This is a genomic window from uncultured Chitinophaga sp. (assembly GCF_902168175.1).
GTDB lineage: Bacteria > Bacteroidota > Bacteroidia > Chitinophagales > Chitinophagaceae > Chitinophaga.
Genome location: NZ_CABHOU010000021.1, coordinates 1 through 57671, shown reverse-complemented (window position 1 = coordinate 57671; position 57671 = coordinate 1). Strand labels below are relative to the sequence as shown.

Below are 57671 nucleotides of genomic sequence, written 5' to 3'. Positions count from 1 at the left end.
TTAGGTAGCTTAATGCCCGGCGAACATAAGAAGGCAGTGGTCGAAATGCTTACGGAGTATAACATTCCCCTGATTGAAGATGATTTGTACGGCAACCTTTTTTTCGGTGCCACCCGTCCCAAACCCTGCAAGGCATATGACGAAGCGGGCATGGTGATGTGGTGCGGATCGGTGTCTAAAACACTGGCCCCGGGCTATAGGGTAGGGTGGATAGCACCTGGCAAATTCAAAGAGAAAGTGATCCGCCAGAAGTTATTGCAAACTATTTCTAATCCCGCTTTATATCAGGAAGTAGTTGCGGATTTTATGGAGAATGGCCGCTTCGATCATCACATGCGCGGACTGCGGCACACGTTACGCATACAATGTTTACAGTACCAGCAGGCCATTGAGAACTACTTTCCTGAAAACACGAAAATATCCCAACCGCAGGGTGGTTTTATGTTGTGGCTGGAACTGGACAAACGGATTGATACCACAGCTTTGTACGATATCGCGCTAAAACAGAAGATCAGTTTTGCCCCCGGACGAATGTTTACCGCCCATAACCAGTTTAACAACTGTATGCGCCTGAACTTTGCGCTGAAGTGGAACGATAAGGTGAACTTAAGCCTGAAACGTTTAGGCAACCTGGTGAAGAATCAGCTATAATCTGTACCCAAAATAAATTCGATATCTGTATCTGTGTCTGTTGGTATTTAGTGCCGACCTTTACAAAAAACAACGGTATGAATATTACACTTTACCAGGTAGACGCCTTTGCGGACGAGGTATTTAAAGGCAACCCCGCTGCCGTTTGCCCCTTAACAACATGGCTTCCTGATGACACGCTTCAAAAGATAGCAGCGGAAAACAATCTTCCCGAAACTGCTTTTTACGTGCCCAGCGGCAACGGATTTGATATTCGCTGGTTTACGCCCGCTGTAGAAGTGGACCTTTGTGGTCATGCCACACTGGCAACGGCTTTTGTGTTGTTTTACCACGAAGGTTTTAAAGGAGATACGCTTCACTTTCATTCACACCGCAGCGGCGCCCTTACAGTAAAGGAAGAAGGTGGTTTGCTCGTGCTTAATTTCCCCAAAGATCAATTTGCCGAAGTGCCCTTAACCGATGATTTGATAGCGTCCAGTGATAAGCGCCCCGTTGCTGCTTTTAAAGGTAAAACGGATTACATGCTGGTATTTGAAAAGGAAGAGAACGTAAAAAATATGAAACCCAATCTGCCGGTAATAGCAGGTTTAAATGCCAGGGGGCTTATTGTTACGGCGAAAGGAAATGAGTGCGATTTCGTATCCCGCTTTTTCGCGCCGGCTTCGGGTATTAACGAAGATCCGGTTACCGGTTCTGCACATACTACGCTGATACCTTACTGGGCGCAGCAATCAGGGAAAAGTGAGTTGGTGGCTATGCAGTTGTCGGGAAGAACGGGAGTGCTGCATTGCAGGCTGCTTGGCGAAAGGGTGTCTATGGCGGGTAAAGGTGTGTTGTATTTAAAGGGAGAAATATTTATTTAGCCCCAGTTGCGGTCTTCGTCTTCCAGCGCGGGCATGTCGAGTAAAAACAGGGTACCCTGCCCTGGTACGCTTTGTACAGTAATAGCGCCGTTGTTCTGTTCCGCAAACTCCTGGCTTAACATTAATCCCAGGCCGGTACCACGCTCGCCCATAGTGCCGAAACCGGGTTCGGCCCGGTTGGTGAATAATGTGTCCATCTGTTCGGCGCTCATGCCCGTGCCTTCGTCCTGCACCTCAATCAGCAAACGCTGTTGTCTGGAGGTCGATCGTAAGTAAACATGGCCACCCGGATGGCTGAACTTAGCGGCATTACTGATCAGGTTGCGGAGTATAACGGCTGCCTGGTCCCTATCGGCAAACATCACATGCTGATGCTGCACGTCGGCCGTCACTTCTACGTTTTTTTGTTTGAAACCAGATTCCAGTAAAGCCAGTACCTCTTCCAGCAATGGTGATAGTTCGAACAGCACCGGTTGCGTACGGATGCCCTTCATCTGGCCAATGCTCCAGCGGAGCAGGTTATCCAGTGTGCCGCTGAGCTGCCCCACCTTTTTACGCAGTATTTCCGCCGCCTCTTTCATCTCCGCTTCGCTATATTCTCCTACCTGGAACATATCCAGCAGGCCTTCCAGCGTGGCGAGGGGGCTGCGGATGTCGTGCGCCACGATGGAAAACATCTTTTCCTTATCCCGGTTCATGGTGGCCAGGGCTCTGCGCTGGTTTTCGGTTACCTGCAGGTAGTCGGTATGTAATTGTTTAAAATAGGTAAGGGCAATGATGATAAAAAACAACGAGGCAGAAACGTTGGCCCATGCACGTTCGGTTGGTACGTTGGACGCAAATCCCGCTTCCTGCGGCATAAAGTGGATGGCCAGGAAGCTGCAGATGGTAATTGTGGAGAACAGTAGTTTTATCCAAAGCCGGTCGTACACCAGCAGGGTGATAATGAGGATATTAAGCAGGAAAAACTCTGCCCCGTTCTGGAAATAGATACCGGAAAAGGTGTATAGTGTAATACTGTACAGGATCAGAAAAAGTCTGGCACTCAGGTATTTATGGGCGCTATGCAGGTATAATACCGCTATGTTGCCTGTAATACTCAGTGTATTCACCGTGGCCAGCACATAACGCTCCTGCCAAAAGTTGAGTATCGTGTAAAACAGCATAAAGGGGATAGTGGGCAGGGCGATCAGGTTAAGTAGCCGGGTACGCCTGGCTTCTATAAACGACATACCGGGGCGCACCCCAATGCCAAGCATGGAATGCCACCAGGTTAATAGCTTTTCGGAAATCTGCATTACTAGGCCACTCGACATAGGGCGTCAAATATAATCATCTCAAATCTGCATTGCAATATATCGCTGCCGCAGAGGGATTTCGAATTAATTTTCAACATATATAAATTCCTCGTAACCTCTCCATTCTTTTTCCGCATTGCGTAAGTCTTTTTCCCGATCCGATTAACGGAAATTCTCTGTGTGGGGCTACCTTTGCGGCCGGAATTTAACATTTCATTAATATTTCTATATGCGTATTCAACTTAAAAGTATTGCCACACTGATAGCTGTTTTCTTCGCTATCGTTTGCGCCCTGCCGGTTTTGGCTGGCGTAGAACCGCTTTCCGCAATTAAGGGGAAGGTGGTTACCAACGACGGATCTCCCGCTGCTTACGTTACTGTGCAGTTAAAAGAGAAGAACAGGGGTGGTATGACAAACGAAAAAGGTGAATTTGTATTCAGAAAACTGAATGCAGGCCGCTACACTGTACAGGTTTACCTGATCGGTTACAAAACAGTTCAGAAAGAAGTAGAACTGAAAGACGATGAGATCTTAAGCATAGACATTCAGCTGGAAGCTACCAATGCAGAACTGCAGGAAGTAGTAATCAATGGCGAAAGAAATAAATATAAAGTAGATAAAGTATCCGGTTCCCTGCGCTTACAAACGCCTATCCTGGAAGTTCCCCAGAACATCCAGGTAGTATCATCTACCGTGCTGGCCGACCAGCAGGTGTTTGATGTGGTAGACGGTATTACCCGTAATGTGAGCGGTGCTACCCGCACTGGTCACTGGGACAACCAATACGCGAACATCCGTATGCGCGGTTCTAAAATCCCTGCTTTCCGTAACGGTATGAACATCGAACAGAGTTGGGGCCCAACCGCAGAAGATGCTTCTATGATCGAGCGTATCGAGTTCGTAAAAGGCCCTGCCGGTTTCATGCTGGCTGCCGGCGAACCTGGTGGTTTCTATAACGTGGTTACCAAAAAACCAACCGGTATGACCCGCAGTTCTGTAAACCTGAGCATGGGTAGCTTCAACACTTACCGCGCAGCACTGGATTTCGACGGTAAACTGAGCAAAGACGGTAAACTGCTTTACAGGCTTAACCTGGCTGGTCAGCAAAAAGACTTTTTCACTAAGTATAACTACAACAACCGTTATGTAATCGCGCCGGTGGTGAAATACCTGATCGACGATAAAACATCTGTTACGCTGGAATATACTTACCAGGCTTCTAAATACCTGGGTAACGGTAACTATACTTTCTCCCGCAAAAAACTGCTGGACGAGGGTATCAAAAACGACTTCTTCTACCAGGACCCATCCCTGGAGCCCAGCACCCTGAAAGATCACAGTGCATACCTGTATTTCGATCATGAGTTTAATGACAAGTGGAAAGCGCATGCACAGGTAGCCTATTTCAATTTTGCAATGGAAGGCAGCAGCATGTGGCTGTCAAGCATTGAATTGAACGGCGATATGAGGCGGTATGTTAGCCAGGGCGACGAAGCTGGTGAGAACAGGTTCGGTCAGTTCTCTATCAGTGGCGAAGAATATACTGGTAGTGTACGTCACCGTATCCTCGCTGGTTTAGATATGGGCAACAAGAAATTCTGGGGCGACTTCCGTACCCTGAAGAACGATATAAGACTGGCTGGCGGTGAGATATTTAACGTTTACAATCCTAAATACGGTATTCCGTTCGACTCTATGCCAAAACTGGACCGTAGCAGGAGCGTAAGGCAACGTGCGGCCAACTCGGCTTATATCAGTTCTGTGAGCTACGCTTCGGCCTACGTTCAGGACGAACTTGGCTTCTTTAACAACACGCTCCGCCTTTCGCTGGCTGGTCGCTTTACACACGCTGTCGTTACTGGCCGCGACCGCACTACCGATAAAACCGACGACGTTTTCTCACCACGTGTTGGCTTAAGCTACTCTATCGATAAAAATACCAGCGCTTATGCCTTGTACGATCAGTCATTTGTGCCTGTAACGGGTATTGACTCTTCTGGCAATGCGTTTGATCCTGTAAAAGGTAATGATATCGAATTTGGTCTTAAAAGAGATTGGTTCAAAGGCCGCCTGAGCACTTCTGCTACCGTTTACCAGATAAAAAGGGTGAACGATAAAGTGAACACTGGTTTGGTTGATAGCCGTGGTCAGGCCGTAATGATACAACTGGGTGAAACAACTTCCAAAGGTATCGAGATCGATATCAATGGCGAGATCGCTCCTGGTTTGAATGTTGTATTGAACTACGCGCTTACCGATTCTAAGATATCCAAAGAATCACCTACCATCGTAGACGAAACTAAGAAGACAGTAGGTAATATCACACCTAACACAGCAAAACATGTAACCAACGCATGGCTGAACTACCGTATGATCAATGGCCCGCTGAAAGGTTTTGGTGCATCAGGTGGTATTCAGTGGCAGGCCGAACGTGCAGTAGGCGCCACCAAAACATCTAACATTCCTAACTACTTCAGGGTAGATGGCGGTTTAAACTACCAGTTGGGTAAGTACAATGTTGGTTTCGTTGTGAACAACCTGCTAGACGATCGCAAGCTGCTTACGCAGGCAACCCTGGCCGCTAACGCTGCCGGTTATTACACTTACATCGTAGAAGCACGCCGTAACTTCCGTTTGAGCATCGGTTACCGTTTCTAAAAGATATAATACTACGCATAAAAAAAGGCTGCAGTCACGCAGCCTTTTTTTATGCGTATACGTAACGCTTATAGTTATATTTTGTCCCTGGTCCATATCAACCTACATTTATATCACCAAAACAATCGCGGAAACGCTTTTCTTATCAAGCTGCCTGGCACCATCGTGAATGCTTCCGGTTTTATCGTTAAAATGCGCCAGTTAGCAGAAATTAACCCGATAATGGGGTTTAAAGGTAATATCTGCATATAAATGGTTAATTTATTTTGGCTCAGTCAGCCTAAATAAAAATAGTTTTGAGTAAGGTTAATGAGTGTAGAAATGACAAGTGTATATATGAGAAAGAGAAAACGGTATTTTTTGTGAACAATTAATAAAAAACGATAGGGGGAAATGAGAGGTGTTTTATGAGATAATCTATGCTAATTTCGGATAACAGGGTTCATGCTATTATTTTAAATAACGTCCACTTATGAAACATGACTTTGTTTTCGGTCAGAGAAATAGCTTTCGTATTACTTACCATCATCAAAATCAATCAGTCTAAAACAAAAGGGCGCCGCGCCCGGGAAAACCAATAATCGATTTTAATACGCAACAGCGTCTGCCGGTATAAATAACCGGCGGTATGTAACAAGTCCTTAACAATTCAACATAATACCAATTGACTGATGCTGGCGCTCTGTGCCGGCCTGGCAAACTATTCCTTACTAAAAACACAATTGCAATGCAACTGTCACCAAAGTCAACAACATTAACAAAATACGCTCCGTGTTTTTTAGTGTTTTTAATGATGTTTTGTTCGATCGCTGCCATGGCCCAGAAAAGGGCTGTGCAGGGAAAGATCACAGACGCCACAGGCAGCCCCGTGCCTGGCGTTACGATTAGAGAGAAGAATGGTACAGCCGCTACAGTTTCGGCTTCGGATGGCACTTTTAAACTGGATGTGGGAGAGAATGGCGTGCTGCTTCTGTCTAGCATTGGGTTCGACGCACAGGAAGTTACTGTGGCGGGTAGAACGGACTTTAATATAACCTTATTGTCAGGCGCTGTTTCATTAACCGATGTGGTGGTAACGGCCCTGGGTGTGAAGCGCGAAAAGCGTACGCTGACTTACAGCACGCAACAGCTCTCTGGCGTAGAAATCGCTAAAACCAAGGAGCCTAACCTGGTAAACACACTGGCGGGTAAAATCCCTGGTGTGCAAATCACCAGCTCTTCGGGAACTGCGGGTGCTTCGGCCTCTATCGTTATCAGGGGTAATACCTCTGTAAACGGTAGCAACCAGGCACTGTTCGTGGTAGACGGTGTTCCCGTTAACAACGACGAAACCGGTCAGATTGCCGCTGGTTCTGGTAGTAACCGTATCGTGGATATCGATCCGGCTAACATCGAGAGCATCAGCGTACTGAAAGGCGCTGCGGCTACTACTTTATATGGTTCTGCCGGTGCAAGAGGTGTAGTGCTGATCACCACTAAAAATGGTGCGGACAGGGCGCCTTCTGTAACCCTGGGCTCTGAACTTTCGTTCGAAAAGCCATGGTTGCCAGAAAGACAAACCAAGTATGCGCAAGGTACGGGTGGTGTTTACTATGATGGTGATACACAGAAATCCAGCCTTTCCTGGGGGCCACTAATGGATACCCTTACAGTGGGCGGTAAAAAAGCCACTAAGTACGATCCTTATGATTTCTTCCGCACGGGTATCACCTCTAACAGTAATATTTCTGTAGATGGGGGTAATGCAAATTCGAGTTACTTCGCCAGCTATTCTTACTTCGACCAGAAAAGCGTAATGCCTGAGAACTTCTTCAAAAGGCACTCTGTTTTCGTGAAGTATAATACTAAGATGGGTAAGTATTTCAACTCTACTTTCCAGCTTAACTACGCCAACTCTGAACAAAACAGGCTGCCGGAAGGCGCCAGCAACGGCCCGTTGTTCGTATTGTACGGCCAGCCCGTTTCCTGGAATCCTTTCCCTATCCTCAATCCTGATGGTACGCAGCGTGGCTACCGCTTCTCCCGTAACATGCCTGAGTGGACCATCAACAATATCGAAAACAACGATAAGGTGAACAGGTTCATCCCGGTATATACATTGAACGCTACACCCACAAAATGGTTAACCATCACGGAAAGACTGGGTGCGGATTTATACATGGAGGAAGTGAAATATACAGAACGTCCAAGTCCGCAGATCGGTCTTACCGGACAGGTTCACCACATCAACACCAACTTCCGCCAGTTTAACAACGACCTGATCATAAGCACTAACAACAGCTTCGGTAAGTTTAATGTGAACGCACTGGTAGGTAATAACATCTTCTCTTCGTACAGCAATGCGATGAATACTACTGGTACTGGTCTTACGATCGATGACTTCAACAACATCTCCGGTGCCAGCACATTCAGCTCCAGCCAGTATAACTACCTTACCCGTAAAGTAGGTTTCTACGCGCAGGCTAACATCGAATACAACCGTTTCATCAGTTTGGCGCTTACCGGCCGTTACGATGGCAGCTCGGTACTGGCTTCTGATAAACAGTTTTATCCATACGGTTCTGTGGCTACCAGCTTTGTGTTTTCTGAATTGCTGGGTGAAGGCGCCAGGAGTGTGCTGAACTTCGGTAAACTCCGTCTGTCTTACGCTACCGTGGGTAACGATGGGGTAGGACCTTACGCCCTTAACACCCCCTACGTAAGGGCAGGCCGAAACACCAATGCCGGTTACTTCGAGTTCCCTTTCCAGGGCCAGTCGGGCTTCCTGTTAAGCACAACATTGGGTAATCCTAACCTCACCAACGAAAGGCTGAACGAATACGAAGCTGGTTTGGAACTGAACTTCCTGAAAGACCGTATCACTTTCGAAGGTTCTTACTTCCAGCGTAAATCGGTGAATGGTATTATTCCTGGTGCGCTGATTTCCAGCGCTACTGGTTACACTGGTACCACCATCAACAGTGCTGAAATTGAGAACAAGGGTATTGAAATATTACTGAGTGCCATACCGGTGAAGAATAAAAACTTTAACTGGAGAACAACGCTCAGCTTCAGCCGCCTGCGCAATGAAGTACTGGCGCTTGCCCCGGGCATCAACCAGCTGGGCCGCCTGATCGTAGGTCAGCCTTACAATATATTTTATGGTAACCGCTACAAACGTAACGCAGATGGCCAGGTGCTGATTTCCGCTGCAGGTTTGCCTGTGGTAGATCCAACCCAGGGCATTGTGGGCGACGCAAACCCCGATTTCATGGCGGGCCTCAATAACGTGTTTACTTACAAACAGTTTACGTTCAGCTTCTTCCTGGATATGAAACAGGGCGGCGATGTACAGAATGATGTAAACGCATACGGCTACACTTACGGTACGGTAAAAGCTACCGAAAAACGTGGTCCTATGGTAATTGAAGGTATCAGCGAGGTGGATAATAAACCTAATACGGTAACGGTTGACGGGCAAACTTACTGGCAGAGCAGGCAGTACGAAAGCACCATCCAGGATGGCTCTTTCATCAAACTGCGCCAGTTAACGCTTGCATACGATATGAAACCATCTGTGTTGTCAAGAACACCATTTAAATCTGCTTCTCTGTCTGTAACCGGCAGGAACCTGTGGATACATGCTCCCAATTTTGATGGCGCCGATCCGGAAGTTAGTTCTTATGGAACAGGCAACGGTGCGCAGTCGATTTACGCGTTCACCACGCCTACTTCCCGTTCATTTAACGTAGCGCTCAGGATTGGTTTTTAATCGTACCACAAAACTTATTGAACATGAAAAAAGTAATTGCTCTTTTATCGATATCTGCACTGCTGTTAGGTGGGTGTAAAAAGTTTCTCGATGTAAATAAGGACCCTAACAATCCTACCGATGTGCAGCCCTCGCTGCTGTTATCGCCCATCGAGATGAATATTTCGGATAACATAGCTGGTGGTTTCAGCGCACTGCTCATCCATAACTATCTGCAAAACATAGCGCCTAACCAGGCTAACCCTGGAATAGCGAACTACCAGTTGTTTAATGCGGATGTGAATGGCGACTGGACGATGTACTATGTTACCTGCCTCAACAACCTGAAAATCCTGAACCAGAAAGCGGAAGCTACTGAAAGCTGGAACTATGCGGCGGTTGCAAAGATACTGTCGGCTTATGTATTAGGTAACGCTACCGACCTTTGGGGCGATATTCCCTACTCAAAGGCTTTTGATAAGAACAACTTTCTTGTAGCATACGATTCACAGGAAGAGATTTATAAAACCATCCAGTCGCTGCTGAATAATGCGTTGGTGGATATCTCGAAGAATGCAGGTGTTAAACCAGGTTCTGATGATTATTTCTATAAGGGAGATATGGTTGCCTGGAGAAAACTGGCCTACTCTTTAAAAGCCCGTTATTTCATGCACCTTACCAAAGCACCCGGTTACACTGCTGCTGTACAGTCGGATAGCGCACTGGCTGCGTTACAGAATGGTATGACGGCCAATACGGACGACTGGAAGTTTACTTACGAGGGCAATGCTTCTACAGAAAACATCTGGTATTATACCTTCCTGCCTGTTACTACTTACGTGCTGAACGAAACAATCGTGGAAACACTGAAGGGCAGATTAGATCCCCGTTTGTCTAAAATGGTAAAACCTGCAGTGAACAGTGGTACTTATGTGGGCAGGAGAGTAGGTACGCCACCCAGCGGCAGCCTGCTCAATTACTCGTACTTGGGCGACTTCTACGGCGCAGCCGCATCGTCTAATTACATATTCAACAACTCGGAGGCGATATTCCTGAAGGCAGAAGCGGTGTTCCGTAAATCTGGCTTCGCTGCAGCACAGCCCATCTATGTTTCTGGTATTAATTCGCATCTGCACAAACTGGGTATCGATACTACTTCGGTGGCTGCTTTGGCTTATGTAGCCAGCCGCCCGCTTACAGCAGTTAACGGCATTCAGCGTATCATCGAAGAAAAGGCGGTGGCCAACTTCCTGAACCTGGAAACTTTTAACGACTGGAGACGTACCGGCTTCCCCGCCCTTACAAAAGTTGATGGCGCACTGTCGGACATTCCCCGCAGGCTGCTGTATCCCGAGTCGGAAACTCAGAGTAACGAACAGGCCCAGCAGGCTGGCGTTACCCTCACCAGCCGTGTATGGTGGGACGTTCAATAAACTGATTTTTGATTAATAAAATGGAGAAAAGAGAAAGGCCGCTTCGTGCGGCCTTTTTTTGTATCCTGCGGGTGAGTATGGTAATCATTTTATCACATCCTGCCCATATCACTTTAATTATCGCGGTATTTTTCTTCAGGCAAAGCCTTTGCGGCAGCCACTTATATTGCTTTTTGATCAGGGAACGCAAACCATGGGTTAAAGACACCTGGATCTACACCCGCATATAATCCCCCTGCCACTGTTTAATTGCTTTCTTAATCTCGTCGGCCGACAACTTCTCCGCAATAGCCCGCGATACCAGTCCCGGTAACTCCAGGTCTGATGCGAAACGTAACGCCAGCACCTGCGATAACGACAGTTGTGGTTCCAGCACTTCGAAGCGGGTTTGGGTAAGCGTATAATAACGGAAACGTACTTCCTGCCTCACGATCCTGTCTTGCAGCGTAAGCGCATAATGCTGCCGCAGCATGAACGATAACCAGCCGCATATGATAAACAGTGACGCCACAAACAACCATTCCAGCCCGCCTTCACGGAAATAACGGAACACAGCGAATGTTGTGCCGGCTAATACTACGGGGTAAAACACAAAGTGATGCGGTGGGTAAAAACGTACATGGTTGCTGTATTGTTGCTGTTGCATATTCGAATAGTTAAGATTTATTTACTGTAATGCAGGTAATAAGATATGAAATTGCGCGCCTCGTCCCAGTTCGCCCTCAGCCCACAAATAACCGCCATGGGAGAGTACTATTTTACGGCAAAGCGCCAGGCCAATACCCGTGCCTTCATATTGCTCACGGGTGTTAAGCCGCTGGAAAATCACGAATATCTTTTCTTTCAGGAATGAATCAAAGCCAATACCCTGGTCGGTAATCGTGATATGGTACCAAATTTTATCCGGTGTTTTGTTATACGTTTTCAGCAGTTCTTTATCTGCGGGTACACAGGTAATCGTAACCCGCGGCGCTTCGCCTGCTTTCGTGAATTTGAGTGCATTGCCCAGCAGGTTGTAGAACAACTGGTTCATCTGCAATGGAATGGCCTCTATTATGGGCAGGGGCTCCTTCGTAATCACCGCTTCCTTCTGTTGTATCAGCAATTCAAAATCCTGTTCCACACTGCTCACTATCTTATCCAGGCTCACGCTGGTAAACAGTTTTTCCTTAATGTTCACACGCGAAAAGTCGAGCAGGTCTTTAATCAGCAGGCTCATTCGCGCAGCCGATGCGCCTATTTTATCGAGATATTTTTGTACGTACTGATTGTCGTGCAAGTCCTCGCAATCGTTTAACATGCTTGAGAACATACGGATCTTCCGCAAAGGTTCCTGCAAATCGTGTGAGGCTACGTACGCGTATTGTTCCAGTTCTTCATTGGTTTGTTTCAGCTGGATGTTGGCCAGTTGCAGTTCACGGGTACGTTGCTGTACTATGTTCTCCAGTTCCTGTTCCTGCATTTTCTGCCGGGTAATATCGTGTACAATGCCTGTAAGCAGCATAGGTTCGCCGGCTTCACTGTATATTACCCTGCCCGACATACGGAGGGTGCGCAGCTGGTTTTGTTTCATGCCTACCACACGGTATTCGTCTTCGTACAAACCGCCCCATTCGTTGCCAATGGCTCTTTGCATGCGGGATAAGGCTCTTTCCCGATCTTCTTCATGGATAGCGTTAAAGCCTTCCTGGCTATTGATCGTTTCGCCCTCGAAACCGTACCATTCCCGTGCCCGTTGCGAATAGTTTACTTCCCCGGTTTGCAGGTCGATGCTCCAGGTGGCCATTTCTGCGGATTCTATCGCCTGCCGCAGCCGCTCTTCCGCTTCCCTTACTTTTTCCCGGGCCAGCACTATTTCCGTAACATCTGCAGCAGTATTGATAATGCCATATACTTCGCCACTGGCGTTAAGCAAAGGTTTGTAAATGAAGTTGAAATAAAAGGTCTGCATGCGCTTGTCCACAAACAGGTCTACCCGTTGTTCATTCGCGATGTACGGCACGCCGGTGGTATATACTTTATCGAGCAGGTCAAAGAAAGGTTGTCCTTCCAGTTCGGGCATTGCTTCCCGGAAGGTTTTACCCAATACGTCCGCTGCTGTCTTGTCCCAGGTTTTTAGTATCGATTCGTTTACGGTTTGAATACGCATTTCCCTGCCGATATAAACGCCAATTGGGGTAGGGGCGGCGGTGATGAAGCTGCGGAAACGTTCTTCACTGGCCTCCAGTTCTTTTTTAGCTTTTACCTGTTCGGTTACTTCGAGTGCTACAAGCTGTACACCTGTTATTTCGCCTCCTTCGCGGAAGGGAGCATAAATGAAATTGAAGTAGCGCGATTCCAATACACCGTTTCTTACCAGCCGGGCCATTGTTTCGTAGCCGTAATGTGGTATACCGGTTTCGTATACCTGCGTTATCAACTCCGGAAATCCCTGGTTGGCTATTTCAGGCAGGGCTTCCAGCATGGGTTTGCCTACTGCACTACGGTCTTTGCCCCATACTTCGAGCAATTCATCATTGGCTGTTTCTACCAGCATATCGTAGCCCTTTAACACGCCCATTGCTACAGGGGCCTGTTCTATCATGCTGCGGAAGCGCTGTTCGCTTTCGGTAATGGCTTTGTTAAACGCCTTTTCCTGACGCAGGTCGCGCGATATGGTGGCGCGGCCTATAGGCTCGCCGCTGATCTCGTCGTACACCATCATGGAGTTGGCGTATACGGGAATAGGTTCCCCGCTTTTAAAATGTTTATATAGTATTTCGCCGGACCAGCGTCCTTGCTGGTAAAGCTGCATGTTCACATCCTGTTTTAGTTTCTCCTGTTCTCCCTCCACGAGGTAAACGCTGTTGTGGCGAAGCAATTCTTCTTCGCTTTCTATGCCCAGCATACGCCTTCCGGCTTCGTTCACATAGTACACGTTGTCGTTGATGTCGGACAAACTCACAAAGTCGGAACTCTTTTCCAGCAGGGCGATCAGCTTCTGCTGCTCTTTCTGTGCCTTCAGTTCTGGCCGCATATCGCGCATTACGGCACCTATGGCCAATGGCATGCCGGTTATCGGGTGGTCTATGCGGGTGGTATTATTGTATACAGGGAAACGTTCACCGGTTTTAAGATTACGTACGATCATGGTGCCTGACCAGCGACCGTGTTCCATAATGGCAGGTAGTACCTCGTCCTCTACCTTCCTGAAGTCTTCGGCGGAATGTAGTTCGCTTAATGGCGTATTGTACACCTGTTCCTGTGTATCAAACCCAAGCATTTCCATACCGGCTTTGTTCAGGTAGGTGTTTTTCCCGTTGAGTCCCAGTATCGACATCAGGTCTACACTATTATCCACCAGCTTGCGCAGCTTCTGCTGTTCCTGTTTCCACTCCAGCTGTGAGGTAATATCTTCCGTAATGATGATAATGTTAGCGGGCCGGCCTTCCTGGTCGTGCAGTAGCGATACGTTGTTGCGTACCCAAACGATCTGCCCGTTTTTATGCGTATATCGTTTTTCGATCTCAAAATCGTTCCTGCTGCCGCCGGAAAATTCTTTCAACATGGCTTCCTTACGGGCCCAGTCGTCGGGGTGACTAATATCCACCATTTTCATCCCATATAATTCCGTGGCCGAGTACCCCACGATTTTCGTATAGGCCTCATTTACCAGGGTATAGCTACCCTGCAGGTCCGTTAACGCAATGCCCAGTGAGGCATGTTGGAAGATGGACTGGAAGCGGCTTTGCAATGCCTGTATATCTGCCTCGCGTTGTTTTTCGTCTGTGATGTCGCGCACCGTACCCGAAAAGGTAAGGGGCGTACCATGCTGATCGTAATAATACCCGCCAAGGGCTCTTACCCAGCGTATGGTACCGTTGTTCCATATGAAACGCGCCTCGTAATCCAGTTTGCCGGTAACGGAGGCCTGTTCGTACGCCCGTTCCCGCAGGTGTGCATCTTCAGGGTGTATATGTTTAACGAACAGGTCGCGGGTTACGGAGGGCATTACCTCGCCGGTTAGTATAACCGAGAGCAGGTCGGAATACTTTATTTCATTCGGACTATGCAGGTTAATAAAAAACGTACCCACCTGCGATGACGCAGCCGCCATTTGCGACAAGTGCTCGGCAGAAGTTGCCTTTTGTTCGGCCTTTTGCTGCAATTCCAGCAGCCGGTTACGTTCGGCATCGGCCAACATGTATTCGATGGCCAGTATAGTCGTACTGCTAAGCAGTCTTACTATTTCCTGGTCGCGCTGGGAGGGTGTTGTTTTTGTTTTATAGTAGATGGCAAAAGTGCCGAGTAACGCACCTTTTCGTGATAGTAGCGGCGTACTCCAGCTGGCCCGGAGGCCGAAGTAGTCCGCCACATCGCGGTACAGTGCGCAGCGGGGATCAGTAGCAGTATCTTCTATCACAACGGGCGTTTTAAAGAAAGCCGCCGTACCGCAACTGCCATGTCCGTCTGCTACAGGCAGGCCGGTAATAAGTGTGCTGAATGATGTTGGTAAACTGGGTGCGGCGCCGTGCAGAAGGCTTTTACCTTCAGGCCCTGCCAACAGGATGGACGCATAAGGTTGTTGATCACTGTTTTTCTCCACCAATAAGGCAATCGCCGAAAGAATAATATCCAGGTCGTCGCCCCTGGTAATCATCTCAATGATCTCCGACTGACCTCTGATAATGGCATTAAACCATTCATGCTCATTCTGGTAATAGGTATCAGGGTCGGATTTCCCGGGAATTGTCATAAATGTATTTTGTTGTTACGCAGCTTCTGGCCTGACTATTTAAAGATAGGAAATTTGTTATGTATAATTGATAAATTCCTATTCCTGAGGCTGGTAATCAATGCACAAAAAGCAGGCCGCCATATTATTTTGGGACGATAAAGGCGGGGCGCGGCATATGGGGCAGGCGTCCCTTTATGATGTGTAGATTTTTTTTCTCGAACTGCTTTCCGCAGCCCGTTCTATAACGCCCTGTTCCCGAAATAGCAACTCCCGCCAGTAACAACGCAGAGAGCAGTAACATTTTCTTCATGAGCCAAGGTTTTGGCAAAAATACATCCTGTCATCTCCCATATCCGCTCAATTGCGACTGGTGGGTCTATGTATACATGTACGGGGCACGCATGTGAGTAAACATGTGATACGGCAAAAGGAGAAAGGTGGATCAGCAGTAGTCATTCTGTTCGGCCGCCGGCACTCCTTCACCGCTGAAATACTATGGGGCTTCTACTTAACCTGTCGCAAACGCACCCACGCGCCTTAAATACGTCTTTACCGGCCGCTCACCGTTCGCTCATGCTCCGCTCAGGGGCCGCTCGTCTTATATCTTCCTCCCTTCTATCTAACATCCTTCCTGGTAGTTTCCCGGAAAATACTCCGTTCGGGAACAGTTTTTCCTCCGTTCGGGAACAGTTTCAGGCAGGGGGATGACCGACCTTTACCTAAACAAAAACATACAACATGGCAGTTTATATACATAATTCAATCACTTACGGGCTAACGGGTAAGTTCGGAACTACCGGGTATTTCAGGCAGCATAATGGTAAAACCGTGCTGTGTAAGGTTGAAAATCCTTACACGGGGTCCGCCACCGCTAAACAAACGGCCTGTAACGAAAGGTTCAGGAAAGCCCAGCTATTTGCCCAGGCTGTTATCCGCGATCCCGGCCGGAAAGCGTTGTACGCTGCCAGGGCCCGGGAAGGACGCAGTGCTTACAACGAGGCTATATCAGACGCTATGAATGCGCCGGTAATCAGGCAGGTAACAGTGGAGGGCACGGCCATCAGCATATTGGCGCTGGACAACTTCGAAGTAACGCGGGTGAATGTGCAGGTGTATGACGAATTTGGTGTGCCTGTAGAAGAGGGCCTGGCGGTGAAGCCATCAGGGAATATACGCTGGCAGTACGATGTAAAATCATCCCTTACCGTACGGGTAGTGATCACAGCCTTTGACGCTGCTGAAAATATGGCGGAACACGAAACGTTCGTGGAGGGTAAACCTGTACTTTTGCCCGATAGTATTACCGTTGTTGAAGAGAGTGACACAACGGCGGCTGAACAGCATTCCCACTGCTGGTCCCCAAAATCATCTCACCAATTCCTGCTGGCGCGAAGGCACAAACGGGATGCTCACCATAAATTCATTGTTCGCTGCATTTTCAACAATTTCCACCTTATCCATGGCCATAAGGGCATAGCGTTTTTTGAGGTGTTGCAGGCCCTTGCCGCTCGGCGCTGTGGTGGCCTTACGCTGCAGGTTGTTGGTAATCATGATCCGCCGCTTCAGGAAATTGAAACGAATGTGAATGTGCAGCGGGCGGCTGCGGGTAATGATGTTGTGTTTAATGGCGTTTTCAAGCAACAACTGTAAACTCAGCGGGGGAATCAGGTAGTTGTCGAGCCCCGGCGCTTCGTCTATTTCGAGGTGCAGGCCATTCTCGTACCGGGTTTGCAGCAGGTAGAAATAAGTACGGGCAAAACGGATCTCTTCGTCGAGGCTGATCAATTCGCGCTCGCTGGCTTCGAGGAAATAGCGGTAAGTGCTGCTCAGTTTTTCGGTGAATATCTTCGCTCTCGGCGGATCTACGGTGATCAGGCTAATAAGCGTACTGAAAGTATTAAACAGGAAGTGCGGTTGTATTTGCAGTTTGAGGGCGTCGAACTGCATCTGGAAATGCAGTTTTTTCAGGTCTTCGGCCTCCTTGCGGGCTTTGTTCCATTCGCGGAAGAAGTAAATGCCTTCGTAGGCTGCTATTTCCAGGAGTACAAACAGCAGGCTGATGCCGGAGGAGATGGAGTAATTGGTGATGGTGCCTACCGGTACGCCCCAGAGGTTACTTTTATCTTCTATCCATATGCGCAGCACACCAATGAGTATGGCGTAAGGCACCAGTATGAACATAGCGGCGAAGGTGCGCCTTTTTACCATTTTAAGGCTGCTGTACCGGCTGCGCAGGGCCAGTATCACGTAACGGGTAATTTCCCAGATGGCCAGACTGTAAAACACTGTGATGCCCAGGGTTTTGAGCAACATGTTATCGTCGTGCCAGGAGAAAAACATTTCCAGCATGAAGAACAGGAAAAACGTACTGGCTACGATAAAATAACCGGCTACCCTTATGCGGCGGTCTGTTACAGGCATGATGGGGGATTTAGATTCGGACCCCGAATTTACTGTGCCAGTGCCTTTGATGGTACATCTTACGGTTAGAATGGCAGATTTGATCACTGAAGTGATGAGACTGAACAATTTGTAGTTACTTGCTGTTAGCATATGAGGAAATCCCCTTTTGTTCAACCAAACCATACCTTATGAGCGTATTAACTGTATGTACGTTATTCGCCGGGATTGTAACAGCGGTGATAAGCCGTTTGGGAACGAGGCTGGCATGGTTCACCGAAGAGCAGGCGGTGTTCTTTAATTTTACCAGTGCTTTACTGGTGGTCACGGCTGTGGCATTTTTCCTGCTGGCCGTTTGGTACAGGAAAATGCAAAAAAATACCCCGTAGCAGGGCCACGGGGTAAATCTTGTAAAGAAGGCTGTACTAATGCTTCAGCTTGTCTTTAAACGCCTTTTTGAACTTTTCCAGTTTAGGCCTTATTACGTAACTGCAGTAAGGCTGCGAGCCATTTTGGTTGTAATAGTCCTGGTGGTAATTCTCCGCTTTGTAAAACGGCCCTTCCTTCGCTATTTCCGTAACGATAGGATCGCTGTAAGCGCCGGAATCCTGTAATTTCTTCTTGTAAAAATCCGCGTCCTTGTGCTGCTGCTCGTTATGGTAAAAGATAACAGAGCGGTACTGAGTGCCCACATCGTTTCCCTGGCGGTTAAGCGTGGTGGGGTCGTGGCTTGTCCAGAATGCTTCGAGCAGGGTAGGGTAGTCTATTTTACGCGGATCGTAGGTAACCCTTATCACCTCGGCATGGCCGGTAGTACCGGTACATACCTCTTCGTAAGTAGGATTGGCCACCTTGCCGCCCATGTAGCCCGATTCTACCTTCAATACGCCGTCGAGGTACTGGAACTGGGCTTCCGTGCACCAGAAGCAGCCGCCTCCAAAGGTGGCAGTGGCGGAGGAGTCTGTGTCTTTTACTTCCACATCTGCCGGTACTTTTTCTTTTTTTGTCTTCTTTTGCGCGCAGGCTGTCAGGGAAACACACCACAAACAGCCCAGCAATAAGTATTTCATCATGATTCCCCTTAGTTTTTTGATGGGCTTTACAAAGTTACGCTACAATTAATTAACCCATACTTCCTATCAAATTACGGGATATATGATGATTTAGATCGGCAAGTTTGGTAACTTTAACATTCTTTTTGGCGGCCCTAACACGGATGGTGCGCCCGTAAAACGACCGCAAAAGACATAGTTTCTAAGATTTAAACAGAGTAAAAAATTGAAATATTTTCCGGATTCGGCGCTGGTGCAACTGGAGTTCGACAAGGTCAGGAATTTGCTGGAAGAACATTGTAAGACAGAGCTGGGCAAGCAAATGGCCAGTGATCTCAGGTTACATACCCACATTGATTACGTTAAAACCGCGCTACAACAGGCACACGAGTATAAACAACTGGTTTTATTACAGGAACACTTTCCGAACGATTACATCCTTAATCTCCGGAACGAGTTGCGGCTCCTGAATATCCAGGGTGCTGTGCTTGCGGGCGACCAGGTGATGCAGTTACGCAAACTGGCCGAAAGTGTAGGCAGTATATTCCGCTTCTTCGACGCCGACCGCCAGGTTACCTATGCAGGACTGCATGGCGTTGTTAAAGACACTCATTACGAGAAAAAGATAAGGACGCTCATCGATGAGGTGCTGGACGAGAACGGGCAGGTGCGCGATAATGCCACGCCCGAGCTGGCCAGGATCCGTATGAACCTGTACCGCAAACGTACAGAAGTGCGCCGCTCCTTTGACCGTATATTGCAGAAGCTCACTAAACTTGGCTACCTGGCCGATATCGAAGAGGCCTTCCTCAACGGTCGCAGGGTGGTGGCCATTTTTGCGGAGAACAAACGTATGGTAAAGGGCATTATTCACGGTGAAAGCGATACCCGTCGTACCGCTTTCCTGGAGCCCGAGGAAACGATAGAGCTAAACAACGATGTGTTTTCGCTGGAGCGGGAGGAGGGTAAAGAAGTGTACAAGATCCTGCGCGATCTTACCGCTTCGCTGGCCAGTCACTCCGGCCTGCTGGAAACCTATCACACCATACTGGGTACCTACGATTTCATTCGCGCCAAGGCCCGCCTTGCGCTTGATATCAACGGTAACTTCCCCATGCTGGTGCCATACGCGCAACTGCACATTGTAGAAGCTTACCATCCGCTGCTGTTGTTATACAACCGTAAGAACAGTAAACCTACGATCCCTATCAGCGTAACGCTCGATAAAAATCATCATATCCTGGTGATAAGTGGGCCCAATGCGGGCGGTAAAACGGTGACACTTAAAACCGTAGGCCTTATACAGCTGATGCTGCAGGCAGGCCTGCTGGTACCCGTACATCCCACTTCACAGATCGGTATTTTCCGCCAGCTGATGATCCATATCGGTGATACACAGTCGCTGGAGTTTGAACTGAGTACCTACAGTTCGCACCTCAAGAACATGAAGTATTTTATGGAGGAGGCGAACGGTAAAACCCTGTTCTTCATCGACGAACTGGGTAGCGGCTCCGACCCTAACCTGGGCGGTGCTTTTGCGGAAGTGATCATGGAAGAACTGGCGCGTAAACATGCTTACGGCATTGTAACCACCCACTATCTTAACCTGAAGGTGATGGCCAACAAAGTGAAAGGCATTATGAACGCCGCGATGGGCTTTGATGAGCAAACGTTGCAGCCCATGTACAAACTGATGGTGGGTAAACCGGGTAGTTCATACACCTTTGCCATTGCACAGCGTATCGGTTTGCAACCCGCATTGATTGACCGTGCGCGTAAGCTGGTAGACGAAGGGCACTTTCGCCTCGATAAATTGCTGAACAAAGCCGAACAAGACCTGCAAAAGGTAGAGCATAAAGAACGCGACCTGCAAAAACTGCTGCGCGAAAACGAGCGCCTGAAGCGCGAGTACGAGCAACTGGCCGATAAAGAGCGGAAGAGCCAGCAGGTGCAGCTGCTCAAACTACAGAACAAGATCCGTGAAGATGAGATCCAGTACCTCAAAGACATGGAGCGTAAGATGAAGCAGATCGTGATAGAATGGAAACGGACCGATGATAAACAGAAAGTGGTGAAACAGGCGGAAGCGCTGCTCTTTAAAAAGAAAGAGAAAGCCATTAATGACAGGTTCGAAAAGAAAGTGCAGGACAGGTTCCAGGAAATTGGCGGTACCTGTAAAGTAGGCGACCAGGTGAAGATCGTTAGTAATGGCCAGGTAGGTAAGCTGGTAGAGATAAGAGATAAACGGGCGATCGTGCAACTGGGAAAAATACCTATCAATGTGAAGTTAAATGACCTTGTTGTGGTAAAAGAAAAGCCAAAAGAAAAAGCAGAAACAAAATAAATTGTATTTTTACAGGGCCGGTTAATCCGGCCCTGTGTCTTAAAAAGTACAATTCATGTCAAACGTTATCACCGAAGAGAAGAAAGAGCAGAAGCTGCTGGTAAAGGATAAAATAGCAGTTTGCAAATCAGATACCGACTTCTATATCAAACGTTTAAGCGGCGAAGCGCTTCATAATATAGCCAGCGAGGTACCCTTCCGCCACGAGGGGTTCTGTATATCCATTCTCACCAGCGGTGATATGGAGCAATACGTTGATTTTGACCGCCAGATGGTAACCGGCCCGGCCATTACAATGCTGGAAAGAGGGCAAATACACCAGCAGATCTTCGGAGAAGGCTGCGAACTCATACATATTTATTTTAAACCTGAGTTCCTGGTAACAGAAACCCAGTGTCTATTGAGCTGTTGGGGCTGTATGTTCCGCTCCGCCGTTATCCGGATGGACGAGGAGCAGCTGAAAGAAGTACTGGCCTATTGCAGGCTGTTAATCAGCGAGTTCCGCCAGGCACGGCCCCGTAAAGATGCCGTGTTACGTAGTTTGCTGAGTGCCCTTATCATCGCCTGCAGCCGTATAGCAATGCCCGAACCGATGCCCATGAAAAACGAAGATACCCTGCCCCAGGGCCTGGTATTGCAGTTTAAAATGCTGGTAGACAAACACTTCCGTGATAAAGTACAGGTGGCAGATTATGCTGAAATGCTGTATATCACGGCCGGCCATCTCAACGATTCGGTGAAAGGAGTGTTTGGACGTAACGCCAAAGGGGTGATCGATGAAAAGCGTATTATGGAGGCAAAACGCTTGCTGTACCTGAGAAATTACTCCGTAAAGGAGATCGCTTACGAGCTGAATTTCGAGGACGACGCCTACTTTAACCGCTTTTTTAAGAAGCATACAAATATGACCCCGGTGTTCTTTCAGAAGCAAATCCGTGAAAAGTACAATTAATCCCCCAATAATGTAAATGCCGGTGACCTGATTATACGTTTACTTTGCATTTGTATTTAAGCATCAAACGAACGACGATGAAACTCATGTAACTTAGAAAGCAATCGTTTCACTTTAGCAATTCTCTCTCTCGCAAAGAGTCTATTACACACGATACCTGAAACGGATGCCGCAGCATGCGCCGTTGCCCAAAATACGGGCATGCACTCTCTTGTATTTTTTTATTTCCAGATCCATGTTGTGAGATACAGTAAACACTACCGCCAGCCGGACAGGCTCCGTGCGCACCAGTGTGTCTGTGACTCGCAATGGACCGCCTAACCGCTTTAAAACACGCCGAATTATGCAACCATTCGCAAACAACAACAAACAGAAGTGGTCCATCGCGCTTATCGCCGTGGCACTCACCATCATAGCTTACAGCTGCGGCACTACTTCAGCAGAAGTACCCGCAGGCAGCGATGCGCCTTCATTACCAGTAGTTCAACTGAAATCCCTGCCAGCAACGAGCTACAGGGAATACACTTCCGCAGTGGAAGGTAAGGTGAACGTAGAAATAAGGCCGCAGGTAGATGGTTACTTAGATAAGATTTATGTGGACGAAGGCGCCTTCGTAAAACAAGGCCAGCCGCTGTTCCGCATCAATGATCGTCCTTACCAGGAACAGTACAGCAACGCTAAAGCCAACCTGGAAGCCTCCAAAGCTAACCTCGAAAAAGCTAAGCTGGAAGTAGACAAACTTACCCCGCTGGTAGAAAACAACGTAGTAAGTGATGTACAGCTTAAATCTGCACAGGCTGCGTATGCCGCCGCCAAAGCTTCTGTAGCACAGGCGCAGAGCAGTGTGGGTAATGCCGGTATCAATGTAGGGTATACCTTAATTACTGCTCCCGTTAGTGGTTATATTGGTCGTATTCCTTTGAAAACAGGTAGCCTTGTAGGCAGGGGAGAAACACAGGCCCTTACCGTAATATCGGATGTGAAAGAAGTATACGCTTACTTTTCGATGAGTGAGGTAGACTTCCTGCACTTCAAAAATGATATTGCCGGCGAAACGGTGCCAGACAAAATCAAGAACCTGCCCCCGGTGGAACTCGTACTGGCAGACGGTTCTGTATACAGTGCCAAAGGAAAGATAGAAACCGTGGAAGGTCAGTTCGACAAAACCATGGGTGCTATCAGCTTCCGCGCTGTGTTCCCTAATGCACAAGGTTTATTACGTTCCGGCTCTACGGGCAAAGTAAGGATACCTCACGAATTTGCTTCTACCGTGGTTGTACCACAGGAAGCTACTTTCGAACTACAGGATAAAGTGTTCGTATTCGCCGTAGGCGACAGCAACAAAGTGGTAAGTAAACCACTGACAATTACTGGTAAAACAACAGGTTACTACTTTGTAGGTAACAGTCTTAAAGATGGCGAACGTATCGTGTTCAGCGGATTGGGCCGCTTGCGCGACGGGGCCGTTATTAAGCCACAGCCCATACAAATGGACAGCCTACTTAAAACAAGGCCGCTCTAAGTAACCAGCTAAGCGCATCTACTATTCGCCTCATGCCGGCAGCCATGGCTGCTGCCGGACTTAAAAACTATTGCTACGATGTTAAAGAAATTCATAGAAAGACCGGTGTTGGCTACAGTAGTTTCCATCATATTGGTACTGCTGGGCACCCTGTCGCTCATATCACTGCCGGTGGCGCAGTTCCCGGATATTGCGCCGCCCAGCGTACAGGTTACAGCCCTGTACCCCGGTGCCAATGCCGAAGTAGTGGCCCGCTCGGTGGCCACGCCGCTCGAAGAAGCGGTGAATGGTGTAGAGAACATGACTTACATGACCTCTACTTCCAACAACGACGGCTCCATGGCCCTGAACGTATATTTTAAACTGGGTACCGATCCTGACTTAGCGGCGGTAAACGTGCAGAACCGCGTGGCGAAAGCTACTAACCTGATGCCTGCAGAGGTAGTACAGGCAGGTATCTCCACGCAGAAACAGCAGAACAGCATGATCATGGTGGTAAACCTTTTAGCAAAGGATACTGCGTACGATGAAACGTTCCTGCAGAACTATGCTAAGATCAACATCATTCCTGAATTGCAGCGTGTGCCCGGTGTGGGACAGGTGCAGGTGTTTGGTGGTAAGGACTATTCTATGCGTATTTGGCTGAACCCCGACCGCCTGACCGCCAATAATATGTCGCCCCAGGAAGTACTGGGCGCTATCCGCGATCAGAACCTGGAAGCAGCACCCGGCCGTTTCGGCGAAAGCAGTAAGGAGTCGTTCGAATACGTGATTAAATACAAAGGCAAACTCAATAAAAACGAGCAATACGAAAATATCATCCTCAAAGCTAATCCCGATGGTTCTGTATTAAGATTGAAAGATGTAGCCCGTGTAGAACTGGGTTCTTTCAGCTACAGCACCGAAACAAGGATTAACAACAAGGAAGGTATTGGTATTGCCATCTTCCAGACAGCAGGCTCCAACGCCAACGACATCCAGACAGCCATCAAAGAGCTGATGAAGAAGTCGGAAGCGCAGTTGCCCGGTGGTGTGGAACAAACGATCATCTACAGCACCAAAGAGTATCTTGACCAGTCGATCGACCAGGTTAAACATACCCTGGTAGAGGCCTTCATCCTCGTATTTATCGTAGTGTTCATCTTCCTGCAGGATTTCCGCTCTACGCTGATCCCGGCGATTGCAGTGCCTGTAGCTATTATTGGTACCTTCTTCTTCATGCAGTTGTTTGGTTTCTCCATCAACCTGCTCACCCTGTTCGCCCTCGTACTGGCCATTGGTATAGTAGTGGACGATGCGATCGTGGTGGTAGAAGCAGTACACTCCAAGATGGAACGGGTGAAGATGAATGCGAAAGATGCCACCGTACAGTCGATGAGTGAGATATCCGGCGCGATCGTGTCCATTACCCTGGTAATGTCCGCGGTGTTCCTGCCCGTAGGTTTTATGCAAGGTCCTGTAGGTGTGTTTTACCGCCAGTTCGCCTTCACGCTGGCCATTGCGATCCTGATATCGGCACTGAACGCGTTAACGCTGAGCCCTGCACTTTGTGCGCTGTTACTGAAAAACACGCATCATGATGACGAGCATGCGCCAGCGCAGGCAAACGGTAAGCTGCAATTTGCTACCAAAGGTTTTGGTGGCAGGTTCTTCAAAGCATTTAACGCCGCGTTTAATGCCATCACCGCTAAATATATTCACAGTATACAGTTTTTGGTGAGAAGGAAATGGGTAGCCATTCTCGGGCTGGTGGTGATAAGCGCCGCCACTTTCTGGATGGTGAAGACAACGCCTACCGGCTTTATTCCTTCCGAAGACCAGAGCTTCTTCGTATACGCAGTCAACATGCCCGCAGGTTCTTCACTGCAAAGAACGAAAGACGCGATCCACAAGATCGACAGCGTGGTGCAACAGAAAGAAGGCGTATACCTCGATCTGAGCGTAGCAGGCCTCAACATCATCACCAACTCTAACAGCTCCGCTTACGCAGTAGGTTTCGCCAAAATGAAACCACATGCCGAACGTGGTGAGGTCAAAGACATGAACGCCATACTGGCGCAAATGAACGGCGAGCTGTCTAAAATATCAGAAGCAAATGTGTTCCTCTTTACCATGCCAACAGTACCAGGCTTTAGTAACGTAGATGGATTTGAGGTGATACTGCAGGACCGTACGGCAGGAGAGCTCGGTAAGCTGGGCGAAACCGCATACGGTTTCATAGGAGAATTGATGAAACGTAAAGAGATCGCGTTTGCTTTTACCACTTTTAACACCGGCAACCCGCAATACAGTGTAGAACTGGACGAGCAAAAGGCAAAACAGCTGGGCGTTTCCGTAGGCGATCTGCTGCAAACACTGCAGGTATATTATGGTAGCACTTTTGCTTCCGACTTTAACCGCTTCGGTAAATACTACCGCGTAATTATGCAGGCCGATGTACCATTCCGCGCCGATCCCACATCAATGGATAACATTTTTGTGAAGAACAACCTGGGCGAAATGGTGCCGGTAAACGGACTGGTAACGCTGAAGAAAGTATACGGTCCTGAAACGGTAACCCGTAACAACCTGTTCAATGCCGTAACTATTAACGGTCAGCCTAAACCAGGCTACAGCACCGGTGATGCGATCAAAGCCGTAAACGAAGTAGCAGCGCAATACCTGCCACGCGGTTACACCCACGAATGGGTAGGTATGACTAAAGAAGAAATTGATGCGGGCGGACAGGCTGGCCTGATCTTCATGCTGTGTCTGATATTCGTATACTTCCTGCTGGCGGCACAGTACGAAAGTTACATCCTGCCGTTCGCGGTAATCCTCACGATCCCAACCGGTATATTCGGCGTGTTCGTATTCATTAACCTGGCCGGTATTGAGAACAACATATACGTACAGGTAGGTTTGATCATGCTCATCGGTTTGCTGGCCAAAAATGCCATTCTTATCGTGGAGTACGCGGTACAGCGCCGCAGGCAGGGTATGGGATTACTAAACGCCGCATTACAGGCCGCACAGTTACGTTTGCGTCCGATCATAATGACATCCCTGGCATTCATAGTAGGTCTTATTCCATTGATGCGTGCAACAGGCGCTTCGGCGAAAGGTAACCAGTCCATCAGTATCGGCGCAGCGGGCGGTATGCTTAGCGGTGTAATACTCGGTCTGTTTATCATCCCGGTACTGTATATCATTTTCCAGCACTTACAGGAAAAGGTAAGCGGTAAAAAGCCCCAGGTAAGCAATGACCTCCAAACAGTTTAAAAGAAGCAACAAGATGACTAAGTATATTCAATTCATAGTACTGGCAGCGGCCCTTTCGGCCTGCACCGTAGGCCGCAACTACCAGCGTCCGGAAGTAGCGCTGCCAGCTTCTTTCGGGCAGCAACCGGCCGCAGACAGCAGCATTGGTAACACCGCCTGGAAAGAATTCTTCCGCGACCCTGCCTTACAGCAGTTACTGGAAGCGGCCGTAAAAGGTAATTTCGATTTGCAGATAGCGCTTAAAAGGATAGACGAGGCCCAGGCTTATGTAAAGCAGTCGAAGGCTGCATTCTTTCCTTCTTTAACCGCAAATGCCACGGCAAATACCTCTATTCCTTCCAAGAACAGTCTTAACGGCGTAAGCCTGGAGAACTTCCTGAAAACAACCCACATCGAAGATTTCACACTCGGTGTAGGTTTAAGCTGGGAGATAGATGTATGGGGCAAACTGAGAAGGCAGAAAGAAGCATCATTAGCTACTTACCTGCAATCTTACGAAGGCGCCAAAGCAGTGCAAACCGCCCTGGTAGCCAATGTAGCCAGCGGTTATTTTAACCTGCTGATGCTGGATGCCCAGTTACGCATTGCGCAACGCAATGTAGCGCTCAGCGATACCATCGTAAAGATGATCAGCATGCAGAAAACAGCCGGGCAGGTAACTGAGCTGGCGGTGCAGCAGTCCATCTCCCAGAAACAAACAGCAGAGGCCCTGGTGCCACAGTTACAGCAGGCCATCACGATACAGGAAAACGCATTAAGTATTCTCACGGGCAATATGCCCGGCGCTATCGTTCGTAACAGTTCACTGGAGCAGGTAACGCTTTGGGATAGCCTCTACACCGGTATTCCGGCCGAGGTGACTGCTAACCGTCCCGATGTAAAAGCATCGGAGCTGGCATTGCAGGCGGCCAATGCGAACGTGGGTGTGGCGCAGGCCAGTATGTATCCCGCGTTGAGCATTACAGCCAGCGGTGGTCTTAACGCCCTTAAGGCGAGCGACTGGTTCAGCATTCCGAACTCGTTGTTTGGTACCGTGGCGGGCAATATTATGCAGCCCGTATTTCAGCAAAGGCGGTTGAAAACGCAGTACGAGGTGGCGCAGGTGCAGCGGGAGCAGGCAGTGATAGGTTTCAGACAGTCGGTAACAAATGCCGTGAGAGAAGTGAGCGATGCATTGGTGAGTGCTGATAAACTGAAGGAGCAGCAACGGATTGCAGATGCACAGGTGCAAACCTCTAATAAGTCGGTGCAGCAGGCCAGGATGTTATTCCAGAGCGGCTTGGCCAACTACCTTGAGGTAATTACCGCGCAAGGATACACGTTGCAGGCCGAGTTAAACCAGGCCGACGTGAAGAGAAGGCAGCTTACCGCAACGGTAGATCTTTACCGTGCGTTAGGCGGAGGATGGAAATAACTCTTTTTAATAAATAAGTTCTTAACAGGCCGCAATGCTACGGCATAGCGGATTGTTAATAGTGTAACAGTTGTAGGTTAACTATATAGCCGGGATAGTCTTATCCCGGCTTCTTTATTTCCTTACATTTGAACGATAAAACAAAATGAGATGAAAAGCGTAACCGTTTTTTGCGCCTCCAGTCCAGGCGAAAACAGGGCATACATGGAAGCGGCCTTCGAAACCGGCCAGGTATTGGCGGAAAAGGGGATGGGCCTGGTGTATGGCGGTGCGAGGGTAGGGTTGATGGGCGCTGTGGCGGATGGTGCCTTATCTGCCGGTGGTAAGGTAATTGGTGTGCTGCCCGACTTCTTACGCAGCAAAGAGATAGCCCATACAGGTCTTACAGAACTGATCGTAGTGGACAGCATGCACGCCCGTAAAACGAAGATGAATGATCTCTGCGATGGTATTATAGCGCTGCCCGGCGGCTTCGGTACGCTGGAGGAATTGTTCGAAATACTAACCTGGGGGCAGTTAGGGTTACATAAAAAGCCGGTAGGGTTACTAAATGTGAGAGGTTTTTACGACAGTCTTATCGCGCTTTTGGATCATATGACAGCTGAACAGTTATTGAAAAAAGAGAACCGGGACATGCTGCTGGTTAGTGACAACGTACATACGTTACTGGAGCTGATGGACGCCTACGTGCCGCCCGTTACAGGCAAGTGGATCACAAAAGATGAGGTGTAGTTAAAATATTTTTCTCCTGTAACCCTCTGTAGTAAAGGTTTTAGAAGGATTGATAAAAAATACTGCAAATATTTTTTTTAAAATGTAATCCATTTTATACTTTTGCCGCGGAGGAATGGCAGAGCGGTCGATTGCGGCAGTCTTGAAAACTGTTGACTGTTACAGGTCCGGGGGTTCGAATCCCTCTTCCTCCGCTGAAAATTAGCCTGGCAAAATGCCGGGCGTTTTTGTTTTTGGGAACACCCCAGTCTTTGCGTAAACTATTTTGACTGTTACAGGTCCGGGGGTTCGAATCCCTCTTCCTCCGCTGAAAATTAGCCTGGCAAAAATGCCGGGCGTTTAGTCAGCCACAATTCGTAGACGTATCTTTAGTCGTTTTCCTTAAATTTGGATACAAGGCAACCGCCTGCTTAACCTAATTACCATGAAACAAGTGTTGTTCCTCGTTATGCTGCTTCCACTCATGCACACGTTGTTTGCCCAGAAGGCATTCAGCAGGAAGGAGCTTGCGGCGATCGACAAAAAGGCGTTACAGCTACCCGACTCCCTGACCCGCAACACAACGGATATGGCCAGCTATATCAATACTCACTTCAGGGGCGACCGGGACAGGGCAAGGGCGATCTTTATATGGATAGCGTCCAATATCCAGTATGATATCGAGAACGTGTTTGCAATCAATTTTTATGAGAAAATGGAGGCAAAGATAGACAAGCCATTAAAAACGCGAAAGGGCATATGTGAAAACTATGCAGCGCTGTTTAATGACCTCTGTGCAAAGTGTGGGATCAAATCGTATTTAATAGAAGGGTATACCAGACAAAACGGATTTACGGAGTATATTCCGCATGCCTGGTGTGTGGCCAGGATAGATACTGCCTGGTATATGTTCGATCCAACCTGGGGGGCCGGAAGTATTACGGAGCGCAAATTTGTGAGGCGGATCAATAACACTTACTTTCAGGCAACTCCATCAATCCTTATAAAAACACACATGCCTTTTGATTATCTGTGGCAGTTCCTGCGTTTCCCAATTACTAACCAGGAGTTTTATGAAGGCAAAACAGAAGTAAACCTGTCTAAAGCCTATTTCAATTATACCGACAGCCTGAAGTTGTATGAAAGCCAGAGCCGCCAGGAACAGTTGAAAGGTATTGTATACAGAATCCAGAAGAACGGTTTGAAAAATTCGATGTTGTTCGACCGGCTGCGGAATACGCAGGTGGAGCTGGATAATATTAAAATAGGGCAGGATAACGCCCGCAGGCAGAAGATAATTAATACTTACAACTCGGCAGTACAGGATTATAATGATGGAATTAATGCATACAACGAATTTATTCATTATAAAAATGCCCGGTTTACTCCATTAAAGCCAGACGCTGATATTCAGGAAATGATGAATGCGGCGGAAAATAAACTTAAAAATGCTATAGCAAAACTGGCGTCTGTTAATGAGTCCGAGATCGACGGCGTAACTCCCGGCCAACTCGGAAAGGCCGTGGAGGATGTGGCGCGGAAGGTAGCAGAAGAGCAGGAGTGGCTGAAGACTTATTTCAGCAAGAAAAGGGCGGACAGGAAGGATATGTTTTACGGTAGAAGATAAATTTGTTTGCCGGGCTGGCTTGCTGACATACTGTTGTCACTTACCACCGCTTACTTTGTCGTAAATTACAAAGGTTATGCAGGCAGATGTTACCACATTATATAACTCACCGCTTTGTTCCGTGCATAATTTCTTATGCCGGTGCAGCGAGTGCGCAATATCCAAAAGCGAACACCAGGATACTTTTTCCATCGCCTACATCCGTAAAGGTAATTTCGAATTTAAGGTATTCCGGAACGACCTGGATGCACATCATGGTTTATTCCTGGTTTGTAAACCCGGTTACGAGCACAGGGTAAGGCATGTGCATGATTTACCAGATGAGTGCACGATCTTCTCTTTATCGGCCGAAAACTTCGGGTCCGTGAAAGCACAGGCGGAGGATTTCTCCTGGTTCTTTAACAATCCGGATATTCAGTCGGTTTTAGTAAAAGCAACGCCCCAAACAGAACACCTTCATCACATTATTTTTCATGAACTGGCTAAGCCGCACCGGCAAAGTTTGTTTGTAGAGCAACTGATCGCAGATCTTTTACTGAAGGTGCTTTCGGCAGATAGTGCGCGGTTGAAAATTCCGTTACTGAACTATAAACAAAAGAAATATTATCTGCCTGTTATTGCATCTGTAAAGCACTATGTGAACAATCATTTTACGGACGATATCTCCCTTACGCAACTGGCAGCTGTAGGTAATTTAAGTTCCTTCCATTTCAGCCGCGTGTTCAAGCAACTAACAGGGGTTACGCCATATACTTACCTGTTGCGTGTTCGACTGGCGCAGGCCACCATTCAGATAAAAAATACCCATCAGCCTATCACTGCCATTGCGTTTGCTGCAGGATTTAATAGCCTGGAACATTTTTCGGCTTCTTATAAAAATGTATACGGAAAAGCCCCTTCCGACATGCGACCCTGAAAATAGCAATATGTCTTAAATAAGCTCCAGACCCGCCTGTTAACTTTGTTCTATCAAAATTAATATGGTATGAAAACACAATTACAGGCAAGGCTAAAAAACGCAAAGCAGTACACACTGTCAACCGCCGAGGCGATGCCCGAAAGGGATTATGACTTTAAACCTGCGGATGCTGTGTGGGGTTTTAACGAATTATTTCACCACATAGCATATGGTATTTATTGGTTTAAGGCAAGTCTTATAGATGGCACCGAACTGGCCTGGGAACCTCCCGTATTGGCGACAGGTAAAAAAGAAACGATCGCTTACCTGGAGGACGCGTTCAAATTACTGGAAGATACATTGAAATCCATGCCCGAAGCAGGAGAGGCGATTGTTGGTTTCTTTGGTACACTTGATCATATTACGCACCACAGGGGGCAGGCCACCACTTATCTGAGGTGCAGGAACATTACACCTCCCGAATACATTTTCTAACCAATCAATAGTTTAAGATGGCAGTTTATTATATCAATAGTTATGACATTGTTGACATGGAAGCGTACGCGAAATATGCACCAGCTGTGTTTATATTGCTCAATAAGTACGGTGCAGAAGTGATATCGTCCGATTTAAATGCAATTGCAGTAGAAGGGACTGTGCGGATGATGAACGCAATTATAAAATTTCCCTCAGAAGAAGCGGCGCTTGCCTGTTATAACGACCCGGATTATCAGCCGGTGAAACAAATCAGACTTAATTCTACAACGAATTGTACGATGATGTTAGTGAAGGAGTTTGTAAATTGATAAGTGTTAAAGCCTGGTATTATTGCCAGGCTTTTTTGTTATTTCAACGGCCCCTGTTTTGTGATGTCGAAGGTTATGCGGTAGGTATATCCCTACCGTTCAGCCCTGACTATCGTGTTATTTATGAAAGAAAGTACCACTTTGGGTTAAAAAAACTGTATATTTCGTATTATACGAATGGTATAAAACAACCACTATATCGTTACACTAACCCGAATAGCCGATCTACTGCTGTTTTTCCGCGGTGAGTTTGGCGGAAGAGCGAAAATCGGCCGTAAAGCCGAATATTTAAAAGAAAAATGACTCAAATCAGCTATAGTGGGATATTTCAAAAAATCAGAACGGTCAAACAAAACCAATATTGAGAAAAGTTTAAGGTAGTATGGTATAACACTTTGTCGTTAAGCAACCCGTTAAGCAAGTAAAATACCGTTATATTTTTATCGGGATGAGATAAAAAAGTATTATCGCTTTGCTGGAAATAGTAATAGTTTTGATTCAGATTCCAGGTATATACAATTACCACGTTAGTTTTTTAGACAATAGAACATTTGTAAGATGAATAGTGATACACCCGGATTTTTTCAATAGATTTTTAAACTGAGTGATGCTGGCCCGATTCCGGCCTGCCCCGGATATTACTGATGACCGTTTTACGTTCCACGTGTAGACGGAATGCTGTAATGTGTTTCCCTTTTTTGTTTTGATAGTTGCCCATGTGCATTACAATGCATGCGGACTTTTTATGCATTATGAACCGTGATGCTGCAGGTTATGTTTTGTTTGAACAGTGAGTAACCCTTAACCTGGCAGGCCGTAGAAAACCAAAATCCACGTAATTTTTTTTCAATGATTTAATTAATTCCGAACGTCATGAAAAACTTTCTACTAAGATTGCTGTTGCCAGCGATACTGGCCGGCATGCCTACTATTGCCCTATTGGCACAGGGCTACAACTGGAGCGCCGTCCGAATAGGCGGCGGGGGTAGGGTCACGAGCATTAAGGCTCACCCCAAAGTTCCCAATCTCTTTTTTATTACCACGGATGTGGGCACCTCTTACAAATGGAACCACTCCACACAGCGCTGGGACGATTTGATCCTTGGCGCGAAAATTCCCACTACTTACTGGAACTGGGCAAACTCACAGGTAAGTGCCGATCTGGCCTTCGATCCGAACGATGTAACGGGTAACACCCTGTACATATCGGTTTGTAACGGTAAAGGCACCGTGCCTGGTGGCGGTATTGACAACAAAGGCACCGTGATGAAATCTACCGACCGCGGTGCGTCATGGACGGATTGCGGACTGGCGGTAGACATCAAGCCTAACAGCGATCAGCTGTATACAGACAGGCTGGTGGTAGATCCGCAGAACAGTAATGTAATCTGGTTAACTACCCGCTCTAATGGAACCTGGCGCAGCGATGCGGCGGGCGTTGCCGGTAGCTGGACTAAACTCACTACTGCTTTTGATGCTGCAGTAGGCCGCTTTATTAAATTTGATATTAGCGCGGGCACCGTGAATGGTGTTACCAAGAACATGTTTGTGGGAACTTCCACAGGTATGTACCGAAGCATCGATGGTGGGGCAACTTTTACGGCCATGACTGGCGGACCCGCAGATGTTCGCCGTGCTTCTATTTCGAAAAGTGGTAAAATGTTCGTAACCGCTGCTCCTTCTGCCACCAACAACGGTGTTTGGAAATGGAACGGCAGCGCATGGTCTGGCGTATCCCCTGATAATTCGAGGGGTTTTAAATATGTAGTAGTAAACCCTGATAATGATAATGAGGTAATTGCTGCTTCGTCCGGCACCTGGAACCACGACCTTACTTATCGTAGCTCCACCGGTGGTAATGCCGGCAGCTGGAGCGTGATGTCTATTACCCGTGATAATTCGGAAGCGCCGCATTCCGGTGGCGGTAGCGCAGGCAACCTGGGGCACGATATTGATATGTTGAGTTTTGATCCGTTCAATGCTGGTCATTTATGGTTTACCTGTATGACAGATGTTGGGCAAACAACGGATATCTGGGCGCCAGTGGTAGCCTGGAAATTACGCGTTGCCGGCCTGGAAGAAGTTGTAGTAACCGGGCAGATGGCATGCCCTCCTTCGGGCCGTAACATATTGTTATCTACCACCGGTGACGTGGGCGGTTTCGATCATCCTTCGCTTACTACGCCTCCGCCTACGGGCATGGCTAACCACTTTTCGACTAACACGGGTTGCAATTTCTCCGGTGTGGATTACCAGAGCGCTGATCCTAACTTTATCGCACGTGTAGGCAGCGATGGATGGAATGGCCCCCCAATAGGTGGTTACTCTACGAATGGTGGTTTGAACTACACTAAATTTCCAACGTTCCCTTCCATATATGCGCGTGGCCGTGTAGCCGTTTCGGCTACCAGCCGTACCATAGTGTGGGTACCAATGGGCGGCAAAACGTATATGTCGAATAACCTGGGCGCCAGCTGGGTAGCTAGTGCCGGCGTACCTGAGAATGTGCTGAAAAATGGAGACATTTACCAGATATACCCAGGTCAGATACCATTAACGGCCGACCGTGTAAGTGGTAACATCTTCTATATTTATGCTAAAGGCACCATGTATGTGAGCCAGGATACCGGCCGTACTTTCGTGCCAAGGTCAACCAGCTTACCTAACGACGGTGGTTCTGCCTCTTATGCTACCCTGGTAGCTACGCCCGGTAAATCAGGCGATATCTGGTGGTCACACTCCTCTGGTTTGTACCACTCTGTAGATACCGGCCGGACATTCGTTCATGTTAATCCTTCGCAAGTTGTAAGCCCTAAATGGCTGGCAGTAGGCAGGGCCGACACATCAGCATCAGCCCCTACCGTATTATATCTTACTAACAATTCCACCCCTATCAACGGCGTGTCTTACGGCATATTCCGCTCAGACGATGAAGGCGCAAGCTGGACCACTATATCCACCAACGCTCCCGGTATTACCATGAATATGGCTGCCGATCGCAACGGTCGCGTGTTTATTGGTATTGGCGGTAACGGTATCGTAGTAGGACAGCCTGAAGGTGGTCCTGTAACCGGTGTTACTATTACACCTGCTGCGGATACACTGGTAGTAACTGATTCTGTGCAGCTGAAAGCTACACTCAGTCCTTTATATCCTAATAACAACAATATCAGCTGGACTTCCACCGACCCTTCCGTAGCCACTGTAAGTGCTAATGGTTGGGTAAATGCGTTAAGCGCGGGCACAACAAATGTGATCGTTACCACGCAGGACGGAAGTTTGAAAGATACTACCGTAATTACGGTAACGCCATTTGTACACGTTACCGCAGTAACGATGGACACAGCGTTCTATATAGGTCTTGGTAGCACCGGTAGCATCATTGCGAAAGTATTACCACTGGATGCTACAAATAAAAAACTGACCTGGAGTTCTTCCGATACTACAAAAGTGAAAGTAAATGCAGGCGGCTTTATCAATGCCCTCGGGCTTGGTACTGCCACTATTACTGCTACTTCTGTAGACGGTGGCGTGATAGGTACTATTCCGGTGAAAGTGGGTACTACTTCTACCGCTTATAACCTTGGAGATACTGCGCAGGTAGGCATCTTCCGTAAAGATCCCAACACCTGGGCCTGGACATGGGTAGTACGTACTACTAACACCATTAACATGAGCGGTGCTGTTAATCCGGCCCCGGAAGCAGTGTATAAAACCTCACGTAACGGCCTCGATCCAACTTTACCGTACAATATTACCGGTCTGGTTCCCGGCGGTAGTTATACCGTACGTCTGCACTTCGCAGAGTTAGGCAACGTAGCGGTGGGCGCCAAACGTTTCAATATTATAATTGGCGCAGATACAGTACTGAGAAACTTTGACGTGATGGCTGCATCAGGTGGTAAAGAGCGCGCGGTAACCCGCGAGTTTGCTGCCACGGCTAACGCCTCAGGTGTTATCCAGGTTAAGCTTAAATCTGTTGTGGGTTACACCTTCATGAACGGTGTGGAAGCTGTTATGAACCCGCTGGATAGCGTAACGCTGAACAACGATGCGGCCTTTGTAGGTGTGAATGATACATTAAGGGTTACACCAACCGTATGGCCACTGGTAGCTACCAATAAAGGCGTTACCTGGACAACCTCCAATACTTCTGTTGCCACAGTGTCTGCTACTGGTTTGATTACCGGTACAGGTGTTGGTACAGCAGTGATCACCGTTATCACAAATGAAAGTGGTAAAAGAGATTCAATAACAATTACGGCTGACAGCATTCATGTAGACAGTGTAAGACTGCAACAGCAGCAGGATACTGTAGGCGTGAGAAATACCCGTCAGCTGCAGGCTACTGTTTACCCGTTGAATGCCAGCGATAAAGCAGTTATCTGGTCTTCTTCAGATACCACTATTGTAAAAGTAAATGAAAGTGGTTTGCTGTCTGGCATTGCATCAGGTACAGCTACCATTACTGTTACTACTCAGGATGGTGGTGAAACGGCCAGCACTTCTGTACTGTCGGTCGTAGTACCGGTGGCGCAGGTAACGTTGAGCAAAACAGCTTACACCATTGGCGAGAATGATACTACCACTGTTAATTTCAGTCTTCTCCCGGCTAATGCCAGCAACCTGTTAGTGACCTGGTCATCTTCCGATACCACTATCGCTAAAGTGAGCGCAAATGGTCTTGTAAGTGCGGTGAAGGCAGGTAATGCTACTATTACGGCTACTTCCCAGGACGGTCTTGGTGCATCGGCTGCATTAGCGCTGACTGTAATCAAAGGCGACACATGCGGTCTGCTGAGCAACGGTGGATTCGAAAGTGGTTTCTTCAACTGGTGGAAAGCGAAGCCTAATGGTTCCATTGTTACAGATGTACCATCAGAAGTTCACTCAGGACTGAGGGCGCTGAAGATCATCGAAGATGCTGCAGCACATAACTATCTGCCAACTGTTAACGTTCCAGGCGGTGCGCCCGTTACGCTTAGCTTCTGGGCCAAAGTGGCAGGCAGCCCTAATCCGGTTAACCCTGCACAGCTCCTGAACCCTTACTGGGCAGGTGTAGGTATCGACTATTACGATTCCGCAAATAATAAAATAGATAATCCACAGGCACCGATCTTGGGTGCAACACCGGCACAAAATCCGGTTAACTATACCCGTTTCACGATCAGAAGAGTTATACCTGCGAATGCTGTAAGAGCAGCTATCTGGGTGTCCAAAGCTGGTCCGGGTTATATTTATATTGATGATTTCTGCTTAGTTGTGGAAGCAGCCTCTGTGGCAATCGATGCGGATACTACTATCCTGGCGGTTGGCGGTACCAGGAAACTGAACGCTACTTTGTTGCCTGCAGCTGTAACCCTTCCGGGTGTTACCTGGAAGTCTACAGATACCTCGGTTGCAAAAGTTGATACCGCAGGCCTGGTAACAGGTATTGCACAGGGCACAGCTTATGTAATTGCTACTTCAGCCGACGGTTTAAAAGCAGATACTTCATTCGTAGGTGTTTATCACCAGCTCATTACCGTGAACAGTGGCGATGTAGCGGCTGGTAACTTTGCGGCTGAACATTCTTATACAGGTGGTGCTATTACAGCAGCAGTGGCTACTGGTTCCATCAACACTACGAATGTTACTTACGTTGCACCAGTGGCTGTATACAGCAAACGCCGTTACGGCAACTTCTACTACAACTTCAGTGGTTTTGCGCCTAACACTGCTTACACAGTAAGGCTGCACCTGATGGAAACATTCTGGTCACAGTCAGGCAAACGTGTGTTTAATGTGAACATCAATAATGCCACTGTAATCAATAATATCGACCTGTATGCAACCGCGGGTAAAAACAAAGCGATAGTAAGAGATGTAACGGGTGTAACCGACAGTTCCGGTAACCTGCTGATCGACTTCGTATCGGTAATCGATCATGCATCGGTTTGTGGCATAGAAGTATTGGGTAACAAAGCGCCAACCGAACAAGTGATCGGCATCAACAGTGCAGATACAGCATTTGGCGGTTTTGCGGCAGATAATGCTTATACCGGTGGTTCGGCAGCAGCAGCAGTACCAGTAGGTTCCATCAATGCATCGGGTACTGTAAATGCAGCTCCTGCGGCGATTTATACCAAACGCCGTTACGGTACTAACTTCTCTTACACACTTAGCGGTTTAGGCGACAGTGCTTCGTACACACTCAGGTTACACCTGGTCGAAAGCTACTGGAACCAGGCTGGTAAACGCGTGTTCCACGTAAAAGTGAACAACACAACGGTGATCAGCAACCTCGATCTTTATGTGGCAGCAGGTAACAAGCTGAACAAAGTGGTGGTGAGAGATATACCTGTGGTGGCAGATAGCTTAGGTAACGTAGTAGTACAATTTGTTGCAGTGAAAGATTACGCAGCAGTAGCCGGATTGCAGGTGCTGCAGGCTCCTGGCAGCAATCAGAACCTGCAGACAGAAGGTTTGAGCGTGGTGAAACTTTACGCAGAACCAGTATCTCCTGTGTTGCTGAAAGTGAGCCCGAACCCGGTTTCTGGTAACATCAGGTTTACACTTGGCGGCATTTCTAACGACGAACAACTGCAGGTAACCGTTACCAATGTGCAGGGCAGTGAGGTGTACCGTACCAGGATCACTTCCTCTAAAGGCAATGCTCAGCATGAATTACAGACTGGCGGAAGATTGACACGCGGTATTTATTTCTTAAACGTTTCAGGTAAAAACTTCAGACAAACCACGAGGGTCGTGGTACTCTAATAACTCATAGCCGGGAAGGGCCTTCCTTCCCGGCTTTTTTTAATTTATCAACTCAAATTCCTCTACCATCATGTTTAAAAATTCCACACTGCCATTATTCTTATGGCTTCTGTTACTGGTGTCTGCCGCGAGCCATCGCTCGCAGGCACAGGGTACCACGGGTACCGTAACGGGTAAGGTGACCAACGACGCGGGTGAACCACTACCGATGGCCTCTGTTAAACTAAAAGGTACTAACACCGGCGCACTTGCCGACCAATTGGGTAACTTCCGCCTCGAGCAGGTAAAGCTGCAGGCTACCCTTATTATTTCATATGTGAATTTCGAAGAAAAAGAAATTGTCGTAACCGACTTTAGTCAGCCATTACAAATAAAGCTGATCACTAACACAAAACAACTGACAGATGTTGTGGTAATGGGTTACGGTGCTACCAGGCGTAAAGAAGTAGCCAGCGCCGTAAGCGTAATATCGGTAAAAGAAGCCGGTGCCACCACCGCACCTACACCCTCTGCACTGCTGATCGGCAAAGCTGCCGGCGTACAGGTAGTGCAGTCCAGCGGTAACCCGGGTGCGGATGCGCAGATTATCATCCGCGGTACAGGCTCTTTTAAAAGCATTGAGCCTTTGTATGTAATTGATGGTATCCAGGCAGGCAAAGGGTTGTTTAACACGCTCAGCACGCAGGATATCGAGAACATCACCATTTTAAAAGATGCATCTTCCACAGCGATCTATGGTTCCGCTGCGGCTAACGGGGTGGTAATCGTAACAACGAAAAAAGGCCGCTCCGGGGCGCCGCGCATTACTTTCACTTCTCAGTGGGGTGTGGCCAAAGCCTGGCGTACAATGGAGGTGTTAAAGGCGAAAGATTATGTAGACCTGATGAAAGATTTTGCCGCCACCAATAATACTACGCTGCCTGCTAAATTCGCTACAGATGCGGTATTGCAAGATAGCGCTTACTGGCAGGACGAAATCTTCCGGTCGGGCATGGTGACCGAAAATTACCTCGGTATCAGCGGTGGTTCGGAGAAAGTAACGTATAGCTTTTCAGCCAACTATATACAGCAGAAAGCCATTGTGCGCGATGCTACCTCGCGCCGGTTGAACCTGCGTTTGGGCGTGGAAGAAACCTTTGGCCGCTTTAAACTGGGGCAGGTGCTTAGCGTGCGTTACAGCCATGGCGATGGTGTGATGGGGTCTATCGTAAATGCGTTGCAATATGCGCCTTACAAACCTATTTTAGATCCTAATATCCTGGGCGGTTATTCCAACGTATCAAACGTGGCAGATGCCAGCAACATCGATAACCCTTTGTTGAACCCGGGCGTAAAACGCTCGAAAAGCCAGGGTGTACTGTTGTTCCCTCAGTTATATGGAGAAGTGGGACTGTTGAAAGATCTGAAGTTCCGTACACAGATCTCGGCTGAAATATTTTCAAGCCGTAGCAGCGGGTACCAGTATGCGCACCTTGCAGGTAACAACCTGAGTTATGCACGGCAGGCGACTTTGTCTTACAGCGACTATTATCACTATACCTTTGAAAACTATCTTAACTACAACCGCACGTTCGGCAATCATGGTATTTCCGGTGTAGCAGGAACGAGCTTCCTGTGGCCTGGTAAAAACGGTGGCCTGAGCGCGATCGGTACTGGTATTGCGAACGATAACATCCAGACGATCAGTGTGGCTACATCACGTTCTGTTTCCGGAGCTTCACAGGGTTATGCCCGCGCTGCGGTGATCTCTTACTACGGCCGTGCTAACTATGTGTTCCAGGAGAAATACATTGTGAATGCGAGCTACCGTCGCGATGGTGCATCTAACTTCGGTGAAGCCTACCGCTATGGTAACTTCTACGGCGCGGGTGCTGCATGGCGCTTTGTGGACGAGGATTTCCTGAAAGGAAGCTTTTTGTCTGACGGTAAACTGCGCGGCGGCTGGGGACGTACCGGTAACAACAACATTGGTAACTTCCTGACGCAGCCTTCTACATTTGCGGGTAACCCTGCCGGTATGCTGGTATATTCGTTGGGTACCAATGAAGCATTTGTACCAGGCGTTACTGTAAATACCCTCGCCAGCCCTGATTTGCGCTGGGAAACCACAGACCAGACAGACATCGGCATTGACCTGGGCTTTTTGCAGAACCGCTTTACCGTAAGCTTTGATTATTACAAACGTAAGAGTGATGGCCTGCTCGTATCGGTGCCGCTGCCGGCAAGCATTGGTATTGGCTTAACAGGCGGTGTGGGACTCACAAAAACCATGAACGCAGCAAATGCGCAGAACCAGGGCTTTGAACTGACAGTCGGTTATCAGCAACAGTTCGGCGACCTGAAAGTGAACCTCAGTGCGAATGGTTCTGTGAATGAAAATAAAGTATTGTCGCTTGGCGGACAGTTCGTAGCGCCAATTATCAGCGGTAAGTTCAACAACCTGGTGGAAATGACGCGTACTGCGGACGGTGGCCCTATAGGCTCGTTTTATGGCTACCGGCTGGACCATGTAGCGCGCGACCAGGCGGAAATAGATGCACTTAACAAAAGAGCGGTAGATGTTTCTGGTAACGCAACAGCGGTATACCAGGCCGGTATCAAGCCCGGTGATTTCATCTTCAAAGATATTAATGGTGATGGTGTAGTATCGGCTAAGGACCAGGAAGTACTGGGCAGTCCGATCCCGAAATATGTGTACGGCATCAATGGTAACCTCGAGTACAAAGGATTTGACCTCAATTTCGTGATTTCAGGTGTTTCCGGCGTAGACCTGATTAACGGTATGAAGTTCCATACCCATATAGTATCTACAGGCCATAATGCTACTACCGACATCCTTGACCGCTGGCGTCAGCCGGGCGATGTGGCCAGTGTGCCGCGCGCGGGTCAGAATGCAACTGGTAGTGCTAACCTCAGGGCATCCGACTGGTGGATAGAGGATGGCAGTTACATGCGTTTACGTAACCTGACAATTGGTTATAAACTGCCTAAACCTATTACCAACAACATACTACGTAATGCACGTATTTATGTGGCCGCACAAAACCTGTTTACCATTACCAACTACAGTGGTTTTGATCCTGAAATTGGTGCTATGCCGGGTGGCGACTTCCTGTTCAGCAGGGGTATCGACCTGGGCGCACTGCCACAGCCAAGAACATTCCTGGCCGGCATAGAAATCGGGTTTTAATCAACTTAAAAAGAAATCAACATGAAAAAAATATTTATAGCCGCTGCACTACTCGCCAGTTTGTTTAGTTGCCGGAAAAGTGAACTGGAATTACAGAACCCGTCGACCTACGACTTTGAAACCTACTTCCGTTCGTCGGAGGCCATCAATCAGGCCACGGTGGCTACTTATGCCACGCTGATGCACCAGGGATTGTGGGCGCGCGAATACTACTTTATTTTTGATCTGCTGGGTTATGATGCTAAAAAAACGTCGAACATGCAGGGCGATATGGCCCAGCTGGCAGAATACAATTTTGGTCCGGAACAAGTACAGCTCACACAACTGTGGCAGTCGCTGTACCGCATTATTTTCCGCGCCAACGTGGTAGAAGACCGCGCCATTGCCTGGAACCCTACCCTTGATGCCGATAAATTAAAAGTAGCACAGTATGTAGCCGAGGCGAAGTTCCTGCGTGCATATGCTTACTTTAATCTCGTGAGCCTGTGGGGCGGCGTGCCTTTGCATAAAACGTACAACGAAACTATTAACAATAACTACCTTCCACGCGCTACAGCTGCCGATGTGTGGGCTTTTGTTGAAAAAGACCTGAAAGACGCGCAGGCTGTGCTGCCGGTTGTATATGGTAACGCAGATCTCGGCCGTGCTACGAAAGGCGCTGCCACAGCATTGTTAGGAAGGGTATATCTTTTTCAGCAGAAGTGGGGGCCTGCCCAGGCGGAACTCGTTAAACTGACCCAGGCACCTTACACTTATGCGCTGGAGAAAGATTATAACGCAAATTTTACACCCACCAATCAAAACACCAAAGAGAATATATTCCAGGCGATGAATGCTGCCTGGACCGACTGGGGACTTGGTAGTCAGTACTACATGTTTGGTGGCGCCGAAAGTCAGCCGTCTGCAGGCGGAAAAGTGACCCACTCCGGCCGTGCGCAGGAATATGGATTTAACGATTGGGATAACATGTACGTTTCTACGGCTGCTGTAAATGCCTTTACGTATCCTAATCCAGTTGGCGGCGCGCCTTACACCGATCCCCGTGCGAAATTCACGTTCTACGGCAGTGCGGCCAGTGGCGGTGCTACCGTGTATTGCGAGCAGTGTACAGGTGGTGCGATCAATTTCCCTTTCAATGCAGCCGATCAGCAGGGTTATTACAAATGGAAAAAGTATGAATACTATGACCGCGTAAAATCATATGGTGCCCCCATTAGTTCCATCAACGGACAGATCATTCGTTTTGCCGATGTGTTGCTGATGCTGGCCGAAACACATATCCAGCAAGGTGATGTGGGTGATGCGCCAAGGCAGTATATCGACAGCGTAAGAAGTCGCTCGGGCGCCGAGTTGTACACCACACTGGGTGATAAAACGAACGCGATGAATTTATTAATGCGCGAGCGCCAGCTGGAGCTTTGCGGCGAGCAGCAACGTTACTTCGACCTGATTCGCTGGGGTATCGCGAAACAAACGCTTAACGCGATCAGGAAAGCGGAACCGGGCGACGGTAAAGAGCCGTTCCTCGATAAACACGTATTGTTCCCGATTCCCAACGCAGAAAAAAACTACAATCCCAACGTCCTTGCCGGTGTGCAAGGCGAATGGAATTGAGTAACAGAGGAATAGCAAAAGGCTGCCCCATTTGTGGGACGGCCCTTCCTTTCAAGCTGGCAGATGTTACATCTGCCAGCTTTTTTATAATAAAACACGGGGAATAACGTATTTTATTCCTTTACTTTATTTGTATGATTTTTACCCGCTTTAAAAAGGTTTTTGGGTTGATGGCAGGTTTGTTCATCAGCAGTTTTTCCGTAGCCCAGCAATGGATTGCGCCGCCTGGTGTTCCTCTCAAAGAATATGGCGTGTACCATTTTCGTAAAACCTTTACACTGGACGAAAAGCCATCGGCATTCAATATTGATATTTCTGGCGATAACCGGTATGTGTTGTATGTAAACGGCACCAATGTTATTTGCGGCCCCCAGCGGTCGGATGTGGCGCATTGGCGTTATGAAACCATCGACCTGGCCCCGCATCTGCATGCCGGTCAGAACGTAGTGGCGGTTACTGTGTGGAATCATGGCAGCAACGCTGCCTGGGCACAACTATCGCTGCAAACAGGGTTGTGGATAAAAGGTACAGGAATAGCCTCTGTGCTTAATACCGATAACAGCTGGCGGGTGACGGAAAATAATGCCTATACACCACTTGCCGATGCATTACATATTACGGGTCCCTACGAATATATCTATGCTAAACGTTACCCCTGGGGATGGCAGCAGGCAGCTTACAACGACAACCACTGGCAAACAGCTATTGTTACCCGTGAAACCGGCCGTACGCTACTGCCACGCAACATCCCGTTTCCAATAGAGAAACAGCAACGTTTCGCGAGCATCAGGCGGTCCGAGGGGGCTGTTGTGGACGGGCAGTTCCTGACAGGCAAAAAGCCCCTGATCGTGGCGCCCGACCAAACCGTAACCCTGCTCATCGACCAGGGTACGCTTACTACAGCTTACCCTGAAATGCAACTGAGCGGTGGCGAAGATTGTAAGATCACGCTCACTTATTCAGAAGCATTGTATGATAAACAGACAGGGGAGAAAGGGAACCGTAATGACGTAGAAGGCAAAAGCATCAGCGGTTACAAGGATGTATTTATTACCGATGGGGGCGATCGTTTGTTCCGCCCATTGTACTACCGTACTTTTCGTTTTGTGGAATTAAGGATAGAGAACCATCAGAAGCCTCTGGTTATTTCGGGTTTTAACAGTCGCTACACAGCTTATCCTTTTGAAGAAAATGCACGTTTCAGTTCTAATGATACATCTCTTGGTAAGATATGGGAGATAGGTTGGCGCACCAGTCGCCTGTGCGCTTTTGAAACTTACATGGATTGCCCGTATTACGAGCAGTTACAGTATATCGGCGATACGCGTATACAGGCACTTATTTCCCTGTACGTGTCTGGCGATGGCAGGTTAATGAAAAATGCCATCACGCAGTTCGCGCAGTCCAGTATTTCGGAAGGGCTAACGCAAAGCAGGTACCCGTCAAACGTAAAACAGATCATCCCGCCTTTTTCCCTTTTCTGGATAATTATGCTGCACGATTATCAGATGCTTGTAGATGATGAGGCTTTTGTGAAGTCAATGCTGGCTGGTGTTGCAGATGTATTGACCTGGCACGAAAAATACGTGATCGCACAGGGTATGCTGGGTAAAATGCCCTACTGGAACTTTGTCGACTGGCCTGCGCAATGGCCATGGAAAGGCACGGAGGAAACAAGTGGTATACCTGCCGGCGCACTGGAAGGCAATTCGTCGATTCTTACGTTGCAATATGTATATGCATTGCAGCATGCAGCGGAAATGTTCAGGAGTTTTGGCCGTACGAAAGAGGCCGCACACTGGGATGCGCTGGCCACAAAACTACGCACGGCGGCATATAATACCTGCTGGGATGCAGCCAAAGGCATGATAGCCGATTCGCCGGAAAAGCAGGAGTTTAGTCAGCATGCTAACGCTATGGCAGTATTAACAGACGCAGTGCCTAAAAATGAGCAGGCTTCTTTATTGCAGAAGATTGAAAAAGATGAATCGATTATACAGTGTACTATCTATTATCGTTTTTACCTGATGCAGGCGTTTAAAAAAGCAGGTTTGGGTGATGAATATATTCGCCTGCTTAAACCATGGCATGCCATGATAGACATGGGCCTCACCACGTTCCCTGAAAGACCGGAGCCTACGCGTTCCGACTGCCACGCCTGGAGCGCCAGTCCTGTATACGACCTGCTGGCGACCGTGTGCGGCATCGTTCCGTCGAAGCCCGGCTTTAAGGCCGTACGCATCACCCCCCGTTTTGGCGGTTTACAGTGGATAGATGCAGAGATGCCGCATCCCTCAGGAAAAATTAAATTGCATCTTCAGCAGAAAGGAAAAAGCCTGAACGGCTCTGTTACAACGCCCGTGGCAGGCGAGCTGGTATGGCAGGGTAAAACGATGCGGTTAAGGGCAGGGGGGCAGCAGGTACAATTGTAAAACCATATTTTTTATATTTACAGTGAATTAAAACCCTGGCGTATGCAAACGTATGAACGGAAAACCCCTGAAGACCTTGATTGCGGTATTATCGTGTTTATGAAAGTGCTGGGTGGAAAATGGAAGCCCTGCATTGTAGACCTGATTTATAACGGCATTACAAGGCCCAGCGAAATGCACAGGCAGTTGCCATCGGCCACACCGAGGGTAATCGACATGCAGTTAAGAGAACTGGAGTTGCACGGACTGGTTTGCAAAACGATTCAACCCGGTTTTCCATTGCGGGCAGACTATACCTTAACGAAAATGGGGCGTGATATTATGCCCATTGTTACCGCCATGGACATTTGGGGCCGCAACAATGGCGAATATGTAAAAGAAGTGACCCAGACTACCATACCGAATAAATTTTCGGTAACCGAATAATTTAGCGGTAATTGACCAGGCCAGTGTACTTCCTGATTTTTGTGATGTAAAAATCTGAAGTACACATGAAAAATATGACAGCCGATAAACGCCTGGCATTCTCCGATGTTTTTAGCATTCTTTTATGGATGGGGATCGTGTTTCTCACCTGGTCGTTCATGCAAGCGGCCGATCACTTCCTGCGTCTTACCCCCGAAGCGATGGGGAAATATTTTAAGTTAAGATGGGTGCTCCTTATGCACATTACGGCGGGTGGTGGCGCGCTTATACTTGGTCCGTTACAGTTCTGGGGCAGGTTACGCGCCTATGGCTGGAAGCTGCACCGTATCATAGGCACCCTGTACCTGCTGGCCATCATCTGCAGCAGTATCACCGCCGCTATCCTTTCCTCCACCACCGCTTATGCCGTTAACTGGGCTTACGCTTTCTCTTTACAGGTATGGGTTACAGTTTGGATCACTGCGACCTTTATTGCCTGGTGGGCAGCTATCAAACGCAAATTTAAGTTGCACCAGGAGTGGATGACGAGAAGTTACCTGGTAACGCTGGCTTTCGTAGTGTCGGGTACCCTGGTGAAGTTGCCCGTAGTACAGCGCCTGGGTGAATTTGCCGATATATCTCCTTCTTTATTCTGGTTAGGGTGGGCGGCGCCACTATATTTGTATGAGGTGGTGCTGTCAGTAAAGCGGAAAGCTTAAAAAATCCGTCACGTTTTGCTGCCCAGGCTTGTCATATTATCAGTAACGATTAAAAACTCAGTAATATGCAACACTCAAACAGGCAGCAACATAAAAATGCTTTTATCGTATGGCTGGCCATTTACCCGCTTGTCACTTTCATGTCCTTTGTGCTGGGCGATTACCTGGTGGCGCTTCCTTTGGCGGCGCAAACATTTATATCAACAGCGATAGCGGTACCTGTCGTTTTTTACGTGCTGGTACCACTGTTAAACAAGATTTTCGCCGGCTGGCTCAACCGGCTTTGATTGAAAAATTGTAATAGATATTGGTTTTTGGCAAGCCCGCAGTGATGCACTGCGGGCTTTTTCGTTTATCATGTTCGCTAAGTCGTTAACATGCAGCGGTTTCCTTTCTTAGTTTATCTATTTGATAAATGTTAATATGTTATTATATTTGCCACTGTATTTTATAATGAAATAATGCGGACGCTGTGTAACGTGAAGGCCTATACAATTTAGCTATCAAACCCGATAAACCAAAAATATCACCTATGAAATCCATCTATGCACTTGCTGTGGCGGCAGCGCTCGTATTTACCGCCTGTTCAAAAAAAGATGATGCGAAGCCAGACACCGGAGCCAAAACACTTTCAACGAAAGTATTAGGCAAATGGTCGTTGGGCAGCGAAGTAGAAATTGGGGCCAGAAAAGCCGGATCTACATTGGCGAAGGAAACTTCGGTGGGTGAAGGTTTTGTAGAGTTTCTGGCGGACAGCACTTATTACATTCACGATGCGCGTGGAAAGTTTTATACTGGCAAGTACAGCGCCCTGGACAGTATAAATATTTCGCTCGGAAGCTTCGGGAAAATTACCGCAATTAGCTTTACATCTACCGGTATCAACTTTAAACTTACTTATGGAGCCAATAACGAAGAGCTTACCCTGGCAGGTGTTAAGATCCAGACTGCGGCAGCAGATGATAAAACAAAGCTGATCAGCCGCATATGGAGTTTGACCAAGGAAGACAATGGCGAATCTATGTTCGGCCAATGGCCTGTTTGGGATGCTGCAGGGGAGATTGTCGGTTACAAGCAGATAGACAGCATCACTATTCAGTTCTCTACTTATGGCACCCGCATTTTACGTCGTTTCGAAAATACAGTACTGATCGATACGGACGTTACTAACTGGAAGTGGCATGCAACAGAAGCCAACCGTTTTCTGTTCTACCCGGTAGGTACTAACCCCGGTGAGTATCCTTACGAAACTGCGCTGGAGTTAACGAAAGATATAATGAAAACTGAGCAGGTGGCCGATTTTAACGGTGATGGTTTGCTAACGGCAGACGAAAAATATAAGTATACATTGAAGCCAGCAGTGAAGTAGTGTTTCAATCAACCCATAATAAAAATCCCCTGTGGCTTTTGTTGCAGGGGATTTTTTATTTGCTGATAAGATCATTTTTCCTAAATTCATATTCCAACCTGCTTTTCCATTGAGCAATTGGGTCTTCAATTAGCTTTTCTCCAAATTTCCCGCAAACCTTTGCGTTATGTAAACCAACCGGTATAGCCATTGTTATGCCCGGTACTGAGGCCTGCATTTACTTCAAAATACACCATATGCTTCATTTAAGTGGAATAGGCTCCCTCGCAATTGGGAACAATATTCATGATCAGGAACACGTGCAACTTGTTGCCGAACAGCCGATGGCGGTTACGCCGGGCAAAGGTTTAACAGGAGGCGCCATGTACCGGTACGTTGGTGATATAGATGAACTGAACAATAACGTCAATATCCGCAGTCGCATCGAAGCCGTTCTGATCACTACATCGACAGACGGTTGCATCGGATTGTTGATGCTGGTGCTACCGACTGTCGATGCAGATACTTTGATCACTGAGTTAAGAATACTCTTCGGTGAAGAAGAAGTAATGAGCCCGTTAAACGGTAACATGGTTTTTGTCTGGAAGCGGCCGAACGGGCTTATGAAAACCATGCTGCTGCTCCCGGAGGAGGAGGCTGAGTACTGTCACCTGATATACCTGGATTAATACTACCGGATATAGAACGTCTGACTAAAAGCCCCATTCGCAGCAACGTCCCAGGCTTCCAGTCGTACCCATTTACGGCCTGTCAACGCGGTGCTGAAATTGAATGCCTTTTCGCCAAAAGCTTTCGTGGCAGTAAGATCTATCTTTTCACGGTACACCTTTTTACCATCGCCTGAAATGATTTCCACGTAATTCATAGGGAATGTCCATTTCAGCTGAAGAGCGATGCTGGCTTTACCATTGGCAGGCAACTGGAGGCTATCGCCAGAAATATGACCGTTTATTTTTAAAGATGGAATGAGTACTTCGCCGGTTGAGCCAAAGAACCTGCCATGCTGCATGGCGTCGAGTACAGGTTTCCAGCTGTCTTTGTAAGCTGGTATTTTATCGAGCATCAGGTAATTGACGTTCATGTGGGCGTACATCTCATTTTCGTGGGTGATGGTGAATAAATCGGCTTCGGTGATCACTGTTTTTTTCAATCCCCAGTTATTCATGTCGTCCAGCAAATCGAGTACACGGCGGCCAAGACTGGGAATGGATAGATCGGCTGGCATTGCTTTCCAGGCAGCACCCATAAAACGGTCGGAGAGGAAGAAAGCCTCGTTCTTATACGCATCCGGCGTGTTTACAGAGCCTTTGGTACGGGCGTGGGCCGTCCAGGCCAGACCTTGTTCTTTTTCCAGCAGCTGCAGCATCTCTTCTTTATTACCTACATGGTACACTTTGCCGTAACCGGGTTTATCTTCTACAAAAGGCACGCCTTCTTTGCGTGACATTACCCAATATACCGGACTTGGAAACAATTGCAGCCAATGTCCACCGAAGAATTCATTCGGTTCTTCGCCTGGGAGTAACAGGAAGCTGTTGTCAGACGAGCGTTCGCAAAGGTCAAACAAGGCTTTCAGCTGTGGCAGGCGTTTTTCATCCGGCCCTTTAGGATCGGCGGTGTAATGAAATTCTGCGAGGTGTACGATATCAACGCCCGCTCTCTTAAAGACCTCCACAAACTCCAGCGTGTCAGGCATCGGTTTGCCCTTCATCATTACATTCATCACAAACTCATTGTGGAAGTGGCTCGACATGGTTTTGAAACCGGGCAATTCCGCATACCGGTCGTTATTCGTAAACTGTTTTACGGACGAGAAGGCTTCGTTTTCGTTGCCTGCGCTTAACAGGCAGAAAAAGTTCATGCGTTGCTGTGAGCCCGGCGGTGCATTAAACCAGGGTACAAAACGATTATCGCCGTTTAGTTCCTGCCGTATACCCATGCCGAAACCATCGGTCATGTTACGGTATTTGTTGCCGTACCAGGTGAAGCGCAGGTTAAAGGCTTCGTCGAGCGGGTAAAAGTATTGATGTGGGGGAGGGAAGAGGGCCAGCGTGCCCTGTTTGCCTGTTGCGGCAATGGCGCGGTACTTAACGGCTACGTTGCGGGCCGTGTCGCCTTTTACCACCACCGCTTTTTCAATCTTGTCGCCGGTGTTGGTCCATGTGATGTTTTGCCAGGCATCGGAGCGGCTGATTAATCCGGCATCGAATACCAGTGCGGTAGAATCGATGCTGGTAGACATAACGGCTGCTACGTTGAACAACGGGCTACCGTTGTAAAAGGTAACTTCCAGGTTGCCGGCAAACCGATCTGCCGAAAGTTGCCCAATAGTAACCACAGTGTGACTGCCTTCCGATTTAACCGCAGCCGAGGTTTTCTCCAGGCTAACCGGGTAGCTGTCAAATGGCTTCTTCGGGACCTTGTCGAAAAAGATGTTCCATCCATTTTGCGAGCGTAGGTCTCTTTTGCCAACAGTGATGATGAAAGCAGCATCCAGATCGGCAGACACCACTTTTTCGCCCAGCAGCAGTTGCCGGAACAAAGGTTTCCCTTTACCGAGATCGAAGATTACTTTACCGGTAAGCGCTTTGCCCGCGGGCCAGCTTACTTCCAGTAATTCACCTTTCTGGATCACCCGGGCTTCGTTACGGGTGTTAAAGGACTTTGTATTTACGCGCACCTGCGCGGTGGCTCCAAATGCAACCAGGAGGCCTAAAATGGATAACAGAGGATGTTTCATGACGTGATGTGCAATAATGTTTAGACGTGTGGATGCAAAACCGAATTAGCTAAAATAGAAAATTCCTCGAAAAATGATGCATTTCGGGAATATTATCTGGTTGAATGGTAAGGGTTAAATGAGGTGGTCGTAAGCCCGGCATTTTGCCAGGCAAATTTTGAGCGGAGGAAGAGGGATTCGAACCCCCGGACCTGTAACAGTCAAAATAGGTTATGCAAAGACTGGAGTATTCCTAAAAACAAAAACGCCCGGCATTTTGCCAGGCAAATTTTGAGCGGAGGAAGAGGGATTCGAACCCCCGGACCTGTAACAGTCAACAGTTTTCAAGACTGCCGCAATCGACCGCTCTGCCATTCCTCCGGCGCAAAAGTGATAAATCAGAATGAATTTTCAAAAAAAATATTTGCAGATGCATATGGATTTTGCTTCCCCGGCAACTTACGGATCACTCCAAACGCAATGCCATAGATGGTTGTAGACATTCTCTACAATGTTTGAAAATATTTGTAACACTTATACGATCGCAACGTAAAAAAATCCCCACAGCTAATACTGTGGGGATGAAATGACTTCGTTGAGCGATTATTTATCAGCCGGTGTGAATGTCCAGTTACCTGATTCGTTTGCGCTGATAATACCGTCCCCATCGTGGTCTGTATCTTCAGACATTCTAAAAATGTCCTTCGTCAGCTCGCGGATCTGTGCTTTGTTCAATTCCTCATTTGGCTCGTTAGTGCTATCCCAATACACGAAATATGCGGGCAGGCTGCTGTGCCATTTCCAGTAGAATACATCTGCAGTCCTCAGTTGTTTGTCTTTGAACATCCGTACGATGTAAGTACCGGCGGATGTCATCTGGAATGTAATGCTGTCTGCAACAAAGCTGCCGATGGCTTCTCCGTTGGCGTTAAATACAACACGGGCGGCCGTGTAAAGCATCGCGCCATCATCTTCTTGGGTGAGATGCCAGTTTAGGCAAAACAGTTTGGTAGAGTCTGTGAGTGCAACGCCGGGCGCTTTGTTGGCGGTAATCACAATTTCCTTTGTACCGTAATAAAGCAGTGTGAAATTCAATACTCCCTGTGCGAATGTTATATTGTTCAATGTGCCAAAGTCGCCCATAGAGATAGTTACACTGTCTTTCACGGTAAAAGTCCCCTGGTAGAATTTACCTTCCGAATCATAGAGGTAGTAAGTGCTGTCGCTCTGGAATTCGATGAAACTTTGTACCTCCTCTTCTGTTGTACGGGCTAGTGGCGCCTGGCGGGAAAAAGCTGTTCTGCCGGTAGAGGGTGGCGCATCCAATGTTATATTCGCGAACGTCCATTTGCCTATTACCCTGGTGTAAAGTTCGGCAGCACCAGTGCCCGCCTTTGGTTCATCGTCTTTAGAACATGCACTGAATGCCAGAATGGAGACGGCCAGCATTACATAAAGTTTTTTCATAGGTTGTTGTTAAATATGAATTGAAGTAAATAAAAGGTACAGCAGCGCGGATTTAGAAAGGTATTAGCCGCATAGAGAGATGGTAAAGCCCGGGTAAAAGGCTTCTGTATGGCAGTAATTTCCTTAAACAGGTTTCATGGGCGCCAGGAGGGTATATCTTTACTCACTCACTATCCTGGTTGCCGATAAATATAATTATATTTTAATGCAATTAAGTGGCCGAAAGTTCTTCTCTTTTAATACTAAAGAAGATTTTGGTTGATAATCAACATATAATCGTCCGGGGACAGGCAATAAAACGGTAAATAAAATTAGATATTGGAAAAGATGATCTTTTCTAGATGCGTGGACACGCCGCCCCAGTTTTTTTATCTGTCTTCCGGCGATTACCGTACCTTCGCAGCTTGCAAATCACGACCACACTCGCCGATATCGCGGCTAAAGCAGAGGCTAAGGATGCCGAAAACCAGGCATTCAGAACATTTCTCCAGTCACAGGAGTCTGATAGTATTGACGAGCTTGTACAGGAACTGGATGCGCTCATCACTCCTCAAATAGATTGTACCACCTGCGGCAATTGCTGCCGTTCGCTTATGATCAATGTTACGGCTGATGAAATTAATGTGCTGGCTGCACATCTGGGCCGCACAGAGGCAGATGTAAAGAAAGAATATGTGGAAACGGGCTCCCATGGTGGTATCATGATCATGAACACCATTCCATGCCATTTTCTTAAAAACGACTGCTGCACTATTTACGAGCAACGTTTTGCAGAGTGCCGCGAATTCCCCGGCCTGCACAATCCTCAGTTCACCAAACGCCTCTTCGCCACGCTGGCCCACTATGGCCGTTGCCCGATCATCTACAATGTAATCGAAGAAATGAAAGTAAGGCTCCGCTTCAACAGCTAATTCCCTTCACGTACGGTAGAGGCTGGAAAGAAAAAAGATCCGGGATGTAAGACGCTACAACCTTTTTTAATATATTTATTCCCAATACACGTTTCCGTTACCAAACCTTACCGATGAAAAAATCTATCGCAGCAGCACTTATCCTGCTTTCTTCTGCAGCCTGTACACAAAATGCGCCTGCAGCAACCGCAGACCTTGGCAAGGGCCTTCTTGAAATATTTGACGCCAGACTTAAATACTACAAATAATGATAACGATGAAATATAGCTTGCTGCTGTTTTTAACTATTTGCAGTTTTAGCGCCTACGCGCAGTTCGGTGATTACGACATACCTGCGAACAAACCGCACGCTGTGACAGACGATTTAAGGGGGCCTGTGAAAAAGGTAAAAGTAACAGAATGGAAACTTAAGGTGAAGTTCGGAAAGCCTGAAAAGGAAATTTTTGAGATCCAGGATGTGTATGATTATGATAAAAATGGCATGCGGCTTAAACAAACGAGAGAAAATGGTACGAGAAAGTACCTGGGAACATCTCAACATACATACAGTTACAACGATGCCGGAAAGTTGTCGAAAATTGATCGCGCACACGATGGTAAGCACGCCAGCACGTATAAATTTATTTATGATGAAAAAGGAAGGTTGAAAGATAAAGACGTTATCCGCCCTGGCACGCACTCGCTGAAATTCAGGTACCGTTACGACCATGCTGGCAATACGACGAGTATCACTAAATACCATGAAGATGGAAGTTATCTCGCCAAACGTGAATTTACGTGGAATGGGAAGAATCAAATGATAGAAAGAGTTGATTTTGACCTTAAGGAAGTGCCAACGGAGAGTTACAAATATGATTATGATGCTAAAGGCAATATTTATGATGAGGTTAATACTTCTGGACGTTATTACTTCCACCGCAGGTATGTTTATAATGGTGATAATCAAAAGATAAAGTCGGTATTGTCGACTGATAAAACAGGGGATATCAAAGTGACGGCCAACGACCCCACTTATGAATATGATGACAAAGGGAACCTGGTAAAGGAAATTAAGTACGCCGGGAAGGAAATCATTACCTGGACTTATACGTATGATGAGCACAATAACTGGATCACGAAGTTATTATCCTACCCGGACGATTTACGAAATGGCGAACCGCTTTATGAACTCACCGAGAGGGAAATCAAATACTGGTAATAACATTATTTTTAAGACACACGGCCTGGCGTTAGTCAGGCCGCTTCTATTTATGGCCATCTGGACCCCGCCACTGCCATCTAGGCATCGCCACTGTCATCTAGGCATCGCCAGATGAGCAAAAGGCATCGCCAGATGAACAAAAGAGGTTGACAGATGAACAAAAGACCCCGCCAGCTGCCATCTAGGCATCGCCAGATGCACAAAAGAGGTTGACAGATGAACAAAAGGCATCGCCAGCTGCCATCTAGACATCGCCAGATGAGCAAAAGAGGTTGACAGATGAACAAAAGACTCCGCCAGCTGTCATATAGGCATCGCCAGCATTACTTTATGGACCGACAGACGAGCTTTAGGCATCGCCAGCGTCACTTTTATGATGGACGAAGGCTTCCGGGCATCGCCACCTGACATGGAGGCATCGCCAATGTGTTTCCAGGTATCGCCGGCAGGCTTACAGTGGCCGCCACTGGACATTCAGGCATCACCAGGCGGTTCCCGTGAATCGCCAGTGACGGTGCAGAAGAATCTTTTATCGCGTTATAGCAATCTTGTGAATACGTTTTAGTGTTAGGGTTTTGGTGTCAGTCCCATCGCCCACTGCACGCCTTTCCATGTGATGTCAATGAAAAAGGGATCTTCATAATCTTTGTCGAAATGGCCAAGGCCTAGGTAAAACGAGCGGCCGCCCTCGAAATGACGGTACCAGCTGATAGGATGGAAGTGGCCCATTTTGCCGCCTTTGTAACTGTTTTCGTCTACCGTTAGCAGGTAGTGTAAAGAGTCCTGAACGTTGCGGAAATTATAGATTTCGTCGAACCGGCGGAAGGTATCCGGCAGATGGGCGGTAGCGGGAAAGCTTTTGTTGATGGTGGTATACAGGGCTTCCTGTGGAACGGGGTGCCCGTCGAAATAAGCGCCTGCCAGTTGATTGAACCATGGCCAGTGATACTCGGTAGTGGTAGCAGCGTGTATGCCAACAAAACCACCGCCTTTCCGGATGTATTGCTGTAAGGCATCCTGCTGCACCGTATCCAGCACATCGCCGCGGGAACTGAGGAATACAATGGCTTTGTACTTCGCGAGGCGGGCAGGGGTGAAGTAACTGGCGTCTTCGGTAGTATCTACACCTACTTTGTATTTCTTGCCCAGCGCGAGGAACATCTTTTTACCGGCGCCAATAGAGGCATGGCGATAGCCGGGTTCTGTTTTGGAGAACACCAGTATTTGATGGCTTTGTCCATAACAACAAAGTCCGGCACAAAGCAGGATAACCAGGTGAATAATCTTCATTGTATAATCAGCGGTTTCATTTCTTTAATGCAGTTACGGCAAAACCCGCCTGTTTTTACAGTGTGTTACGCGTTCCCTGCATACAAGGCCGTTCGCCAAAGTAATATTTATCTTTCATTCCGCTAAATGTTACCGTGGCGTTTTGATCAGGTGGGGTGTAAGCGTCCCTTTTTTGCTTAGTGTTCAATCTTTACGTAATATTACCGCATGACGTGAAGTTTATGAAGCTGAAGTGTTTAATGCTCCTGCTGCTGGCACCAATACTCGCCACAGCGCAGGACAAATATTACAAAGAGATCAATAAAATAGCCGATGCCACCGGCACGAAATACTGTTTCCGCTACATTCACCTGTACAACGACAGTGGTTACGTGGTTACCGACCTGTTTCGCCCGACCAACGACGATACTACGCCTGCAGATACGGTAGTGACGAAAGGTTTTTACCGCAAAAGCGGCCCATTCTTCCAGTTCGTGCAGCCGGTAGCCGGTAAGCAGGAGCCAGACATTAAATTCTGTTTGAAAAGATCGGGTAGCAATAAGTTTTACTACGTGCATCCATCCGGCGGGTATGAATTTGGCTGGGTTACCTGGATGTTCACCCGCGGCAAACCGTTGAAACGTTTTACGCCTGATGGCGCGATGATGCGGTGGTTATAACACCGAATAGTTTACAGACTCTGTAGTATAAATTTGTATTCGCCTTTCCTGGCTGGATTATAGAACACGTATACCAATCCCTGGTCCGACCAGGTAATGTCTGCATTTACGTCAGAATCTACCTGGAAAAGTAGTGGTAATGCCTGATTATCGTCGTCCACTGGCCCATCGTTGCCCTGCAGCCATTTAGGATAACCACCTATCAGCGACTGGAAATCAGGCTCGGCACCCAGCTCTTTTGTTACTTCCTGGTAAGGTGTCCAGGGTTCGTTTTCGTCGAGGGTGCAGGAAAGTTTGGAGGCCTCGGGGCTTACATCGTCAATGCCGTCCCAATCGGGTAATACCTGTATTTGTTTAAAGGTTATGTCGCAGTACTTGGCCCGGCCGAGGTTGGCGGGGCGTTCTATCAACAACTGTTTGTCCGGGTTAACGGCTTCGTAGGTTTTTACCAGCCAGCCTCCGTCGCCCGTGGACCATGGCCCTGCGTGCCAGTCGTAGTAGAACTGCAGCACTTTAATATCTTCCGGTAAGCCCTGTTGGCCGGTATTTACCACCTGGAAAATAAAATCCATGGGCCTGCCGTTCGGCATTTCGGGCC

41 protein-coding genes and 2 tRNA genes (1 of these 43 running past the window's edge) are annotated in these 57671 nt (G+C 47.8%); 31 read left to right on the top strand and 12 right to left on the bottom strand.

The annotated features are described in order from the left end of the window. A protein-coding gene (locus tag QZT80_RS02330) for a PLP-dependent aminotransferase family protein (protein ID WP_295117202.1) crosses the window boundary here: on the top strand, positions 1 to 651 show its end. The gene continues 765 nt to the left of window position 1, outside the view; only the last 651 of its 1416 coding nucleotides appear in the window; its start codon lies off the left edge, out of view; its stop codon occupies positions 649 to 651. A 77-nt stretch (positions 652 to 728) separates the two neighbouring features. Then, entirely contained in the window at positions 729 to 1514 is a 786-nt protein-coding gene (locus QZT80_RS02325) for a PhzF family phenazine biosynthesis protein (RefSeq protein WP_295117200.1), read from the top strand. Here the strand turns inward: QZT80_RS02325 and QZT80_RS02320 are convergent. Then, positions 1511 to 2830: a HAMP domain-containing sensor histidine kinase gene (locus QZT80_RS02320; protein ID WP_295117198.1), complete on the bottom strand. Its 1320-nt coding sequence runs from the start codon at positions 2828 to 2830 to the stop codon at positions 1511 to 1513. The two genes, QZT80_RS02325 and QZT80_RS02320, sit on opposite strands and share 4 nt — an antisense overlap. A 211-nt stretch (positions 2831 to 3041) precedes the next feature. On the opposite strand from QZT80_RS02320, the gene QZT80_RS02315 reads away from it, so the two are divergent. From QZT80_RS02315 to QZT80_RS02305, 3 genes are all read left to right on the top strand, one after another. After that, the gene (locus QZT80_RS02315) at positions 3042 to 5471 is read left to right on the top strand and encodes a TonB-dependent receptor (RefSeq protein WP_295117196.1); all 2430 of its coding nucleotides are present in this window, start codon (positions 3042 to 3044) and stop codon (positions 5469 to 5471) included. A 790-nt stretch (positions 5472 to 6261) separates the two neighbouring features. Beyond that, positions 6262 to 9222 (top strand): SusC/RagA family TonB-linked outer membrane protein, encoded by a 2961-nt coding sequence (locus QZT80_RS02310; protein ID WP_295117194.1) that lies wholly within the window; start codon positions 6262 to 6264, stop codon positions 9220 to 9222. 23 nt (positions 9223 to 9245) lie between these two features. Beyond that, entirely contained in the window at positions 9246 to 10634 is a 1389-nt protein-coding gene (locus tag QZT80_RS02305) for a SusD/RagB family nutrient-binding outer membrane lipoprotein (protein ID WP_295117192.1), read from the top strand. A gap of 214 nt (positions 10635 to 10848) precedes the next feature. Here QZT80_RS02305 and QZT80_RS02300 read toward each other — a convergent pair whose 3' ends face one another. From QZT80_RS02300 to QZT80_RS02280, 5 genes are all read right to left on the bottom strand, one after another. Beyond that, complete coding sequence (locus QZT80_RS02300; RefSeq protein ID WP_295117190.1) at positions 10849 to 11280, bottom strand: DUF6526 family protein; 432 nt, start codon at positions 11278 to 11280, stop codon at positions 10849 to 10851. Between the two features lie 21 nt (positions 11281 to 11301). Beyond that, on the bottom strand, positions 11302 to 15369 hold the full coding sequence (locus QZT80_RS02295) for a PAS domain S-box protein (RefSeq protein WP_295117188.1): 4068 nt from the start codon (positions 15367 to 15369) through the stop codon (positions 11302 to 11304). A 124-nt stretch (positions 15370 to 15493) separates the two neighbouring features. Next, a complete protein-coding gene (locus tag QZT80_RS02290) occupies positions 15494 to 15661 on the bottom strand; it encodes a hypothetical protein (RefSeq protein ID WP_295117186.1) in 168 nt (55 codons plus the stop codon). A gap of 679 nt (positions 15662 to 16340) precedes the next feature. Further along, positions 16341 to 16676 (bottom strand): hypothetical protein, encoded by a 336-nt coding sequence (locus QZT80_RS02285; RefSeq protein ID WP_295117185.1) that lies wholly within the window; start codon positions 16674 to 16676, stop codon positions 16341 to 16343. A gap of 40 nt (positions 16677 to 16716) precedes the next feature. Beyond that, positions 16717 to 17772 carry a sensor histidine kinase gene (locus QZT80_RS02280; protein WP_295117184.1) on the bottom strand — a complete coding sequence of 352 codons (1056 nt, stop codon included), beginning with the start codon at positions 17770 to 17772 and terminating at the stop codon, positions 16717 to 16719. A 170-nt stretch (positions 17773 to 17942) separates the two neighbouring features. Between QZT80_RS02280 and QZT80_RS02275 the strand changes: the two genes are divergently transcribed. Then, positions 17943 to 18140 carry a hypothetical protein gene (locus tag QZT80_RS02275; protein ID WP_295117183.1) on the top strand — a complete coding sequence of 66 codons (198 nt, stop codon included), beginning with the start codon at positions 17943 to 17945 and terminating at the stop codon, positions 18138 to 18140. A gap of 36 nt (positions 18141 to 18176) precedes the next feature. Here the strand turns inward: QZT80_RS02275 and msrA are convergent, their stop codons facing one another. Beyond that, positions 18177 to 18821, bottom strand: coding sequence for a peptide-methionine (S)-S-oxide reductase MsrA (gene msrA, locus QZT80_RS02270; protein WP_295117476.1), 645 nt, complete (start codon positions 18819 to 18821; stop codon positions 18177 to 18179). A gap of 208 nt (positions 18822 to 19029) precedes the next feature. On the opposite strand from msrA, the gene QZT80_RS02265 reads away from it, so the two are divergent. The 20 genes from QZT80_RS02265 to QZT80_RS02170 all read left to right on the top strand — a co-directional run bounded on the left by QZT80_RS02265 (position 19030) and on the right by QZT80_RS02170 (position 49494). Beyond that, positions 19030 to 21147 (top strand): MutS2/Smr-associated SH3 domain-containing protein, encoded by a 2118-nt coding sequence (locus QZT80_RS02265; protein ID WP_295117181.1) that lies wholly within the window; start codon positions 19030 to 19032, stop codon positions 21145 to 21147. A 55-nt stretch (positions 21148 to 21202) separates the two neighbouring features. Then, on the top strand, positions 21203 to 22099 hold the full coding sequence (locus QZT80_RS02260; RefSeq protein ID WP_295117179.1) for a helix-turn-helix domain-containing protein: 897 nt from the start codon (positions 21203 to 21205) through the stop codon (positions 22097 to 22099). 343 nt (positions 22100 to 22442) lie between these two features. Further along, a complete protein-coding gene (locus QZT80_RS02255) occupies positions 22443 to 23621 on the top strand; it encodes an efflux RND transporter periplasmic adaptor subunit (RefSeq protein WP_295117177.1) in 1179 nt (392 codons plus the stop codon). Positions 23622 to 23699: 78 nt separating this feature from the next. Then, positions 23700 to 26882 carry an efflux RND transporter permease subunit gene (locus QZT80_RS02250; RefSeq protein ID WP_295117175.1) on the top strand — a complete coding sequence of 1061 codons (3183 nt, stop codon included), beginning with the start codon at positions 23700 to 23702 and terminating at the stop codon, positions 26880 to 26882. Between the two features lie 13 nt (positions 26883 to 26895). Next, positions 26896 to 28296 carry an efflux transporter outer membrane subunit gene (locus QZT80_RS02245; RefSeq protein ID WP_295117174.1) on the top strand — a complete coding sequence of 467 codons (1401 nt, stop codon included), beginning with the start codon at positions 26896 to 26898 and terminating at the stop codon, positions 28294 to 28296. 150 nt (positions 28297 to 28446) lie between these two features. Next, positions 28447 to 29028, top strand: a complete 582-nt coding sequence (locus QZT80_RS02240) for a TIGR00730 family Rossman fold protein (protein WP_295117172.1) — start codon at positions 28447 to 28449, stop codon at positions 29026 to 29028. A gap of 109 nt (positions 29029 to 29137) precedes the next feature. Continuing rightward, a tRNA-Ser gene (locus tag QZT80_RS02235) sits at positions 29138 to 29222 on the top strand. A gap of 230 nt (positions 29223 to 29452) precedes the next feature. Beyond that, on the top strand, positions 29453 to 30634 hold the full coding sequence (locus tag QZT80_RS02230) for a transglutaminase domain-containing protein (RefSeq protein WP_295117170.1): 1182 nt from the start codon (positions 29453 to 29455) through the stop codon (positions 30632 to 30634). Between the two features lie 76 nt (positions 30635 to 30710). Beyond that, positions 30711 to 31550 (top strand): AraC family transcriptional regulator, encoded by an 840-nt coding sequence (locus tag QZT80_RS02225; protein ID WP_295117168.1) that lies wholly within the window; start codon positions 30711 to 30713, stop codon positions 31548 to 31550. A gap of 69 nt (positions 31551 to 31619) precedes the next feature. Beyond that, positions 31620 to 32027: a DinB family protein gene (locus tag QZT80_RS02220; RefSeq protein ID WP_295117166.1), complete on the top strand. Its 408-nt coding sequence runs from the start codon at positions 31620 to 31622 to the stop codon at positions 32025 to 32027. A gap of 17 nt (positions 32028 to 32044) precedes the next feature. Continuing rightward, the gene (locus QZT80_RS02215) at positions 32045 to 32338 is read left to right on the top strand and encodes a DUF1330 domain-containing protein (protein ID WP_295117165.1); all 294 of its coding nucleotides are present in this window, start codon (positions 32045 to 32047) and stop codon (positions 32336 to 32338) included. A gap of 873 nt (positions 32339 to 33211) precedes the next feature. Next, positions 33212 to 39097, top strand: a complete 5886-nt coding sequence (locus QZT80_RS02210) for an Ig-like domain-containing protein (RefSeq protein WP_295117163.1) — start codon at positions 33212 to 33214, stop codon at positions 39095 to 39097. Positions 39098 to 39167: 70 nt separating this feature from the next. Further along, positions 39168 to 42287, top strand: a complete 3120-nt coding sequence (locus QZT80_RS02205) for a TonB-dependent receptor (RefSeq protein WP_295117161.1) — start codon at positions 39168 to 39170, stop codon at positions 42285 to 42287. A 21-nt stretch (positions 42288 to 42308) separates the two neighbouring features. Then, positions 42309 to 43901 (top strand): RagB/SusD family nutrient uptake outer membrane protein, encoded by a 1593-nt coding sequence (locus QZT80_RS02200; protein WP_295117159.1) that lies wholly within the window; start codon positions 42309 to 42311, stop codon positions 43899 to 43901. A gap of 134 nt (positions 43902 to 44035) precedes the next feature. Beyond that, positions 44036 to 46333: an alpha-L-rhamnosidase C-terminal domain-containing protein gene (locus QZT80_RS02195; protein WP_295117158.1), complete on the top strand. Its 2298-nt coding sequence runs from the start codon at positions 44036 to 44038 to the stop codon at positions 46331 to 46333. Between the two features lie 42 nt (positions 46334 to 46375). Continuing rightward, entirely contained in the window at positions 46376 to 46759 is a 384-nt protein-coding gene (locus QZT80_RS02190) for a helix-turn-helix domain-containing protein (protein WP_295117156.1), read from the top strand. A gap of 65 nt (positions 46760 to 46824) precedes the next feature. After that, positions 46825 to 47457, top strand: a complete 633-nt coding sequence (locus QZT80_RS02185; RefSeq protein ID WP_295117154.1) for a DUF2306 domain-containing protein — start codon at positions 46825 to 46827, stop codon at positions 47455 to 47457. Between the two features lie 65 nt (positions 47458 to 47522). Next, entirely contained in the window at positions 47523 to 47744 is a 222-nt protein-coding gene (locus tag QZT80_RS02180; RefSeq protein ID WP_295117152.1) for a hypothetical protein, read from the top strand. A gap of 245 nt (positions 47745 to 47989) precedes the next feature. Next, positions 47990 to 48826, top strand: coding sequence for a hypothetical protein (locus QZT80_RS02175; RefSeq protein WP_295117150.1), 837 nt, complete (start codon positions 47990 to 47992; stop codon positions 48824 to 48826). Between the two features lie 236 nt (positions 48827 to 49062). Continuing rightward, entirely contained in the window at positions 49063 to 49494 is a 432-nt protein-coding gene (locus QZT80_RS02170; protein WP_295117148.1) for a hypothetical protein, read from the top strand. Positions 49495 to 49496: 2 nt separating this feature from the next. Here QZT80_RS02170 and QZT80_RS02165 read toward each other — a convergent pair whose 3' ends face one another. From QZT80_RS02165 to QZT80_RS02155, 3 genes are all read right to left on the bottom strand, one after another. Then, positions 49497 to 51566 carry a hypothetical protein gene (locus QZT80_RS02165; protein ID WP_295117146.1) on the bottom strand — a complete coding sequence of 690 codons (2070 nt, stop codon included), beginning with the start codon at positions 51564 to 51566 and terminating at the stop codon, positions 49497 to 49499. A 275-nt stretch (positions 51567 to 51841) separates the two neighbouring features. After that, a tRNA-Ser gene (locus QZT80_RS02160) sits at positions 51842 to 51926 on the bottom strand. Positions 51927 to 52148: 222 nt separating this feature from the next. Beyond that, positions 52149 to 53012: a hypothetical protein gene (locus QZT80_RS02155; RefSeq protein ID WP_295117144.1), complete on the bottom strand. Its 864-nt coding sequence runs from the start codon at positions 53010 to 53012 to the stop codon at positions 52149 to 52151. Positions 53013 to 53416: 404 nt separating this feature from the next. Between QZT80_RS02155 and QZT80_RS02150 the strand changes: the two genes are divergently transcribed. The 4 genes from QZT80_RS02150 (at position 53417) to QZT80_RS02135 (ending at position 55689) form a co-directional block, all read left to right on the top strand. Then, positions 53417 to 53923, top strand: coding sequence for a YkgJ family cysteine cluster protein (locus QZT80_RS02150; protein WP_295117142.1), 507 nt, complete (start codon positions 53417 to 53419; stop codon positions 53921 to 53923). A 113-nt stretch (positions 53924 to 54036) separates the two neighbouring features. Next, positions 54037 to 54171 (top strand): hypothetical protein, encoded by a 135-nt coding sequence (locus QZT80_RS02145; RefSeq protein ID WP_295117141.1) that lies wholly within the window; start codon positions 54037 to 54039, stop codon positions 54169 to 54171. An 8-nt stretch (positions 54172 to 54179) separates the two neighbouring features. Further along, positions 54180 to 55121: a hypothetical protein gene (locus QZT80_RS02140; RefSeq protein WP_295117139.1), complete on the top strand. Its 942-nt coding sequence runs from the start codon at positions 54180 to 54182 to the stop codon at positions 55119 to 55121. 376 nt (positions 55122 to 55497) lie between these two features. Next, a complete protein-coding gene (locus tag QZT80_RS02135; RefSeq protein WP_295117137.1) occupies positions 55498 to 55689 on the top strand; it encodes a hypothetical protein in 192 nt (63 codons plus the stop codon). A gap of 2 nt (positions 55690 to 55691) precedes the next feature. On the opposite strand, the gene QZT80_RS02130 is transcribed toward QZT80_RS02135, so the two are convergent. Then, complete coding sequence (locus QZT80_RS02130; protein WP_295117135.1) at positions 55692 to 56414, bottom strand: ThuA domain-containing protein; 723 nt, start codon at positions 56412 to 56414, stop codon at positions 55692 to 55694. A gap of 221 nt (positions 56415 to 56635) precedes the next feature. Between QZT80_RS02130 and QZT80_RS02125 the strand changes: the two genes are divergently transcribed. Next, entirely contained in the window at positions 56636 to 57073 is a 438-nt protein-coding gene (locus QZT80_RS02125; protein WP_295117133.1) for a hypothetical protein, read from the top strand. Between the two features lie 11 nt (positions 57074 to 57084). Here the strand turns inward: QZT80_RS02125 and QZT80_RS02120 are convergent. Further along, a partial coding sequence (locus QZT80_RS02120) for a DUF1963 domain-containing protein (protein WP_295117131.1) occupies positions 57085 to 57671 on the bottom strand: 587 nt, incomplete at its 5' end.

Bases quoted from the DNA above. Each gene is read 5' to 3' on its own strand.
- QZT80_RS02325 (WP_295117200.1), top strand. From the start codon at position 729: ATGAATATTACACTTTACCAGGTAGACGCCTTTGCGGACGAGGTATTT.
- QZT80_RS02320 (WP_295117198.1), bottom strand. From the start codon at position 2,830: ATGTCGAGTGGCCTAGTAATGCAGATTTCCGAAAAGCTATTAACCTGG.
- QZT80_RS02315 (WP_295117196.1), top strand. From the start codon at position 3,042: ATGCGTATTCAACTTAAAAGTATTGCCACACTGATAGCTGTTTTCTTC.
- QZT80_RS02310 (WP_295117194.1), top strand. From the start codon at position 6,262: ATGATGTTTTGTTCGATCGCTGCCATGGCCCAGAAAAGGGCTGTGCAG.
- QZT80_RS02305 (WP_295117192.1), top strand. From the start codon at position 9,246: ATGAAAAAAGTAATTGCTCTTTTATCGATATCTGCACTGCTGTTAGGT.
- QZT80_RS02300 (WP_295117190.1), bottom strand. From the start codon at position 11,280: ATGCAACAGCAACAATACAGCAACCATGTACGTTTTTACCCACCGCAT.
- QZT80_RS02295 (WP_295117188.1), bottom strand. From the start codon at position 15,369: ATGACAATTCCCGGGAAATCCGACCCTGATACCTATTACCAGAATGAG.
- QZT80_RS02290 (WP_295117186.1), bottom strand. From the start codon at position 15,661: ATGAAGAAAATGTTACTGCTCTCTGCGTTGTTACTGGCGGGAGTTGCT.
- QZT80_RS02280 (WP_295117184.1), bottom strand. From the start codon at position 17,772: ATGCCTGTAACAGACCGCCGCATAAGGGTAGCCGGTTATTTTATCGTA.
- QZT80_RS02275 (WP_295117183.1), top strand. From the start codon at position 17,943: ATGAGCGTATTAACTGTATGTACGTTATTCGCCGGGATTGTAACAGCG.
- msrA (WP_295117476.1), bottom strand. From the start codon at position 18,821: ATGAAATACTTATTGCTGGGCTGTTTGTGGTGTGTTTCCCTGACAGCC.
- QZT80_RS02260 (WP_295117179.1), top strand. From the start codon at position 21,203: ATGTCAAACGTTATCACCGAAGAGAAGAAAGAGCAGAAGCTGCTGGTA.
- QZT80_RS02255 (WP_295117177.1), top strand. From the start codon at position 22,443: ATGCAACCATTCGCAAACAACAACAAACAGAAGTGGTCCATCGCGCTT.
- QZT80_RS02250 (WP_295117175.1), top strand. From the start codon at position 23,700: ATGTTAAAGAAATTCATAGAAAGACCGGTGTTGGCTACAGTAGTTTCC.
- QZT80_RS02245 (WP_295117174.1), top strand. From the start codon at position 26,896: ATGACTAAGTATATTCAATTCATAGTACTGGCAGCGGCCCTTTCGGCC.
- QZT80_RS02240 (WP_295117172.1), top strand. From the start codon at position 28,447: ATGAAAAGCGTAACCGTTTTTTGCGCCTCCAGTCCAGGCGAAAACAGG.
- QZT80_RS02230 (WP_295117170.1), top strand. From the start codon at position 29,453: ATGAAACAAGTGTTGTTCCTCGTTATGCTGCTTCCACTCATGCACACG.
- QZT80_RS02225 (WP_295117168.1), top strand. From the start codon at position 30,711: ATGCAGGCAGATGTTACCACATTATATAACTCACCGCTTTGTTCCGTG.
- QZT80_RS02220 (WP_295117166.1), top strand. From the start codon at position 31,620: ATGAAAACACAATTACAGGCAAGGCTAAAAAACGCAAAGCAGTACACA.
- QZT80_RS02215 (WP_295117165.1), top strand. From the start codon at position 32,045: ATGGCAGTTTATTATATCAATAGTTATGACATTGTTGACATGGAAGCG.
- QZT80_RS02210 (WP_295117163.1), top strand. From the start codon at position 33,212: ATGAAAAACTTTCTACTAAGATTGCTGTTGCCAGCGATACTGGCCGGC.
- QZT80_RS02205 (WP_295117161.1), top strand. From the start codon at position 39,168: ATGTTTAAAAATTCCACACTGCCATTATTCTTATGGCTTCTGTTACTG.
- QZT80_RS02200 (WP_295117159.1), top strand. From the start codon at position 42,309: ATGAAAAAAATATTTATAGCCGCTGCACTACTCGCCAGTTTGTTTAGT.
- QZT80_RS02195 (WP_295117158.1), top strand. From the start codon at position 44,036: ATGATTTTTACCCGCTTTAAAAAGGTTTTTGGGTTGATGGCAGGTTTG.
- QZT80_RS02190 (WP_295117156.1), top strand. From the start codon at position 46,376: ATGCAAACGTATGAACGGAAAACCCCTGAAGACCTTGATTGCGGTATT.
- QZT80_RS02185 (WP_295117154.1), top strand. From the start codon at position 46,825: ATGAAAAATATGACAGCCGATAAACGCCTGGCATTCTCCGATGTTTTT.
- QZT80_RS02180 (WP_295117152.1), top strand. From the start codon at position 47,523: ATGCAACACTCAAACAGGCAGCAACATAAAAATGCTTTTATCGTATGG.
- QZT80_RS02175 (WP_295117150.1), top strand. From the start codon at position 47,990: ATGAAATCCATCTATGCACTTGCTGTGGCGGCAGCGCTCGTATTTACC.
- QZT80_RS02170 (WP_295117148.1), top strand. From the start codon at position 49,063: ATGCTTCATTTAAGTGGAATAGGCTCCCTCGCAATTGGGAACAATATT.
- QZT80_RS02165 (WP_295117146.1), bottom strand. From the start codon at position 51,566: ATGAAACATCCTCTGTTATCCATTTTAGGCCTCCTGGTTGCATTTGGA.
- QZT80_RS02155 (WP_295117144.1), bottom strand. From the start codon at position 53,012: ATGAAAAAACTTTATGTAATGCTGGCCGTCTCCATTCTGGCATTCAGT.
- QZT80_RS02145 (WP_295117141.1), top strand. From the start codon at position 54,037: ATGAAAAAATCTATCGCAGCAGCACTTATCCTGCTTTCTTCTGCAGCC.
- QZT80_RS02140 (WP_295117139.1), top strand. From the start codon at position 54,180: ATGAAATATAGCTTGCTGCTGTTTTTAACTATTTGCAGTTTTAGCGCC.
- QZT80_RS02135 (WP_295117137.1), top strand. From the start codon at position 55,498: ATGATGGACGAAGGCTTCCGGGCATCGCCACCTGACATGGAGGCATCG.
- QZT80_RS02130 (WP_295117135.1), bottom strand. From the start codon at position 56,414: ATGAAGATTATTCACCTGGTTATCCTGCTTTGTGCCGGACTTTGTTGT.
- QZT80_RS02125 (WP_295117133.1), top strand. From the start codon at position 56,636: ATGAAGCTGAAGTGTTTAATGCTCCTGCTGCTGGCACCAATACTCGCC.